55 protein-coding genes and 2 pseudogenes (2 of these 57 only partly in view) are annotated in these 57,671 nt (G+C 53.3%); 15 read left to right on the top strand and 42 right to left on the bottom strand.

What is annotated here, in order from left to right:
• A protein-coding gene (gene aspS, locus SK54_RS10915) for an aspartate--tRNA ligase (protein ID WP_017384352.1) crosses the window boundary here: on the bottom strand, window positions 1-1,591 show its 5' portion. The gene continues 182 nt to the left of window position 1, outside the view; the window shows 1,591 of its 1,773 coding nt (coding positions 1-1,591); its start codon is at window positions 1,589-1,591; its stop codon lies off the left edge, out of view.
• A gap of 263 nt (window positions 1,592-1,854) precedes the next feature.
• Here aspS and SK54_RS10910 point away from each other — a divergent pair, with 263 nt between their 5' ends.
• A complete protein-coding gene (locus SK54_RS10910; protein WP_017384353.1) occupies window positions 1,855-2,421 on the top strand; it encodes a hydrolase in 567 nt (188 codons plus the stop codon).
• A pseudogene (locus tag SK54_RS10905) lies at window positions 2,418-2,912 on the top strand (DUF72 domain-containing protein); the annotation flags it as partial. The gene SK54_RS10910 and the pseudogene SK54_RS10905, both read left to right, overlap by 4 nt.
• Window positions 2,913-3,284: 372 nt before the next feature.
• Here SK54_RS10905 and SK54_RS21920 read toward each other — a convergent pair.
• From SK54_RS21920 to SK54_RS10895, 3 genes are read right to left on the bottom strand one after another with little or no spacing between them, the layout of a single operon-like run.
• The gene (locus SK54_RS21920; protein ID WP_075550075.1) at window positions 3,285-3,479 is read right to left on the bottom strand and encodes a hypothetical protein; all 195 of its coding nucleotides are present in this window, start codon (window positions 3,477-3,479) and stop codon (window positions 3,285-3,287) included.
• 2 nt (window positions 3,480-3,481) lie between these two features.
• A complete protein-coding gene (locus tag SK54_RS10900) occupies window positions 3,482-3,742 on the bottom strand; it encodes a hypothetical protein (RefSeq protein WP_048247180.1) in 261 nt (86 codons plus the stop codon).
• A complete protein-coding gene (locus tag SK54_RS10895; protein ID WP_048247178.1) occupies window positions 3,742-4,296 on the bottom strand; it encodes a hypothetical protein in 555 nt (184 codons plus the stop codon). Before SK54_RS10895 ends, SK54_RS10900 begins: the two co-directional genes overlap by 1 nt.
• Before the next feature lie 908 nt (window positions 4,297-5,204).
• Between SK54_RS10895 and SK54_RS10890 the strand changes: the two genes are divergently transcribed.
• Window positions 5,205-5,534 carry a hypothetical protein gene (locus SK54_RS10890; protein ID WP_048247176.1) on the top strand — a complete coding sequence of 110 codons (330 nt, stop codon included), beginning with the start codon at window positions 5,205-5,207 and terminating at the stop codon, window positions 5,532-5,534.
• Between the two features lie 2 nt (window positions 5,535-5,536).
• Window positions 5,537-6,541: a Shedu immune nuclease family protein gene (locus tag SK54_RS10885; protein ID WP_048247174.1), complete on the top strand. Its 1,005-nt coding sequence runs from the start codon at window positions 5,537-5,539 to the stop codon at window positions 6,539-6,541.
• 110 nt (window positions 6,542-6,651) lie between these two features.
• Here SK54_RS10885 and SK54_RS22650 read toward each other — a convergent pair whose 3' ends face one another.
• The 3 genes from SK54_RS22650 to SK54_RS10875 form a co-directional block, all read right to left on the bottom strand.
• Entirely contained in the window at window positions 6,652-6,795 is a 144-nt protein-coding gene (locus tag SK54_RS22650) for a hypothetical protein (RefSeq protein ID WP_016831683.1), read from the bottom strand.
• 122 nt (window positions 6,796-6,917) lie between these two features.
• Window positions 6,918-7,502 carry a hypothetical protein gene (locus tag SK54_RS10880; protein ID WP_048247172.1) on the bottom strand — a complete coding sequence of 195 codons (585 nt, stop codon included), beginning with the start codon at window positions 7,500-7,502 and terminating at the stop codon, window positions 6,918-6,920.
• A 911-nt stretch (window positions 7,503-8,413) separates the two neighbouring features.
• Window positions 8,414-8,968: a recombinase family protein gene (locus SK54_RS10875; protein WP_017144991.1), complete on the bottom strand. Its 555-nt coding sequence runs from the start codon at window positions 8,966-8,968 to the stop codon at window positions 8,414-8,416.
• A 171-nt stretch (window positions 8,969-9,139) separates the two neighbouring features.
• Between SK54_RS10875 and SK54_RS10870 the strand changes: the two genes are divergently transcribed.
• Window positions 9,140-9,532: a hypothetical protein gene (locus tag SK54_RS10870; RefSeq protein WP_224395087.1), complete on the top strand. Its 393-nt coding sequence runs from the start codon at window positions 9,140-9,142 to the stop codon at window positions 9,530-9,532.
• A 228-nt stretch (window positions 9,533-9,760) separates the two neighbouring features.
• Here SK54_RS10870 and SK54_RS10865 read toward each other — a convergent pair whose 3' ends face one another.
• The 3 genes from SK54_RS10865 to SK54_RS10855 all read right to left on the bottom strand — a co-directional run bounded on the left by SK54_RS10865 (window position 9,761) and on the right by SK54_RS10855 (window position 13,292).
• Window positions 9,761-10,732 (bottom strand): AbiTii domain-containing protein, encoded by a 972-nt coding sequence (locus tag SK54_RS10865; protein WP_242507296.1) that lies wholly within the window; start codon window positions 10,730-10,732, stop codon window positions 9,761-9,763.
• Complete coding sequence (locus tag SK54_RS10860; protein WP_048247168.1) at window positions 10,698-11,600, bottom strand: AbiTii domain-containing protein; 903 nt, start codon at window positions 11,598-11,600, stop codon at window positions 10,698-10,700. The genes SK54_RS10865 and SK54_RS10860 overlap by 35 nt, the downstream gene beginning before the upstream one ends.
• Before the next feature lie 66 nt (window positions 11,601-11,666).
• The gene (locus tag SK54_RS10855; RefSeq protein WP_048247167.1) at window positions 11,667-13,292 is read right to left on the bottom strand and encodes a recombinase family protein; all 1,626 of its coding nucleotides are present in this window, start codon (window positions 13,290-13,292) and stop codon (window positions 11,667-11,669) included.
• 52 nt (window positions 13,293-13,344) lie between these two features.
• Between SK54_RS10855 and SK54_RS10850 the strand changes: the two are divergent.
• From SK54_RS10850 to cmoB, 4 genes and pseudogenes are all read left to right on the top strand, one after another.
• Window positions 13,345-13,692: pseudogene (locus SK54_RS10850) on the top strand (DUF72 domain-containing protein); the annotation flags it as partial.
• A 51-nt stretch (window positions 13,693-13,743) separates the two neighbouring features.
• A complete protein-coding gene (locus SK54_RS10845; RefSeq protein ID WP_003859737.1) occupies window positions 13,744-14,139 on the top strand; it encodes an MAPEG family protein in 396 nt (131 codons plus the stop codon).
• A 40-nt stretch (window positions 14,140-14,179) separates the two neighbouring features.
• Window positions 14,180-14,923, top strand: a complete 744-nt coding sequence (gene cmoA / locus SK54_RS10840) for a carboxy-S-adenosyl-L-methionine synthase CmoA (protein WP_003859735.1) — start codon at window positions 14,180-14,182, stop codon at window positions 14,921-14,923.
• Complete coding sequence (cmoB, locus tag SK54_RS10835) at window positions 14,920-15,891, top strand: tRNA 5-methoxyuridine(34)/uridine 5-oxyacetic acid(34) synthase CmoB (protein WP_015570275.1); 972 nt, start codon at window positions 14,920-14,922, stop codon at window positions 15,889-15,891. The genes cmoA and cmoB overlap by 4 nt, the downstream gene beginning before the upstream one ends.
• 174 nt (window positions 15,892-16,065) lie before the next feature.
• Here cmoB and cutC read toward each other — a convergent pair whose 3' ends face one another.
• Both cutC and SK54_RS10825 read right to left on the bottom strand, forming a co-directional pair.
• A complete protein-coding gene (cutC, locus tag SK54_RS10830) occupies window positions 16,066-16,809 on the bottom strand; it encodes a copper homeostasis protein CutC (protein WP_023294933.1) in 744 nt (247 codons plus the stop codon).
• A 78-nt stretch (window positions 16,810-16,887) separates the two neighbouring features.
• A complete protein-coding gene (locus tag SK54_RS10825) occupies window positions 16,888-17,448 on the bottom strand; it encodes a VOC family protein (protein WP_048247166.1) in 561 nt (186 codons plus the stop codon).
• A gap of 238 nt (window positions 17,449-17,686) precedes the next feature.
• Here SK54_RS10825 and argS point away from each other — a divergent pair, with 238 nt between their 5' ends.
• The gene (gene argS / locus SK54_RS10820) at window positions 17,687-19,420 is read left to right on the top strand and encodes an arginine--tRNA ligase (RefSeq protein WP_023294934.1); all 1,734 of its coding nucleotides are present in this window, start codon (window positions 17,687-17,689) and stop codon (window positions 19,418-19,420) included.
• 34 nt (window positions 19,421-19,454) lie between these two features.
• On the opposite strand, the gene SK54_RS10815 is transcribed toward argS, so the two are convergent.
• From SK54_RS10815 to SK54_RS10740, 16 genes are all read right to left on the bottom strand, one after another.
• Window positions 19,455-20,594, bottom strand: a complete 1,140-nt coding sequence (locus tag SK54_RS10815) for a beta-galactosidase BglB (RefSeq protein WP_026080697.1) — start codon at window positions 20,592-20,594, stop codon at window positions 19,455-19,457.
• Between the two features lie 4 nt (window positions 20,595-20,598).
• The gene (locus tag SK54_RS10810) at window positions 20,599-22,182 is read right to left on the bottom strand and encodes an MFS transporter (RefSeq protein ID WP_023303900.1); all 1,584 of its coding nucleotides are present in this window, start codon (window positions 22,180-22,182) and stop codon (window positions 20,599-20,601) included.
• 260 nt (window positions 22,183-22,442) lie between these two features.
• Window positions 22,443-22,835 (bottom strand): flagellar protein FlhE, encoded by a 393-nt coding sequence (locus tag SK54_RS10805; protein WP_048247162.1) that lies wholly within the window; start codon window positions 22,833-22,835, stop codon window positions 22,443-22,445.
• A complete protein-coding gene (gene flhA / locus SK54_RS10800; protein ID WP_003859723.1) occupies window positions 22,835-24,913 on the bottom strand; it encodes a flagellar biosynthesis protein FlhA in 2,079 nt (692 codons plus the stop codon). Before flhA ends, SK54_RS10805 begins: the two co-directional genes overlap by 1 nt.
• Complete coding sequence (gene flhB / locus SK54_RS10795; RefSeq protein WP_017693236.1) at window positions 24,906-26,054, bottom strand: flagellar biosynthesis protein FlhB; 1,149 nt, start codon at window positions 26,052-26,054, stop codon at window positions 24,906-24,908. Before flhB ends, flhA begins: the two co-directional genes overlap by 8 nt.
• A 150-nt stretch (window positions 26,055-26,204) precedes the next feature.
• Window positions 26,205-26,849, bottom strand: a complete 645-nt coding sequence (gene cheZ / locus SK54_RS10790) for a protein phosphatase CheZ (RefSeq protein WP_003859718.1) — start codon at window positions 26,847-26,849, stop codon at window positions 26,205-26,207.
• Window positions 26,850-26,859: 10 nt separating this feature from the next.
• Window positions 26,860-27,249 carry a chemotaxis response regulator CheY gene (cheY, locus tag SK54_RS10785; RefSeq protein ID WP_000763862.1) on the bottom strand — a complete coding sequence of 130 codons (390 nt, stop codon included), beginning with the start codon at window positions 27,247-27,249 and terminating at the stop codon, window positions 26,860-26,862.
• Window positions 27,250-27,266: 17 nt separating this feature from the next.
• Window positions 27,267-28,316, bottom strand: coding sequence for a protein-glutamate methylesterase/protein-glutamine glutaminase (locus tag SK54_RS10780; protein WP_014884341.1), 1,050 nt, complete (start codon window positions 28,314-28,316; stop codon window positions 27,267-27,269).
• Entirely contained in the window at window positions 28,313-29,179 is an 867-nt protein-coding gene (gene cheR, locus SK54_RS10775; RefSeq protein ID WP_017384409.1) for a protein-glutamate O-methyltransferase CheR, read from the bottom strand. The genes SK54_RS10780 and cheR overlap by 4 nt, the downstream gene beginning before the upstream one ends.
• A 19-nt stretch (window positions 29,180-29,198) precedes the next feature.
• Entirely contained in the window at window positions 29,199-30,800 is a 1,602-nt protein-coding gene (gene tap, locus SK54_RS10770; protein WP_048247160.1) for a methyl-accepting chemotaxis protein IV, read from the bottom strand.
• Between the two features lie 44 nt (window positions 30,801-30,844).
• Complete coding sequence (gene tar / locus SK54_RS10765; protein WP_048247158.1) at window positions 30,845-32,512, bottom strand: methyl-accepting chemotaxis protein II; 1,668 nt, start codon at window positions 32,510-32,512, stop codon at window positions 30,845-30,847.
• Window positions 32,513-32,598: 86 nt separating this feature from the next.
• Window positions 32,599-33,561 (bottom strand): Csu type fimbrial protein, encoded by a 963-nt coding sequence (locus SK54_RS10760; RefSeq protein ID WP_048247156.1) that lies wholly within the window; start codon window positions 33,559-33,561, stop codon window positions 32,599-32,601.
• Window positions 33,558-35,942: a fimbria/pilus outer membrane usher protein gene (locus tag SK54_RS10755; protein WP_048247154.1), complete on the bottom strand. Its 2,385-nt coding sequence runs from the start codon at window positions 35,940-35,942 to the stop codon at window positions 33,558-33,560. Before SK54_RS10755 ends, SK54_RS10760 begins: the two co-directional genes overlap by 4 nt.
• On the bottom strand, window positions 35,918-36,679 hold the full coding sequence (locus SK54_RS10750; protein WP_015570266.1) for a fimbrial biogenesis chaperone: 762 nt from the start codon (window positions 36,677-36,679) through the stop codon (window positions 35,918-35,920). Before SK54_RS10750 ends, SK54_RS10755 begins: the two co-directional genes overlap by 25 nt.
• Window positions 36,680-36,695: 16 nt before the next feature.
• Window positions 36,696-37,244: a Csu type fimbrial protein gene (locus SK54_RS10745; RefSeq protein WP_017384414.1), complete on the bottom strand. Its 549-nt coding sequence runs from the start codon at window positions 37,242-37,244 to the stop codon at window positions 36,696-36,698.
• A gap of 7 nt (window positions 37,245-37,251) precedes the next feature.
• Window positions 37,252-37,824, bottom strand: a complete 573-nt coding sequence (locus SK54_RS10740) for a Csu type fimbrial protein (RefSeq protein WP_015570264.1) — start codon at window positions 37,822-37,824, stop codon at window positions 37,252-37,254.
• A gap of 427 nt (window positions 37,825-38,251) precedes the next feature.
• Between SK54_RS10740 and SK54_RS10735 the strand changes: the two genes are divergently transcribed.
• Window positions 38,252-39,511, top strand: a complete 1,260-nt coding sequence (locus SK54_RS10735; RefSeq protein WP_045341288.1) for a dicarboxylate/amino acid:cation symporter — start codon at window positions 38,252-38,254, stop codon at window positions 39,509-39,511.
• 96 nt (window positions 39,512-39,607) lie between these two features.
• Here the strand turns inward: SK54_RS10735 and cheW are convergent, their stop codons facing one another.
• The 6 genes from cheW to flhD form a co-directional block, all read right to left on the bottom strand.
• Entirely contained in the window at window positions 39,608-40,111 is a 504-nt protein-coding gene (gene cheW / locus SK54_RS10730; protein ID WP_003859699.1) for a chemotaxis protein CheW, read from the bottom strand.
• Window positions 40,112-40,130: 19 nt separating this feature from the next.
• Window positions 40,131-42,140 (bottom strand): chemotaxis protein CheA, encoded by a 2,010-nt coding sequence (gene cheA, locus SK54_RS10725; protein WP_017384416.1) that lies wholly within the window; start codon window positions 42,138-42,140, stop codon window positions 40,131-40,133.
• Between the two features lie 4 nt (window positions 42,141-42,144).
• On the bottom strand, window positions 42,145-43,074 hold the full coding sequence (gene motB, locus SK54_RS10720; protein WP_003859697.1) for a flagellar motor protein MotB: 930 nt from the start codon (window positions 43,072-43,074) through the stop codon (window positions 42,145-42,147).
• Window positions 43,071-43,958, bottom strand: coding sequence for a flagellar motor stator protein MotA (gene motA, locus SK54_RS10715; protein ID WP_003859696.1), 888 nt, complete (start codon window positions 43,956-43,958; stop codon window positions 43,071-43,073). The genes motB and motA overlap by 4 nt, the downstream gene beginning before the upstream one ends.
• 123 nt (window positions 43,959-44,081) lie before the next feature.
• A complete protein-coding gene (gene flhC, locus SK54_RS10710; RefSeq protein WP_003859695.1) occupies window positions 44,082-44,660 on the bottom strand; it encodes a flagellar transcriptional regulator FlhC in 579 nt (192 codons plus the stop codon).
• 2 nt (window positions 44,661-44,662) lie between these two features.
• Window positions 44,663-45,013, bottom strand: coding sequence for a flagellar transcriptional regulator FlhD (gene flhD, locus SK54_RS10705; RefSeq protein WP_003859693.1), 351 nt, complete (start codon window positions 45,011-45,013; stop codon window positions 44,663-44,665).
• A 796-nt stretch (window positions 45,014-45,809) separates the two neighbouring features.
• Here flhD and uspC point away from each other — a divergent pair.
• Entirely contained in the window at window positions 45,810-46,238 is a 429-nt protein-coding gene (gene uspC, locus SK54_RS10700) for a universal stress protein UspC (RefSeq protein WP_017384418.1), read from the top strand.
• A gap of 15 nt (window positions 46,239-46,253) precedes the next feature.
• On the opposite strand, the gene otsA is transcribed toward uspC, so the two are convergent.
• The 6 genes from otsA to SK54_RS10670 all read right to left on the bottom strand — a co-directional run bounded on the left by otsA (window position 46,254) and on the right by SK54_RS10670 (window position 53,055).
• Window positions 46,254-47,678, bottom strand: a complete 1,425-nt coding sequence (gene otsA, locus SK54_RS10695; RefSeq protein WP_017384419.1) for an alpha,alpha-trehalose-phosphate synthase — start codon at window positions 47,676-47,678, stop codon at window positions 46,254-46,256.
• The gene (gene otsB, locus SK54_RS10690) at window positions 47,653-48,456 is read right to left on the bottom strand and encodes a trehalose-phosphatase (RefSeq protein WP_048247152.1); all 804 of its coding nucleotides are present in this window, start codon (window positions 48,454-48,456) and stop codon (window positions 47,653-47,655) included. Before otsB ends, otsA begins: the two co-directional genes overlap by 26 nt.
• A gap of 153 nt (window positions 48,457-48,609) precedes the next feature.
• Complete coding sequence (gene araH, locus SK54_RS10685; protein WP_003859689.1) at window positions 48,610-49,590, bottom strand: arabinose ABC transporter permease AraH; 981 nt, start codon at window positions 49,588-49,590, stop codon at window positions 48,610-48,612.
• Between the two features lie 14 nt (window positions 49,591-49,604).
• Window positions 49,605-51,119 carry an L-arabinose ABC transporter ATP-binding protein AraG gene (araG, locus tag SK54_RS10680; RefSeq protein WP_003859688.1) on the bottom strand — a complete coding sequence of 505 codons (1,515 nt, stop codon included), beginning with the start codon at window positions 51,117-51,119 and terminating at the stop codon, window positions 49,605-49,607.
• 71 nt (window positions 51,120-51,190) lie between these two features.
• Window positions 51,191-52,180: an arabinose ABC transporter substrate-binding protein AraF gene (gene araF, locus SK54_RS10675; protein WP_017384422.1), complete on the bottom strand. Its 990-nt coding sequence runs from the start codon at window positions 52,178-52,180 to the stop codon at window positions 51,191-51,193.
• A gap of 317 nt (window positions 52,181-52,497) precedes the next feature.
• Window positions 52,498-53,055: a DJ-1 family glyoxalase III gene (locus SK54_RS10670; RefSeq protein ID WP_047365571.1), complete on the bottom strand. Its 558-nt coding sequence runs from the start codon at window positions 53,053-53,055 to the stop codon at window positions 52,498-52,500.
• Between the two features lie 502 nt (window positions 53,056-53,557).
• On the opposite strand from SK54_RS10670, the gene SK54_RS10665 reads away from it, so the two are divergent.
• Both SK54_RS10665 and SK54_RS10660 read left to right on the top strand, forming a co-directional pair.
• Window positions 53,558-54,061 (top strand): non-heme ferritin-like protein, encoded by a 504-nt coding sequence (locus SK54_RS10665; protein WP_047365527.1) that lies wholly within the window; start codon window positions 53,558-53,560, stop codon window positions 54,059-54,061.
• 575 nt (window positions 54,062-54,636) lie between these two features.
• Window positions 54,637-55,980 (top strand): anaerobic C4-dicarboxylate transporter, encoded by a 1,344-nt coding sequence (locus SK54_RS10660; protein ID WP_017693227.1) that lies wholly within the window; start codon window positions 54,637-54,639, stop codon window positions 55,978-55,980.
• Between the two features lie 80 nt (window positions 55,981-56,060).
• On the opposite strand, the gene SK54_RS10655 is transcribed toward SK54_RS10660, so the two are convergent.
• Both SK54_RS10655 and azuC read right to left on the bottom strand, forming a co-directional pair.
• Window positions 56,061-56,312, bottom strand: a complete 252-nt coding sequence (locus SK54_RS10655) for a DUF2766 family protein (protein ID WP_003859683.1) — start codon at window positions 56,310-56,312, stop codon at window positions 56,061-56,063.
• A 106-nt stretch (window positions 56,313-56,418) separates the two neighbouring features.
• Window positions 56,419-56,502, bottom strand: coding sequence for a stress response protein AzuC (gene azuC / locus SK54_RS22510; RefSeq protein ID WP_003859682.1), 84 nt, complete (start codon window positions 56,500-56,502; stop codon window positions 56,419-56,421).
• A gap of 214 nt (window positions 56,503-56,716) precedes the next feature.
• Between azuC and SK54_RS10650 the strand changes: the two genes are divergently transcribed.
• Window positions 56,717-57,671, top strand: the 5' portion of a protein-coding gene (locus tag SK54_RS10650; RefSeq protein ID WP_017384426.1) for an MFS transporter. 464 nt of this gene lie beyond the right edge of the window; the window shows 955 of its 1,419 coding nt (coding positions 1-955); the start codon lies at window positions 56,717-56,719; the stop codon falls past the right edge of the window.

The raw sequence follows: 57,671 nt of genomic DNA, 5'->3' as shown, positions 1-57,671 counted from the left end.
GACCCGCATGCGGAGGGGTACCGTACTTCAGGGCGTCCAGCAGGAAGCCAAACTTCTCGCGCTGCTCCTGCTCGTTAATGCCCAGAATGCCGAACACGGTCTGCTGCATTTCACCGCTGTGAATACGCACGGAACCGCCGCCCACTTCGTAGCCGTTGATGACCATATCGTAGGCGTTTGCCACCGCGTCTTCCGGCGCCGCTTTCAGCTCTGCCGCCGTCATCTCTTTTGGCGAGGTGAACGGGTGGTGCATCGCGGTCAGGCCGCCTTCACCGTCGTCTTCAAACATCGGGAAGTCGATTACCCACAGCGGCGCCCATTTGCTTTCGTCGGTCAGGTTCAGGTCTTTGCCAAGCTTCAGACGCAGCGCGCCCATCGCATCCGCAACCACTTTCTTGTTGTCTGCGCCGAAGAAGATCATGTCGCCATCCTGCGCGCCGGTGCGCTCAAGGATCGCTTCCACGATGTCCGCATTCAGGAATTTCGCCACCGGGCTGGTGATGCCTTCCAGACCTTTTGCACGCTCGGTTACTTTAATATAGGCCAGACCTTTCGCGCCGTAGATCTTGATGAAGTTGCCGTAGTCGTCAATCTGCTTACGGCTCAGGGCAGCACCGCCCGGAACGCGCAGGGCAGCCACGCGGCCTTTCGGATCGTTAGCCGGGCCAGCAAAGACCGCGAACTCAACGGCTTTCACCAGGTCTGCCACGTCCACCAGCTCCATCGGGTTACGCAGGTCTGGTTTGTCAGAACCGTAGCGACGCTCGGCTTCCGCGAAGGTCATGACAGGGAAATCGCCCAGCTCAACGCCTTTCACGTCGTTCCACAGGCTACGCACCAGGGCTTCCATCACCTCACGCACCTGCTCAGCGGTCATGAAGGAGGTTTCCACATCGATCTGGGTAAATTCTGGCTGACGGTCAGCGCGCAGGTCTTCGTCGCGGAAGCATTTCACGATCTGATAGTAGCGATCGAAGCCGGACATCATCAGCAGCTGTTTGAAAAGCTGTGGTGACTGCGGCAGCGCGTAGAATTTGCCTTTATGGACGCGGGATGGCACCAGGTAGTCGCGCGCGCCTTCCGGCGTGGCTTTGGTCAGCATCGGGGTTTCGATATCAAGGAAACCGTGGTCATCCATAAAACGGCGCACCAGGCTGGTGATTTTCGCACGGGTTTTCAGGCGCTGAGCCATTTCCGGACGACGCAGATCCAGGTAGCGGTATTTCAGACGCGCTTCTTCGGTGTTGACGTGGTTGGAGTCCAGCGGCAGCGCTTCCGCGCGGTTGATGATCGTCAGATCGGACGCCAGCACTTCGATTGCGCCGGTCGCCATGTCGGCGTTGACGTTTTTCTCGTCACGCGCACGCACGGTGCCCGTCACCTGAATGCAGAACTCATTGCGCAGCTCAGAAGCCAGCTTCAACGCATCAGCGCGATCCGGATCGAAGAACACCTGAACGATACCTTCGCGGTCACGCATATCAATAAAGATAAGGCTACCAAGATCGCGACGACGATTGACCCAACCACACAGGGTGACCTGCTGCCCGACGTGGGACTGACGCAGCTGCCCGCAATATTCTGTACGCATGAGATATCCCTTAATTAGCCGCAGGCTGATTGTCGCCTGTCTCGCAGGCTACGATGTCGCAGCTTTCTGTATGTCACAACTGGATGAAAAAAGGCGGCTATTATACTGGAAATTCTGCCGCACGATAAGAGCGAAGCACGGCCTGACGCGCGTTTGCTGAACTCTTATTGCCTATTCTCACAAAAATTAACAAAATTATCCGACCGATAACAGGCCATCACGTCGTAAGGTGTAGAAAAGCAATTCATTTGACGGGAGTGACGATGTTTACACTAGATGCCACCAAAACCGCCCTTGTGGTCATTGATTTACAGGAAGGCATTCTGCCTTTTGCCGGTGGACCGCACACCGCTGACGATGTGGTCAGCCGCGCTGCGCGCCTGGCAGAAAAATGCCGCGCCAGCGGCTCGCCTGTTGTTATGGTGCGCGTCGGCTGGTCCGCTGATTTCGCCGAAGCGCTAAAACAGCCGGTTGATGCCCAGGCCCCGGCGCAGGCGCTGCCGGACAACTGGTGGACATATCCTGTCTCGCTCGGTAAACGCGACAGCGATATAGAAGTTACCAAACGCCAGTGGGGCGCATTCTACGGCACCGACCTGGAGCTCCAGCTGCGCCGTCGCGGGATCGACACGATTATTCTGTGCGGGATCTCCACCAACATTGGTGTGGAATCCACCGCCCGTAACGCCTGGGAGCTGGGCTTTAACCTGGTGATCGCGGAAGATGCGTGCAGCGCAGCCTCTGCGGATCAGCATCAGGGCAGCATGACCCATATCTTCCCGCGTATCGGTCGCGTGCGCAGCACGGATGAGATCCTCAGCGCGCTATGATGTACGTGGGCCTGCCCCAGTGGTCGCACCCGAAATGGGTGCGCCTGGGTATTACCAGCCTTGAAGAGTATGCCCGACACTTTAACTGCGTGGAGGGCAATACCACGCTGTACGCCCTGCCCCGCGCGGAGATCGTCGAACGCTGGCGCGAGCAAACCACCGACAACTTCCGCTTTTGCTTTAAATTCCCGGCGACCATCTCCCACAACGCCGCGCTGCGCAACTGCGATGATTTAACCCACGAGTTTTTCACCCGGATGTCGCCTCTGGCCAACCGTATTGGCCAGTACTGGCTCCAGCTTCCCGCCACGTTTGGCCCGCGCGACCTGCCCGCCCTCTGGCAGTTTCTCGACGCCCTGCCACATGGCTTTACCTACGGCGTAGAAGTGAGGCATCCGGAATTCTTTGCCAAGGGCGACGCGGAGAAAGCGCTCAATCGCGGCCTGCATGAACGATCGGTCAACCGCGTGATCCTGAAGAGACCTTTCTATTGATACACTCTAAAGATGGGATTTGTAGCGGAGGATTAAGCGGCTTCAAGGATGTGACTAAGGGCAATCATTCGGATTCGTTCTTGTGTGTAACCTGCTAAACGGTACTTCTGAACTAATGAGTAACCAACCTCATCAAGACGGTTAAGAGCCTTTTCAGACAGCTTCACAATGATGTTATTCCGGTTGTCTCCACCTTCTGAGTGGAATGGCGCTCTTGCTGCCTTAGCGGTTACACGTACAATCTGTGGCTTTGGTTTAGGCGGCTGTCTACGTGTCTTTGAACAGTCCACACAGCGACCGGATGAAATGTACCTAACCGTTGAGCCACAATGAATACATGGCTTATCAGGTGTGTTAACCGTGGTTGTATTAGACATTAGTTAGTAACCCCTCTAGATAGTCTGTGACTCGGGCTTGCTGGGAACGTGTTGAACCATCGTTTGAAGAACGTCTGATTAATTTGCTCATTAACTGAGGATGAATCTTACCAACCAGATTGTGACCAACAATTAGACGCTTTTCAGAATCGTAATAGTTAATCGGTGCGTTAATCGAATCTTCCATTATCATCTCCCGCTTACCATCTGTTTAATAGCCTCTTTCAAGGCTGCATCTCTTTGCTGTTCAATTGTTGGCTTAGGCTTCACCTTATACGTAGTGACCGCTTTAGCTGGCTTCACAGTTGGTTTAGGCTTATTACCTGAAGCAAGTAGCTTATAGGTTGATTCACTAATCTCTGCTTGACCGTTGAAATATTTGAATTCCATTGAGTCAGTAAGATGATTATAACTACCACGCTTTGACAGCCCTTTCATTGGAATACTCATTATTCGGTTACCTCAGTTACAATAACGTTCAGGTAATCAGTAAAGTCTTTTACAGCATCCAGAGCTTTACGGGCCTCAATAACAATCTGATTACGCTGATGGACAGCCTCAGAGGCTTTCACTTTCAAACGCTCAATCATCTTATCAATGGTTGATTCAGCTTCAGCATTCGCCTTGTCAGTTGCGTCTTTCAGAGCATTCTTTTTTGTTGAGATGAAATAGATTAAGCCCATTCCTACACGGTGAACCATATAACCCTGTTCAGCCATGCTTTGAATCACTTGTTGCTGGTTAGTTGGATAAACCTTCTTCACAATGAATCCATGACGTTCAGACGGATTAGCCAGATATTCAGCGGTCTTTTGTTGAATAAGCACAGAACGAGATTCTACAGCATCCTGATATTCAGATTCTGTTTTAGACATCTTTTCAGAAGCCTGTTGTACTTTCGGGAAATACAGCTTTTCAATATGCTGTTTCTGTTCGAACGGTAACAGGTGGCTGATACTTGCAACGGGTGATTCAATTTTTACAGCTTGATTTAACGTAGTCATTAGTAATTACTCTAGTCTGGTTTGCTTAGATTTCAGAAAGCACAAAACCGCATCCAGCCAACTTAATGTTACGGGACACGGTTCAATGTTTTCAAATTAGGTTGTTCATCTTCTCAAGAGGAATTCCCGTCACTCATTCGGGATGGATGCCTGAGAAGATAAACAAAAAGGAAACTGATGAGTCAGATAATAAATCGGTGATTGATGGATGGTGAAATATCTTTAACTCATATAATCATTGTTACATGAAATTACTTATTGTCAACGGTTGTTTATTAATTCTTTCGCAGGTTGCTTTGATGAGTAATAAGCGGGTAGATTTTGTCATCATTTTTTTAATATGATACTGCTTGTTGGGGGTTAGACTTAGTAAATCACCAATCTTTCTTAATTCAACATTGATAGTGTGACAGGTTTTTCTTGTAACTTTGTAGTATGTCTTCATTCATAACCGAATCCCTTTCTAAGACAAATAAAAAAAAGGCCACTCATTAGAGTAGCCCTTTACATTGCTTTCTCAAATACCTCTTGAACGACCTGTACCAGTTGATTTTGAGATTTAGCAAACCAGATAAAACAATTATCTCACGGGAATAGCATTCTGTAAAACCCAAACAGATATGTAAATCACAACCCTCATTACTTTTTTGTTTCGTCTAAAACTCGTTTGAACTACGCTCAAAAAGTTGAAAGCCCCCCATTACACAAAATCATAAAATTATGATTTACAAGGACTTATCCACATAAAGACATTCAGTTAACAACAAGTCTGCGTTATGTTACGTGTGATGCCGTTAGAAATAAATTGACACATCCTGTCAAAAACTGCTATCACAATCACGTACAAAAAGTACGTTCAAATGATACACAAACCGAAACAATGTAGCACCCATATAAGGAATGTTATTATGAGTTTACAGGTTTTGAGAGATTCAGTTCAAAGACGCAAACCAATCTCATTTCATTACAACAAGCCAGGAAAAACACCGGGCGAGAGAATTGGAAACGTTCATGCAATCTTCATTATGAGAAAAAAAGATGGCACCGAATCCACTAAATTGCACATTGTCCAGACATCCGGCGTAACAGACAGTGAGGCTGATTTCCCTGAGTTCAGAATGTTTGATATAGAGTCTCTATCAAATATCACAATTCTCGAAGGTGAACCCCAATTCCCAATTAATGATAAATATAACCCTGAGTACGACGGCTATAAGAATGTAATTGCTAAGGTTTAAAAATGAGCCTGAATCACTCTTTCCTCATAGGCTCAGATGAATCAAGTGAGCTTATGCTAAACATTTCTGGTCTTGATGCTAACGCTAAAGAAGTGGATTCCTTATGTGCCAATTTCTTTGCACACTGTGCTAAGACTGGCACACCCAAATTCACATGTAAGCTGACAATACAAAATCTTCAAAATCTCTATAGCCATCTATCCAGCTATAGCATGGTATGTGATAACACTTCATCAAAGACTGGAAGATTCATTGAGGTCAGAGATAATTATAATGAGATAATCAGCATTCTTGAACACGCTGACAACAATTCATTAGTTATGGCCTTGCAGCACCTTGTAAGCAGTAAGTTAACCAACAATGACATCAATACAATATTAGGGAGAAAGGAATCTCTCGAGACCTACGAAAAAATGCTCACTGAGCCTGATAGTTATAAGGAGGCAGACTGGCAACGTTTTTTTGAAACCAATGAATGGATTTTTGGTTATGGCTTAAAGTATAAATTCCTAAAAATTCTTCAAAGGGAAGCTCACATATCAAGAACTGATTTAAACGGCGGAAATGATGTAATTGCTGATTTTCTTATATCTGACTCAAGATTCACCAAGATTGTGGAGTTAAAAACACCAACAACAAAACTTTTCACTAAGCGACAAGGGCGCTCTGATACATGGTTCTTATCCAGTGAATTAACCGACGCTGTTAGTCAGATATTGGCGCAAAAGGCAAATTGGGAGATTGAATCTCAGTCTAGAAATTACACTACAGACGGTGAACTTATACATGAAGACACATTTGATACAGAATGCATTTTAATTATAGGTTCATTATCTTCAATTGAGGGTAATGAGCGAGAAAAACTAATTAAAAGAAAAACCCTCGAGCTTTATAGGAGAAATTTAAAAAATATAGATATCTTGTTTTATGATGAGTTGCTTGAGAGGTCGCGCTACATTGTCAGAAGTGCTGAAGTAATAGAAGATAAGCTTCTCTCAGCATTGTAGATGTACTTAAAAGAAGGAAGGGTAGCATTATAACAAATAAAATATTTATCGTGGTGTTTCGAGTAATGTCATGAGTATGATACCTTCTCAGCATACCGGAACACCCTCTTTCAAATAACATTAATGTGTTTCACATAGGACATTAGAATCATACTTTCCAGAGTCTTTCTGATGGTTGCTCCAGCATTTACCGCTTTCAGTTTCACCAGTTGATTATCTGTCTTTTTAATCCGCACTGCTTTTGTCTTGTTCATTTAAATGACTCCTTTGATAATCAGAGTGATGACTTGTGGGATTCTTACTTCAAAGTGTTCAGCCAGAGCTTTTAATTGCTGGTAAGCTGGTTCACCGATATGTGTTAATGTGTGGTTCATTGTTATGCTGCCTTTTGAATGTGTAAATCAAGGATGTCTTCTAATTCCCTGTCAGAATCGAATCTATCGTTTTCATAGTCACTGTTAAACATTACCTGAATTTCGCCTTTATCATGGCAATGTTCAATCATTGTGATTGCTAACTGCAATGCCTGAGTAATGTCATTACACCAGCTTTTACTAAAGCCTGTTTCATCCTCTACAGCGGCTGCTGTAATAACGCTTAATCGCTTCAATAAATTAAAGCAGAAAGATGGGGATAGTTTATCTGGACAACTATTAACGCAGCCTGTGAATACATCCTCAACTTTTGAAGGAAGGTTACTTACTGAGTCTTTATCAATAAAATATTGCTGAAGTGTATTCTCCATAGCCTTACGGGGTGTTCCTTTTCTGCGGTAAGGTTTATTGCTTGCGGGTAATGGGTTATTGAAGCTGGTGTAACCTAATTCGATGAGGGTGTTTTTAAGAGATTCGCGGTATTCGGGGGTATCTATTAAATCGTGGTCATCTGAGAAGAAGCCTTTACCTGTGATTGGCTTTCCAGCCGGAGTCTTGACTCCATTGAATACTTTAGCTTTGTACATTACATAGTGGATACCTCAATTCGTTATCTAATAAACCATAATAACCTAAATTTAACATTTTGTCAACATTATTAACAATTTGTGACAGGCGCTTTTAGATTTCAGTCAATGAAAAAACCCTTATAAATCAATAAGGTTTAAGTCCGGTATATATAACTGGAAGGATACTATTCAGGCGCTTGGAAAAGGTTACTTTTCAGAGGCTGTGTATGCAGGGCTGGTATAGGGTGTTTGCGGTAGGTTCTCCCGCCCAAAGGGGGAACCGTTGAACCGCGTTAAAAGGGGGTTGTACAGATTGATTGAAAAGGAATTTTAAGAGGGCTAACGCCCTGAATCACCATGATTTATTTACATCAACCGATTGTAATTGATTGTTTTTTATGCTACCCTAAAAACCTCTTAACAGATTCTTTTTGTTCTTTGTTTTTCATCTTCTTGTCTCTGAGTATCTTTTAAGAGTTCTTTAAAGAAGCCCTTCTAACCTCACCTTGCTTCGCTCATCGGTGATTCTGGTTACACCTTGTAGCCTTGACAGTAAATCATATCGGGATCCGTGAAAGAGGCTTTGAAGCTGGTGGATGAATTTTCACAAATATTATTTTTCTAAAAAATTTCCAGACCTATTTTTATTTCAGCTTCACCAGAAACTTTCGGCATATCTAGAGCAACTTTGAAGATTTTGGATAGTCAGAAATCTGTCTGCTTAGTAGCGCCCTTTTCAAAGGTTCCGTACTAACGGCAAAAAATGAACATATCTGAGCCTGTACAGCTTTCTAAGCGGTTATTTAATGATGGCAACCCTAACCCATAGGTTGATATAAAGACTGCTTAGAATTCGTTACAGGAATCCTGATAAACGCCAGACATAAAAAAGCCCCAACGAAGGGGCATTGTGAATCACCATACAATTGTTACTTGTTCAGTCGATAGAAAGTCGCCTTACTAATCTGTAACTCACCCTGCACCTGCTTTGGTGACATTCCCTGTGAAAGAAGTTCCTGAACCTGTTCAGAGGTTGCTTTAATTGGTCTTCCACAGTGAACACCCTCAGACTGAGCACGTTTAATCCCTGCTGTTCTGCGCTCTGCTATCAAGTCTTTCTCTAAAGAAGCCAATCCAGCCATCATAGTGAGCATAGCCTTACCCACTGGTGTAGACAGGTCGAATCCTTCACGGAGACTGATAACCTTCACTCCTTTGGCCTGAAGAAGTTCAACCGTTGAGAGAACATCAATAGTGTTACGGCCTAAGCGGTCAATCCCAATAACTACCAGCGTATCCCCTTCACGAACATAGTTAAGCAGGTCACCGAACCCTTTACGCTCTGTTGCCTTAATGCCACCTGATACAGCCTCATCAGAGAACCACTTGTTTACCTGATAGCCAGCCTCATTGATTTGTTTCTTCTGGTTCTCAATAGTCTGGTCAGAAGTTGATACACGGACATAAGCGATTACAGATGACATTATGGTGATTCCCTGAAAGTTGTCTCAAAACCTAGTCTCAAAATAATACCTGTACCAAAAAACAAAATCAACCTTTTGAGACAACCTAATCACACCTTTCGAGACCCTTTTCAGGAGTATCAAAACCACTTCCTTTTGAGACTGCATCGACTGAGGGCTGATTGTAACCAAATGACCAATCAATTATCTTTGAAGCCACTGATAGCCCCTAACATAGACGGTAAGAGCATGTTACACACAGCGGCATTGATTGCCCCAATCATCGGTTATTGTTCGTTCAGTTGTGGGATGACCTCATACTTATGGTGTAAAGGTAAAGAGTTGAGCAAGTTGGGGTGGGTACTTGCTATCTTTAACGTTGCAGCCTTTTTATACCTGAATCACATATTGCTTATTGACCTGATTCAACGTGTGGCTGATACGTCTGATGGCTATATAAGCATCTTTGATGATGACTTTGTGTCGGATGTTTCCCGCAACACCATTCAGATTATGATTACCTACATAGCGGCCTCAACTGCTGGTGGTTACTTTGGAGCAAAGAAGAAATTTAAACAGGATTAAATTCACTGAATAATGCCTGTTCTGAATAAAGAACAGTTAATAGGCTACAGCTATTGAAATTACTGATAATGATAGGGATTTCTGCGCCATCTGGAAATACTGTTTTTTACTGTTAATTTAGCCATCTAATCGGCTACTTTTCAGCATTCACAAGTTGTTCAAAGGGTCACTATGGAAATTTCAGAAATCAAAAAGGAATCCCGTCTAACCATAGCGACCTTAAAAGAGTTAAACAGGGATCCCGAAGTAGCAGCAGATTGCGTTTGTAAGAACGGCAGGAGCCGCCGCACCAGCGACCTTTAACGCACCTGTAAAAGCCTTACCAGTCATCTTACCAATCCACGCCCCAAAACCTTTTTCAACCTCTTCTTTTGAAGCTGGTTTAGGTGATTGCTCAACAAGCCGTTTTAATTCAGCAACATCATTATCATCAAGCCCGTGACTCTTTAGTTCACGCTCAAGGGATGCAATGTCACCTACTGAGATAGAGTTTTGCTGATTAATGTCACCAGTGTTGCCCGCTCCGATTGCTCCAGCGTTATTCACTGAACCATGAAAGATATTCGTATTGTTAACCGTCATTGGTGCAACCTCTTTTTCTTCTCTAGTAAATATTAGCCCTTCTCCGAGTATTCCCTTTTTCTCTAACTCAAGCGACCAATCAAGAATTTTATTCCTCACAGTGGTAATTATATGCTGAATTTTACCAGCACTGAAAAACCAACGAATTTCATATCTTGAACGCTGACCAGATAAAAGCATCTCAGCAAGTGGAGCAGGTACAGTGAGACTGACAGTCCCTGCATCTTTGACCTTCGAATGAGCCATTGATGAGACTGATTCAGTAAGCGCAAACGTCGTGAACTGCTTTGTTATTTTAGGGTCAGATGTCCCCAAATCTACGGGAATCCATCCATTAACAGGATTGAATGCTTTCAATATGCCTTGTCCAGACCTATAGTCAGGCGCAGAGGCAATATTAGGGTATCCATTAAGCTCTAATTCTATCCATTCAACAAGGTCTTGAAGGTCTAACTTAATCGCAATCATCTTTGCTTTCATTAGAACAGCAACGATATCTGAATTTGGGTCACTCGCAAGAGCCTGAAGCTCAATAACTGGAGAATGTATCAAATTAAACTCCTTAACAATCGATGCAATATAGTTATCTTTGTAAATTGAAGTAGCTATACAAATCATTCATTAAAATGCTAGGGACGTTCGCTCCCTCTATAACAAGACCACCCTTTAAAGCTTTTGCTGTCATAACTCCAATCCAATCACCAAAGTATTCTCTCACCTCATTTTTGTTTTTAGGAAGTGGCGACTCACTAATAACCCTTGCTAAATCACTAATATTATCATCAGCTAAACCATATTCTTTGAGCGCCAGATTAAGAGACTCAAAGTCGTTAATAGTGGTTTTATTATTTTGATAAATGCTACCGTGATTACCTGCCCCTATCGCCCCTAAATTATGAACTGAACCATAAAAATTATTAGTGTTGTAAAAAGTTGCAGGTGCAATTTCTTTTTCTTTTTCACTAAAGACTACACCTTCACCCAATATTCCCTTTCTTTCTAACTCCAAAGCCCATGTTAATATCCTATTCCTTACAGTAGTTACTATACATTCCAACTTTGAAGCATTGATAAACCAGCAAACTTCCGAAGGAGCACTATTTGAAGGGAAAAGCATTTTTATTTTTTCGGCTGACATTCCAAGTCGCAGGTTATCATCTGCTTCACGAAGATTTCTCAATGCTGAAATTGAGTCACTTAAACCATACTCTTGAATCATTGTTATAATTTCTGGTTTAATATCACGATACTGGACATTTATCCATCCGTGATAGGGATTCCATCCTCTAACTACACCTTGCCCTATACGATAATCAGGGAGAACAACACTATCAGGATAGCCATCAAGCTCACAATCAAACCATTCTGCCAATTCGGGCAAATTCAACTTCACTGCAATCATTTTGGCCTTTATTAAAACCCCAACAATGTCATTACTGACATCAGCAGCCAAACCCTGCAACTCATGAACTGGCGAAGTTTTCATTAATTAACCTTGTTGACAGTTTTAAAGTTAGTTTACTAAACATTCACAATGATGTAAGCAAAGTTTTCACAGCGACTGATTAGGTTGCTCTTCCATCTCTTTCACCCACTCTGGAGCCTCTTCTAAGGCTATGTGACGAGGCTTAGTGGTGAACTCTGCAAAGTCGAATTCATCACCGTCAATCAGCGGCAAAACTTCCAGCCATTGAGCACCGTCTACCACTCTATCTAATGGAAAGTTAAGCAACTTCAAGCCGTTGTGTAAGAAGACATCACACTTCTTTCCAGCCGTGTTTAGTCTAATCTCTTTAACGATACGCTTAATGATGATTTGAGCCTCTATCCGGTCTTTCTTCACAGTCAAATCAAGGTGGCTGATTGTCTCAAGCTGGCTTGATTGCTCTCGCTGGTGAACCTCTGAGACAGCCTTTTCAGCGTCCTTAATCTGACTGTTCAGAGCTTTCAAATCTTTAGCCATTGATTCGGTATCATCTGCCAGCATCGCCAGTTTGATTAGCCTCTCACGCTGTTTCTGAAGTTGTTCTAACTCAGCTTGAAGACCACCAATAGTAGAGCCGTTATCACGATTGAGTGAAAGACGGTTAGTGTTGTAAAGCAGCCCCTGAACCAATGCGCGGTCAGTCTGTAATCTGCTGAACCCAACGCTGTTACAGCGCCCTTCACTTTTCATCGAGCATTTGTATATACCAGACCTCTTAGCAGAGACACCCGCAACAACGACAACAAAGCCACACTCAGAGCACCTGAGAACGCCCTTGAAGAGATTTGTTAGCAAAGGTAGGTCAGAGGAAGGTTTACGCCCTGAACCCTGTTTAAGCTGCTGTACAGCGTAGAATTGCTCATCGGTGATTATTGAGGGGTAATAGTTTGGTATCTCTGAAACCCCCTTTACAGCCATTGATTTAGAAGGAACTTTGAAACCAATCACTGAACGGTTTGAAAGTAACTCAGTGACCGACGATTGAGACCAGCCACCTGTAACGGATTTGAACTGGTTCAGGGTTGAAAAACCTTCATCATTCATTTGTTTGGCTATCTTGACGTGAGACAAGCCCTCTAACCGTAGCTGAAAGACACGTTGAACAGCTTTCACATTCTCAGGGATGAATTCAAAGTGTGAACGGTCTTCAGATACTTTTAACCATGCTGCACAGCGCTTAGACATGATTTCACCGTTAGCAGCACGTTCCCTCTTAGCAGCCCATACAGAGCGCAAACGGGTAGATTTCATCGCTGACTCTTCATGTGCTCTTTCCATGACCAACATCGCTTTAATCATGGATAGTGAATCTTTCAGACTTTCTTTCGTGTACCACTCGTTATCGACAAGTGTCACCACTTCAACGCCAGACCTGAGAATCTTTCTAAGCTGCTCCCCTGCTGTGTCGATGTCCTGACGGCTTACCCTGTCCAGAGATTCAACAAGTAAGACTGAACCCGCCTCAATGTAGCCAGACTCCACAGCGGCTAGAAATTCAGCAAAAGCCCCTGACTTAGCATTAGCACCAGAGAAGCCGCTGATACCCAAATCCTGAAAGCGTAATGATTCGTCTAAATAGTAATCAGGATTCCTTTTTAACCAATCGTTAATGTACTTGCTTTGACGCTTAGTAGAATCACCAACTGATTGAATCTTCGTAGAAAATCGTATGTATGAGATTGCTTTTGGCATGGGGTTTATGATGGGTTATGAAGAGATTGAAAAAGTGTATCATAAGAAAGGTGTAATCCTCGACAGCCGCCCTGTGCACAGCGCAATCCCGCACAGCGAAGCGGTTGTTGATGCCCAGCGCAAAAAACCGAAAGTGCCCGTCCACGCGATCGTAACGGCGCAGAACCCGATGGTCCGGTTTATCGGCAGCGATAACATGCAGCAAAATGAGGAGATGTTCGCCGTCTGGCTGCAAACGCTGGCGAAATGGGAGCACACCACCACGCCGTACCTTTTTTTACATACGCCGGATATCGCGCAGGCGCCTGAACTGGTCGATGCTCTCTGGCAGGCCTTGCAGCAGGCGGTTCCGTCGGTTGGCCCCGCGCCGTCCATCCCACAACAATCTTCTCTTTTCTGAAATCACCCCCTATCATAGAGACGTGCCATCTGCCAAAAACAGGGAGTTAGTATGGTCAGCGCGCTGTATGCGGTGTTAGGTGCATTACTGCTGATTAAGTTTTCATTTGATGTTGTGCGCCTGAGAATGCAGTACCGCGTCTCGTACGGTGACGGGGGCTTTTCTGAGCTACAAAGCGCAATCCGCATCCACGGCAACGCGGTCGAGTACATTCCCGTCGCGTTAATTTTACTGCTGTTAATGGAGATGGATGGCGCAGAAACCTGGATGGTGCACGTCTGTGGGCTGCTGCTGATTGCAGGGCGTTTGATGCATTATTATGGTTTTCACCACCGCCTGATCCGCTGGCGTCGTTCCGGCATGAGCGCGACCTGGTGCTCGCTTTTGCTGATGGTGCTAGCTAACCTTTGGTATATGCCGTGGGAGTTGGTTTTCTCCTTCCATTAGCGCACAATATGCCCCTTTATTTTTCCCGGATTTTTACGTTATGTCAGATCGCGACACGCTTTTTTCCGCGCCTATCGCCAGCCTGGGCGACTGGACCTTTGATGAACGGGTAGCCGAAGTCTTCCCGGATATGATCCAGCGCTCTGTTCCCGGTTATTCCAATATTATCTCCATGATCGGCATGCTGGCGGAGCGTTTTGTTCAACCCGGCACGCAGGTCTATGACCTGGGCTGTTCGCTGGGAGCGGCAACGCTGTCCATTCGTCGTAACGTTCATCACGAAGGCTGCAAGATTGTGGCTGTCGATAACTCACCGGCCATGGTCGAACGCTGCCGTCGCCACATTGACGCATATAAAGCCCCTACGCCTGTGGAGGTGGTAGAAGGCGATATCCGCGATATCGACATCCAGAACGCCTCAATGGTGGTTCTGAACTTTACCCTTCAGTTCCTGGTGCCGGACGATCGTCAGCGGTTGCTGGATAAAATTTATCAGGGCCTGAACCCGGGCGGCGCGCTGGTGTTGTCTGAGAAATTCAGCTTTGAAGACGCCAGCGTGGGCGAACTGCTGTTCAACATGCACCATGATTTCAAGCGTGCAAATGGCTACAGCGAGCTGGAGATCAGCCAGAAGCGCAGCATGCTTGAAAACGTCATGCTGACGGATTCCGTAGAAACCCACAAAGCGCGCCTGCGCAAAGCCGGATTTGAACACAGCGAACTGTGGTTCCAGTGCTTTAACTTTGGTTCTCTGGTGGCGCTTAAAGCCGGAGACGCAGCATGATCGAGTTCGGTAATTTCTATCAGCTGATTGCCAAAAACCACCTTTCCCACTGGCTGGAAACCCTGCCTGCGCAAATTGCCACCTGGCAGCGCGATCAGCAGCATGGTCTGTTGAAGCAGTGGTCCAACGCCGTGGAGTTTCTGCCTGAACTGACGCCTCATCGTCTGGATTTGCTGCACAGCGTGACGGCGGAGAGCGAAGAGCCGCTCCCGGCCGGGCAGATCAACCGCATCGAAACGCTGATGCGTAACCTGATGCCGTGGCGCAAAGGGCCGTTCTCGCTGTACGGTGTAAATATCAACACCGAGTGGCGCTCTGACTGGAAGTGGGATCGCGTTCTGCCGCATTTATCCGACCTGACCGGGCGCACCATTCTGGACGTGGGCTGCGGTAGCGGCTATCACATGTGGCGCATGATCGGCGCAGGCGCGCATCTGGCCGTCGGTATCGATCCGATGCAGCTGTTCCTGTGCCAGTTTGAAGCGGTGCGTAAGCTGCTGGGTAACGACCAGCGTGCGCACCTGCTGCCGCTGGGTATCGAGCAACTCCCTGCCCTGAAAGCGTTTGATACCGTTTTCTCGATGGGCGTGCTGTACCACCGTCGTTCCCCGCTGGAGCATCTCTGGCAGTTGAAAGATCAGCTGGTCAGCGGCGGCGAACTGGTGCTGGAAACGCTGGTCATCGAAGGCGATGAACATGCCGTTCTGGTGCCGGGCGATCGCTATGCGCAGATGCGCAACGTTTACTTCATCCCTTCCGCGCTGGCGCTGAAGAACTGGCTGGAGAAATGTGGATTTGTCGATGTACGCATCGCCGATGTGTGCGTGACGTCGGTTGAGGAACAGCGCCGCACCGACTGGATGATCACCGAATCGCTGGAGCAATTCCTCGACCCGGACGATCACAGTAAAACCATCGAAGGCTATCCGGCCCCGATGCGTGCGGTATTGATTGCGACCAAGCCGTAGCCTTTAGCCGGGTGGCGGCTGCGCCTTACCCGGCCTACGCGTGATTTCGTAGGCCCGGTAAGCGCAGCGCCACCGGGCAAAAAAGAAAAAAAGGCCCCTGTGTAATTTGCAGGGGCCTGGTACAAGCAAGCATCATATTGGGCGACATGATGCGCGGTAAAAATCGGTACGTTGCTACACGTGATGACGTTCAATCAACGATTTCATTACCGCAACCGACTCTCCATCCACACCGTAGCGTGAGTACTCATCCGCTTCAGCATCCGTCGACATTGACAACCCTGTATTGCGATAACGCATGGGTGAAGGTATCCATTTACCCGCCGAGCTGTGCAGCTCTTCCACCCCTGCGTTTAAAAACAGTTCCAGATTGCTGGCGCGTACTCCTGCGCCCGCCATGATTATTGGAACACCGGAATATGCTTTTAGTTCCGTAATTAATTTCAGTCCTTTTTCAGCCGAGGACTGCTGGCCCGACGTCAGAACGCGCGCCACGCCCAGTTCTGCCAGCGTATCAAAGGCTTGTATCGGATCCTGACACATATCGAACGCACGATGAAAAGTGACCGCCATCCCCCGGGCGGCGCGCATGACCTGACGCATACGCGGAAGATCGATGTTGCCGTCTTCGTCCAGCATACCGATCACCAGCCCCGGAAAACCGGAATCACGGACGAGGGCGATATCCTCAAGCATGGCACTGAACTCACCCGCCGTATAACAAAAATCACCGCCGCGCGGGCGAATAATCGGGTGCACCGGAATAGTGATGGCCTGACGGGCTGATTTCAGCACGCCAAAGGACGGGGTTAATCCTCCTTCTTTCGGTGCCGCGCAAAGCTCGATGCGATCGGCCCCCTGCCGTTGCGCAGTGACGGCACACTCCACGCTGTAACAACAAATTTCCAGCAGCGCCATGTCATCCTCCTTAAATTTCACTCAACGTACCATCGTGGCACGTTGCCCGATTGGTGTCTGGATCGACGCTCACAATGCTTACGCTTCGCTGGCGACGATCTGCTCGATAGTCCAGGGATGGAATTTCACCGTCACGTTGCCGTCCGTTACGGCAAGCGTAGGGTTCGGTAAGCGTTCGCGCTCCCCTTTTGGCGAGCTGGTTTTGACGAAAATACCCGGCTGGCTTAACCCCTCGTCGAAAAGCAGCGCCAGCGCACGGGCGTTCAGCGTCTCGGGCTCCCCAGGCAGAACAATTTCGATATGCTCCCAGCCTTCGTGCGGATAACGCTTCTCTCCTGGCCAGGGCAGTTCCACAACGGTGAATTGCCAGTGCGCCACCGTTACCGGCGCGTGAAGTTTGAACAGGCAGATCGGGCGACCGTTAATGATATTCTCCGACAGCAGTTCTCCGCACTGCTCAAAGCCACGCCGCCAGCGTTCGGCGGTGGCATTCTGGTGGCAGCGCAAAGAGATGTGATCGGCCTCAAGCGGCGCGATATCCAGCCCGAGACGGGTGGCAAGTTCTGTGAACGCCTGAGTGAAGCGCGGTAAATCTGCGGAAATATCATGCAGTTCGTCAATGGTATGCCAGTTCGCCATAGGTCAGTCTCGTTTCGTGTCGCAAAGCCGCTAATTTACTCTGTTGCCCTCTGTCGACCAACCGCAGAATCACGGTTTTTTCGACTGCATGATTATGCATACCGTCTTCGCCTGGATTCTGAGCGATCTTCGCCCCCCGCAGGGCTGACGCCCGAAGGCATTTGCAGTATACTCCCGCCCTAAATTCTTAAACTGGCGTGGGTGTTTTTTACCCGCATCAAAAACGTAAGGTATCCAGGTGAATATTCAGGCTCTTCTCTCAGAAAAAGTCAGTCAGGCACTGATTGCCGCAGGTGCGCCTGCGGATTGCGAACCACAGGTTCGTCAGTCAGCGAAAGTACAGTTTGGCGACTATCAGGCTAATGGCGTGATGGCAGTGGCTAAAAAACTGGGCATGCCGCCGCGACAGCTCGCTGAGCAGGTACTGACGCATCTGGATCTCACCGGCATCGCCAGCAAAACCGAAATCGCCGGTCCAGGCTTTATCAACATTTTCCTTGAGCCTGCGTTCCTGGCAAGCCACGTTGACGCGGCGCTGAAGTCTGACCGTCTGGGCGTGGCTCAGCCAGAAGCGCAGACCGTGGTGGTTGACTACTCCGCGCCAAACGTGGCGAAAGAGATGCACGTCGGTCACCTGCGCTCCACCATCATCGGTGACGCGGCGGTGCGTACCCTCGAGTTCCTTGGTCACAAGGTGATCCGCGCTAACCACGTAGGCGACTGGGGCACGCAGTTCGGCATGCTGATCGCGTATCTGGAAAAGCAGCAGCAGGAAAACGCAGGCGAAATGGCGCTGGCGGACCTGGAAGGTTTCTACCGTGAAGCCAAAAAGCACTATGACGAAGATGAAGCCTTCGCCGAGCGCGCGCGCAGCTACGTGGTGAAACTTCAAGGCGGCGACCCGTACTTCCTCGAGATGTGGCGCAAGCTGGTGGACATTACCATGTCCCAGAATCAGCTCACCTATAACCGTCTGAACGTGACCCTGACCCGTGACGACGTGATGGGTGAAAGCCTGTATAACCCGATGCTGCCAGGCATTGTGGCGGACCTGAAAGCTAAAAATCTGGCGGTGGAAAGCGAAGGCGCAACGGTGGTGTTCCTTGATGAGTATAAAAACAAGGAAGGCGAACCGATGGGTGTGATCGTCCAGAAAAAGGATGGCGGCTATCTCTACACCACCACCGACATCGCCTGTGCGAAATACCGTTACGAAACCCTGCATGCGGATCGCGTGCTGTATTACATCGACTCCCGTCAGCACCAGCACCTGATGCAGGCGTGGACTATCGTGCGTAAAGCGGGTTATGTGCCGGATTCCGTGCCGCTGGAACATCACATGTTCGGCATGATGCTGGGTAAAGACGGTAAGCCGTTCAAAACCCGTGCGGGCGGCACCGTGAAGCTTTCCGATCTGCTGGATGAAGCGCTGGAACGCGCGCGTCGCCTGGTGGCCGAGAAGAACCCGGATATGCCTGCTGACGAGCTGGAGAAACTGGCTAACGCGGTTGGGATCGGCGCGGTGAAATACGCGGATCTCTCCAAGAACCGTACCACCGACTATATCTTCGACTGGGACAACATGCTGGCGTTTGAAGGCAACACGGCGCCATATATGCAGTACGCTTATACCCGCGTACTCTCCGTCTTCCGTAAAGCCAATATCGACGAAAGCGTGCTGGCGAATGCTACGGTGACCCTTACCGAAGACCGTGAAGCACAGCTGGCTGCCCGCCTGCTTCAGTTCGAAGAGACGCTCTCCGTGGTCGCGCGTGACGGTACGCCGCACGTTATGTGTGCATACCTGTACGATCTGGCCGGTCTGTTCTCTGGCTTCTACGAACACTGCCCTATCCTCTCTGCTGAGAGCGAAGCGGTGCGTCACAGCCGCCTGAAGCTGGCGCAGCTGACGGCGAAGACCCTGAAGCTCGGTCTGGATACCCTGGGTATCGAAACCGTAGAACGTATGTAAAAAAGAAACCCGGCGAGCGCCGGGTTTTTTATTATCAGAAATATTTCCGCAAATATTCCGTCAGACACAGAATCGCCATTGCCTGGCCATACGGCATCGAGGTCAGCGGTATCTGGCGGTAAAACGCCAGATCGCTCCCCATCCCCGTCCCGAAGGACGTTTGCAGCAGCTCCCCTTCCGGCGAGATGTTTTGCACGATGCCGCGAATCGCTTTCTCCGCCACCTCTGCGTACTCTGCGCCGACATAACGCTTGCGCACGGCTTTCAGAATGCCGTAAGCAAACCCTGCCGTGGCCGACGCCTCCAGATAAGAATCAGGATCGTCCAGCAGCGTATGCCACAATCCGCTCTCGTCCTGACATTTTGCCAGTGCGGCGATCTGCGCGTTCAGTACCTGCACCAGATAGCGACGAACGGCGTTGTTTTCCGGCAGATCCACCAGCTCGAGGAAATCCGGGATCACGATGGTCAGCCAGCTGTTGCCGCGCGCCCAGCGAGCCCGGGCAAAGTTGTGATTGCCGTCGTAATTCCAGCCGTGGAACCACAGTCCGGTCTCCCGATCCATCAGGTTCTGTACGTGGAGCAGGAACTGATAGATCGCCTCCTCGACGTACTCCGGCTTGTTCAGCAGCTTGCCGATTTTCGCCAGCGGCAGCACCGTCATCATCAGCGTGTCATCCCACATCTGCTGATGGTTCTCTTCCGCCAGGGTGATGTGCTGCATGCCGCCATGTTCGGTGCGCGGCATCTCATTCATCGCCCATTCCGCCCAGCTTTCCAGCCACGGCAGCCAGGCAGGGTTTTTGGTCTCTTCGTAGCGATACGCCAGCGTCAGGAACGGCGACATGGTATTCACGTTTTTGGTGGTTGCGCCTTCAGCGAAACGGTCAGCAAACCAGCTGTCGATAATCTCGCGCATGCCTTCGTCACCGGTCTGGCAGTAATACTGCCAGATACCGTATAAACCGACGCCGTGGGTCCATTCCCATCCGGCCCAGCCTTTGGTGTCGATCACGCGCCCGTCGTCCAGCCGCAGCAAAAACTCACCCGTTTTGTCGTGGATATTGACCAGGTTATGCGTCACCTTTTGAATCAGCGATTTCAGCTCATCCCTGGCGATAAAGCGCTCAGGCTGACGCAGTAACGGGCTATGTTTGACAGGCCAAACTTTCATCATCTTAACCTCTGTTGTATGTCGAATTCAGTACCGCGCGATCCTTCAGCGAAGGGGCCACCGGCTTATTGCGATTCAGATAACCGATGTTGTTGTTGCCCCACAGGGATTCATACGGCATTCCCGCCAGCATCTCCACGGTAGCGCGGGCCTGCGGGGTCACCGCCTCTGGCATCGCATGGCCGGACTCGCGCATTTTCGCGGTCTCTTCACGCAGGGTGCTGTGAGTCTGCAAATTGAGTTTGAAGCGCAGGGAGACAAGGAAGCCGCAGAACAGCACCAGAATAGTGCCAACGCTCAGGATCATCAGAATGGTGTGGCTCACTTCCGCAGGTTGCACTTTTTGCCCGCTGACAAAGCCCGACATCTGCATCACGATCCCCACCAGCATCACCGCACCGGCCTGAGACGCTTTACGGGTCAGCGTCATGATGCCCGCGAAGATCCCTTCGCGACGCTGACCGGTGATCACTTCGTCCACGTCAGCAATGTAGGTGTAGGTATTCCACGGTACGTAGTTGATACCCCCGCGGCCAAGACCGGCAACCGCAGAGATCAGCAGCAGCAGAGCGTAAACGTCGCTCAGGCCCGCGTAATAAAGCACCGCGTAAGAGAGCGAGGCCAGACCAAACAGCACGACCACCATGCGGTAAGACGGCGCAGGTCCGAAGCGAATGCACAGCGGGATCATGCCGATCACGGCGAGGAACTGGAAGATGGCCATCGTGCCCAGCAGGTTGGACGCCATTGACGCCTCCTGCATCAGCACAAATACCACGTAATAGGTGAACACCGCATTAAAGACGTCCTGGGCGATGTAGCCGCCAAGGTACATCCCCAGATGCTGGCGGAAAATCTTGATGCGCAGCGTCGAACTTAATTCGACAAAAAGACGGTTCAGGCTCTGGCCCAGGGTCAGCTTTTTCTTCTCTTCCTCGGCACGCAGAGCCGCTTCAGACCACTCTTCGCGCGGACGCTCCCAGGTGAAGAACCAGACGAAAGTAAGCATCAGCGCGCAGAGTACGGAGAAGACCAGGCTTGCATAGAAGAAGGAGATCGCGTTGTCTTTGCCGAAATGCGTGAGCAGGATCCCCGGCAGGAAGGAGGCCAGAATGGCGGACATCTGCGCCATAGAGATTCGCGCCCCGGAGAATTTGGTTTTCTGTTTGAAATCGTCCGTCATCTCCGGCACCAGCGTTTCGTATGGCACCAGGATCATGGTGTAGACGATATCAAAGATCAGATAGGTCAGCAGGTAGTACCAGAAACTCATGTCCCCTACCCACATCAGCGAGTAGCTGAAAACGCAGGGAATACCGAGCAGGATGAAGAACTTACGACGGCCAAAGCGCTTGCCCAGCCAGGTGGTGCCAAAGTTATCGGTTAAAAAGCCCATTAACGGGCTGACAACCGCATCCAGCACCCTCGCGGCAGCGAAGATAAAGGTTGCTTCAATCGGTGTGAGTCCACAGAAGGTGGTATAAAAATACAAAAGCCAGGCGGCCGTCAGGGCGGTAGTCCCCGCCCCGAGGAAGTCCCCTGACCCGTAAGCAAAATAATTTGCGAGTCCAATTTTACGTGTTTTCATTGCCGTCAACCCTAATCAGTTTTGGGAGACTCCCTGTAAGCAACCTCGTCCGGGAGTTTTTACACGGCTACAGTAAAAGTATCGACCTGTTGATACCTTTCTGTTTCTGCCATCACAAAGTGGTGAATGGCAAAAACGCAAAGAGTGTCAATACGCGTGTCACTGATTTATAAAACAGCGTTTCTTTTGTATCAAAAGGGAAGGTCATTTTTGCGAGCCAGCCTTCAGAAATGCCTGGAGACTGGCGAAAAGGCGGGCAGTTAGCGGTAGTTGACGAGCACCTCGTTGCGCTGAACCTTCAGCGCCGGGATGAGACGTCCACCGCCTGGCACTTCCCAGATAAAGCGTAAAGGCTCCTGAGCAGACACCCCGTTGAAGGCCTGGGTAGTGCCACGTTGACCCTCGATTTCCGCGCAGCGGGTCAGCGAGCACAGCCGCACCCGCAACCCGGCCGGTGTGAGTCCCGTCAGGGTGTAATTCCAGGCCACCAGCGTCATCTGCCCGGACACGGGCTCAGAGGCGGACAGCGGACGGGAGGAGATCGACTCACCCCGATGGTTGAGCGTCAAGCCGATACTGCTGGCCTGCCATGCCCCCTCGCCTGCGGCCTGCGCCGCCAGCGGGAAAAGTAAGATCCACAGCCACTTACGCATTATTTCCCTCCTATGGTCGCCGTCATGCGAATATTGCGGTTATCGGACAGCTCCATATTCGACAGCACTACCAGCTGGTTCAGGCTCCGGCGCAGGAAGCGCGACAGCAATGGACGCAGCGCGTGATTCACCAGCAGCACCGGCGGCGCGCCCAGCATCTCCTGACGCGCCAGCGCCTCCTGGGTTTGCGCCAGTAATCTGTCCGCCAGACCCGGCTCCAGCCCGCCACCGCCCTGCAACGCCTGAAGCAGCAGACGTTCCAGCGGCGTGTCCAGGCCAATGACCTGCACTTCGCCGGTTCCCGGGAACCATTGCTGGGTAATGGCGCGTCCGAGCGCCACGCGCACCACCGCCGTCAGTTCGTGCGGATCGCTTTGCAGCGGCGCATGTTCGGCCAGCGTCTCAAGGATGGTACGCATATCGCGAATGGGCACCTTCTCATCGAGCAGATTTTGCAGCACTTTGTGCAGGGTGGTTAAGGTCAGTACGCCCGGCACCAAATCTTCGGTCAGCTTCGGCATCTCCTGCGTTACGCGGTCGAGCAGCTGCTGCGCCTCCTGACGTCCAAACAGTTCCGCGGAGAACTGGCCAATCAGGTGGTTGAGGTGCGTCGCCACCACGGTACTGGCCTCAACGACCGTGTAACCCTGAATCTGGGCCTGCTCTTTCAGGGCGCTCTCAATCCAGATTGCCGCCAGACCAAAGGCCGGGTCGGTCGTCTGCTCACCCGGCAACGTGCCTGCGGCGGTGCCCGGGTTAATCGCCAGCCAGCGGCCGGGGTACGCATCACCGCTGCCGATTTCCACCCCTTTCATCAGGATGCGGTAGCGCGCGGGCGGGAGATCCATATTGTCCCGGATGTGGACCACAGGCGGCAGGAAGCCCATATCCTGGGCGAATTTTTTACGAATGCTGCGGATACGGCCAAGCAGCTCACCATCCTGCTGGAAATCCACCATCGGGATCAGGCGGTACCCCACTTCCATCCCCAGCGAATCTTCGAGCTGTACGTCGTTCCAGGTGGCTTCCACCGCCTGGGTGTTCTCAGGCATTTTGACCGGCGCAGGCTCTGCCTTAGGCTGCGTTTCCCGGCCACGCATCCACCAGGCAAGCCCCAGCAGCGCAGCGGTGAACAGCAGGAATACCAGGTTTGGCATGCCCGGCACCATACCGAGCAGGCCCAGCACCGCCGCGGAGAGCAGCATAACGCGCGGGTTGCTGAAGAGCTGCCCCACCATCTGCTCGCCCACGTCCTGATCGGTACTGACGCGAGTCACAATCACGCCCGCCGCGGTGGAGATCACCAGCGCCGGGATCTGCGCCACCAGACCATCACCAATGGTCAGCAGCGTATAGCTTTCCGCTGCGTGGCCCATGTCCATGCCGTGTTGCAGCACGCCGACAAGCAGGCCGCCGACGACGTTAATCACCATGATCAGAATGCCCGCGATGGCGTCACCGCGCACAAACTTACTCGCACCGTCCATGGAGCCGTAGAAATCTGCCTCCTGGGTCACTTCAGCACGGCGTTTTTTCGCTTCATCTTCCGCGATCAGCCCGGCATTCAGGTCCGCGTCGATGGCCATCTGCTTGCCCGGCATCCCGTCGAGCACGAAGCGCGCGCCCACTTCTGCGATACGCCCCGCCCCTTTAGTGATAACCATGAAGTTAATAATCACCAGAATGACGAACACCACGATACCGATGGCGAAGTTGCCGCCCACCAGGAAGTGACCGAAGGCTTCGACCACCTTGCCCGCCGCCGCCGCGCCGGTGTGCCCTTCCATCAGGATGATACGCGTGGAGGCAACGTTCAGCGCCAGGCGCAGCAGCGTGGTGAACAGCAGGATCGTTGGAAACGCGGCGAACTCCAGCGTGCGCTGGGTGAACATCGCCACCAGCAACACCATGATGGACAACGCAATGTTGAAGGTGAAAAGCAGGTCGAGGATAAATGCCGGTAACGGCAGCACCATCATCGACAGAATTAGCAGGATCAGAATCGGTCCGGCAAGGATCTGCCATTGCGTCGATTTCAGGTTGCCGGGCAGGCGCAACATTGCCACCAGATTAGCCATCAGTGTCCTTCTCGTTCAAAAAATCCAGTGCTTCAGGCACCGGCAGGTTCTCAGGTTTTACAGGTCGTTGACCGCCCGCTAAACGCCAGCGTTTCAGTTGCCACACCCAGGCCAGCACCTCTGCGACAGCGGCGTAGAGCTGGCCCGGGATTTGTTGTCCAATTTCCGCGTGGCGATACAGCGCGCGAGCCAGCGGCGGTGCTTCCAGGATCGGCACACGGTTTTCCGTGGCGATTTCACGAATGCGCAGCGCAATCAGCCCGGCCCCTTTCGCCACCACTTTCGGCGCGCTCATTTTGTTTTCGTCGTACTGAAGCGCCACGGAGTAGTGAGTCGGGTTGGTGACGATGACGTCGGCTTTCGGCACATCTTCCATCATGCGCCGACGCGCGGCGGCGCGCTGCATCTGGCGGATACGGCCCTTAACGTGCGGGTCGCCTTCCATCTGCTTATATTCATCGCGGATGTCCTGACGCGACATTCGCAGCTTTTTGATATGGGAATAGATCTGGAAGATAACGTCGAACGCCACCATCGGAATAATGCTGAGTACCACCAGCAGCGAGCATAACCCGACCAGGTTCAGGGCATTCTTCATCGCCGTCATCGGGGACTCGCTGATCAGGCGCATCATCTCCGGCCAGTGGTGCCACAAAAAAAACCCGGCGGTACTGCCCATAAGAAGCGATTTCAGGATCGCTTTAAGAAGCTCAGCCCCGGTTTGCGCGGAAAACATTTTCGCAATGCCGGGGAACGGATTGAGCTTAGAGAATTTCGGTTGCAGCGATTTTCCGCTGAACACCAGGCCACCGAGCATGACCGGCGAAACCAGGGCCACGATGACCACGCCCGCGATCAGCGGCAGCAAGGCGAGCATCGCGCTTTTCACAAGGTTGATGATCTGAATGAGGATCAGATTGGGGTCATTGACCATGCTGTGATCAAAACGTAAGCCAGCCGAGAGCATTCCCGCCAGTCTGCGGGCGAGCATCTCCCCGCCCCACCAGATTATGCAGACGCCCACCACCAGGATCAGCAGGGATGTCAGCTCTCGGGATCGGGGGATCTGCCCATCCTCACGGGCTTTTTCAAGTCGGTGGGGTGTGGGGGCTTCTGTTTTGTCGTCGTTCTCTTCTGCCACTGTGCCTGCTCGCAGCCCATTAATTCACGGGTATCATGCCAGCGCAGAGAAAATCCAATGGCGGGAAAAGCCCGTTTATTCGGGCTCTTTTCGCTGTTTTTATTCTGAGCTGCCTCAGGCCGCGTTAACGACCTGAGGCAGAACGCGCAATCAGAAACCAAGACTGTCCAGCAGATCGTCCACCTGATCCTGGCTTGCCACCACGCCCGCTTTGCTGGTGTCAAGCTGTGGACCATTGAGCAGGCTTTCGTTCTCGCGTTTCGGACGGGCAGCCGGTTCCGGTATGTTCTCCAGCAGCACCATCAGCAGCTGACGTTCAATCTCCTGAATCACATCCATCATGCGCTTGATCACCTGGCCGGTGAGGTCCTGGAAATCCTGTGCCATCATGATGTCCAGCAGTTGGGCATTGGTGAAGCTGGTGTGCCCCGGCACGTCACCCAGGTACTGACGGGTATCCGTTACCAGTTCGCGGGCATCCGCCAGCTCAATAGGGTTCTCAAACCACTCATCCCAGCGTTTGCTCAGCGCTTTCGCCCCCTTCTCCATCGCATCCTGGTGCGGCTGCGAGGCTTCAACGCTGTTCAGCGCACGCTCGGCCGCCTGCGCGGTCATCTGTACGACGTAGTCCAGACGGTCGCGCGCGTCAGGGATGGCTTCCGCCGCTTCGGCGATAGCCTGGTCCAGCCCCAGCTCACGCAGGCTGTCGCGCAGCATGCGGGTCAGGCTACCAATGCGGGCAATAATGTCGCTCGGCGAATGTTCTTCAACGGGTTTCATAGCAGGTTGCAACATATCCATCACCTCACATGCCGAGTTTCTCGAAGATCTTCCCGAGCTTCTCTTCCAGAGTCGCCGCGGTGAATGGCTTCACCACGTAGCCGCTTGCGCCCGCCTGTGCAGCGGCAATAATGTTCTCTTTCTTCGCTTCTGCGGTCACCATCAGCACCGGCAAAGAGGCCATGCCCGCATCCGCGCGGATGGTTTTCAGCAGTTCGAGACCGTCCATGTTCGGCATGTTCCAGTCGGAAATCACAAAACCAAACCCGCCAGCCTGGAGTTTGTTCAGCGCATCCACCCCGTCTTCTGCTTCTTCAACATTGTTGAAGCCCAGCTCTTTCAGCAGGTTGCGCACAATGCGACGCATGGTGGAAAAGTCATCCACAACCAAAAACTTAAGTTCTTTATCCGCCATAAAATAATACTCCTGAGTCAAATACGTATTGCCTGTCCGGCACTGATTTTCGCCAGCATCTGCTGGCTTACCTGGCTAAGATCGACCACTTCGCTTACGCCACCCATATTGATGGCCTCGCGCGGCATGCCGAACACCACACAACTTGCTTCATTCTGCGCAATCGTCCAGGCACCAGCCTGGTGCATCGCAAGCATTCCGGCGGCGCCGTCGTTGCCCATCCCCGTCAGGATCACCCCAACGGCGTTGCGCCCCGCATGTTTCGCCACCGAATGAAACAGCACATCCACCGACGGACGGTGCCGGTTAACCGGCGGCCCGTCATGAATTTTGATTTGATAGTTCGCCCCGCTGCGCGCCAGCTCCATGTGCTTGTCACCCGGGGCGATATAGGCGTGACCCGGCAGCACGCGCTCGCCATCTTCCGCCTCTTTCACGCTGATCTGACACAGCTTATTCAGGCGCTCCGCGAACGAACGGGTAAACCCTGGCGGCATATGTTGCGTAATCAGGATACCCGGGCTTGAGAGCGGCAATGGCTGGAGTACATGGCGAATTGCCTCTGTTCCTCCGGTTGACGCCCCAATGACCAGCAACTTTTCCGAGCTGAGTAACGGCCCTGCCTTCAGGGTTGCCGGAGCTGCCATCGGCTTGTGGGCCGCGAGTTTTGCGCGCGACGCGGTACGGATCTTCTCGGCGATCATCTCGCTGTACGCCAGCATCCCCTCGCGAATGCCGAGCTGCGGCTTGGTGACAAAATCCACCGCCCCCAGCTCCAGCGCGCGCAGGGTGATTTCTGAACCTTTACCGGTCAGAGATGACACCATCACCACCGGCATCGGGCGCAGGCGCATTAATTTTTCCAGGAAATCGATGCCATCCATGCGCGGCATTTCAACATCCAGCGTCAGCACGTCGGGGTTATATTTTTTGATTAAATCCCGCGCGACCAGCGGATCGGGCGCTGTCGCCACCATCTCCATATCGCTGTGGCTATTGATGATTTCGGTCATGATCTGACGCATCAGCGCCGAATCATCGACAGACAATACCCTGATTTTACTCATGCTTTTTCCTTACTCAGCGCATATACCGTTTGCCCACGCAGGCTAAACTCACGCACGAGGTTGCTGAAGTTTTCCGAGTGCCCGGCAAACAGTAAACCGTCAGGCTTGAGCAACGGAACAAAGCGACGCAGGATGTCCTGCTGCGTCGTTTTATCAAAATAGATCATCACGTTACGGCAAAAAATGGCGTCGAATGGCCCCGGCACGTTGTACTGCTTATCCAGTAAATTAACGGGAGCAAATTCCACGCAGTTCGCCAGCTCCTGGCGTACGCGCACCAGTCCTTCATGCGGGCCGGTACCGCGCATGAAGTAACGCTGTAGCTGCTGAGGAGACAGCGTTTTAAGCTCATCCTGGCGATAAACGCCGTTACGGGCTTTTTCCAGCACTTCGGTATCGATGTCGCTGGCGTACACTTTCCAGCGGCCCGGCGCCATGCCCAGGGTGTCCGCCAGGGTGATGGCCAGCGAGTACGGCTCTTCCCCGGTAGAGGCCGCCGCGCTCCAGACGCGATACTCCCCGCTACGGCGACGGGCGTGTTCCGCCAGCACCGGGAAGTGATGCGCCTCGCGGAAAAACGCGGTCAGGTTGGTGGTTAATGAGTTGATAAATGCCTGCCATTCGGCGCTGTTCTGGTTCGCTTCGAGCATGCTCAGATAGCGGCCAAAATCATCCAGCCCCAGCGTACGCAAGCGCCGCACCAGCCGGTTGTAGACCATGTCTCGCTTATGGTCCGCAAGCACGATCCCCGCACGCTGGTAGATTAACTGACATATCCGACGAAAATGCGCGTCGGACAGCGCGAGGCGCTGTGTCATCTGCAACAATAATGACGTTTGCCCTGAGGGCATGGGTGATGTCATAGCGCCTTCTTAATCACATTCAGGATACAACGGGCACGGCCTGTGACCGTCCGACTTCTGTTACTGCTTCAACGTGCTCTTTCACATTAAATACGGCGACCAACCCGGTAAGGTGATCCGCCTGGTTTGCCAGCTGATCGGTAGCCGCCGCCGCCTCTTCCACCAGTGAGGCGTTCTGCTGCGTAACCTGATCCATCTGTGTAACGGCCTGCGCCACCTGCTCAATACCACGGCGTTGTTCATCAGACGCCGAGGCAATCTCGCCCATAATGTCGTTAACCCGCGTCACGGAGGTGACAATCTCGTGCATGGTCTGCGCGGCGGTATCCACCAGCGCGGAGCCCTGCTGAACGCGGGAGACCGACTCTTCTATCAGCCCTTTGATCTCTTTCGCCGCATTGGCGCTGCGGCTGGCGAGGTTTCGGACTTCACCGGCAACCACCGCGAACCCGCGCCCCTGCTCCCCGGCACGCGCCGCTTCAACGGCCGCGTTCAGCGCCAGAATATTGGTCTGGAACGCGATACCGTCGATGACGCTGATAATGTCGCCAATTTTCTGCGAGCTGGCGGCAATCTCCTGCATCGTGCTGGCGACGTGAGAAGCCTGATCGCCCCCACGTTTCGCCGTCATCGCCGCCTGTTTTGACAAGTCGGACGCCTGACGCGCGTTATCGGCGTTCTGGCTTACGGTCGCGGTCAGCTGCTCCATGCTGGCCGCCGTCTGCGCCAGCGATGCCGCCTGCTGTTCGGTGCGGGATGAGAGGTCGTTATTGCCTGCCGCAATCTCGGAGATCCCGGCATGCATGGCGTAACTGCCCTGGCGAACGTTGCTTACCGTTTCCCGCAGCGACCCCTGCATCGCCTTCAGGCTGGCGAAAATCGCTGATATTTCATTCCTGCCATACACGGCCACCGGACGCGCCAGATCGCCCTTCGCCATACTGTCGAAGTGGCTGCTGACGATGGCCAGCGGCTGGACGATCATTTTGCGCGACCACCACAGCGAGCCGCCGGTCAGCAGGGCGGCCAGGATCACCATGGTCAGGAAAATCGCCCCTGACATGCGGTAGCTGGTACGGCTGTCCGCACCGGCACGCGCCACAAACTGGTTAATATCCTGCTGCCAGGCGTTAAAGCTGCCGTCGAACGCCGCCTGAGACGCCTGCACCGGCGCGGTCAGGAAGTCAGAAAGCTGGTTGTTCTCCAGCCACGTCGCCTGATGGTCGAGATCGCCGTACCACACATCAAAGGTCTTTTTCATGGCGACTTTCAGCGCTTTCTCTTTCTCACTGACCGCCTCCTGCGCCGTAAAGGCCTTAAACTGCGCGTCGGCCTGCTTCAGGCTGCTGCGGGCCACGACCATCAGCGCCTTAATATCCTCCGGCGGATAGCTCAGCGCGGTTAACGTCCCTGCTTTGTTCAGCGCAGTGCTTGCCTGCAACAGCACGGCACGCGTTTGTGCCAGTGCGGAGCGCTGCTGATTACTCGTCTCAACTTCCTGCAAATTCTGATAGCCATCGCGAAACGCCCAGAAAGACAACCCGTTACTGCCAACCTGCAAAACCCCACACAGGATCAGAATCAAAAACAGTGTGGTCGAGATACGAATACGATTTAACATCCACGCTCCCATCAAGCGGCAAGCAGCCGCGGTTTAATTGTCAGTCAAAATGTTTCCCAGTTTTCATCTTGTCCGGTCACCGCTGCGCGCGTACGTGTTGTCACGGGCGCCGGGGTTGCTTCGCTGTACGCCGACCGCGAGCTGACCGTATTTGTCGTTTTTGAAGTAAGACGGAACGCCGAGACGGCCATTTTCAGGCGGCTCGCCTGGTCCTCCAGCGCAGCGGCCGCGGCAGCGGACTCCTGCACCAGGGCGGCGTTTTGCTGCGTCACACGATCCATTTCCGATACCGCCAGGGCGACCTGGTCAATACCACGACTCTGCTCATCCGATGCAGAGGCGATTTCACCCATGATGTCCGTCACGCGCGTCACGGCATTCACGATGTCATTCATGGTTTCACCCGCACTTTCCACCAGCACCGAGCCGGTATCCACGCGTGAAACAGAGTCTTCAATCAGGGCTTTGATCTCTTTCGCCGCATTGGCGCTGCGGCTGGCGAGGTTACGCACTTCGCCGGCGACCACGGCAAACCCGCGCCCCTGCTCGCCCGCACGCGCCGCTTCAACGGCCGCGTTCAGCGCCAGGATATTGGTCTGGAAGGCGATACCGTCGATTACGCTGATGATGTCGGCGATTTTCTTCGAGCTGTCGGCAATGTCATGCATGGTTTTCACCACGCCGTCGACCACCCGACCGCCGCGCTGGGCGGTGTCGGACGCGCTTTCTGCAAGCTGCGACGCCTGGCGGGCATTGTCGGCATTCTGCTTCACGGTCGCGGTGAGCTGCTCCATGCTGGCCGCCGTCTCTTCCAGTGCGGATGCCTGCTGTTCGGTACGGGACGAGAGATCGTTGTTGCCCATCGCGATTTCACTCGTGCCGGTATAGATGGCATCCGCCCCCTCGCGCACGTTGGCGACGGTATCAATCAGCGAACGCTGCATATGGTCGACGCTGGTTGCCAGCTCGGTGATCTCATTGCGCCCAGAAACGGTCAGCGTTTTCGTGAGATCGTCCCGGCCAATATCACGGATATGGGCAATGACGCGGCCAAGCGGGTTAAGCAGGATATGACGAATGCCGTACCACACGGCCACCAGCACGATGACCAGCGCGAGGGCGAGAACCGCCATCTGCCATTTCGCGAAACGGTAGTCGTTCTGGCTTTGCGTAAAGGCGGAGTGATAAAGTTCGCCGCTGGCTTTGGCGTACTCGCCGAGCGCCGCGCCGAGGGCGTTCTGCATTCCCTGGGTCGGCTGCGCGAAATAGGCGTCCATATTGCCCTGCTCCAGGAACTGTACCAGCTCCGTGAGGCCGGCGAAGTAGGCCTGATATTTTTCATCTATGTTCACGCTCGCCTGCGCCATTGCTGGCTGAGGGGCGATTTTTTTGAAGGCGTCGTAATGTTTCGCCGCGTCTGCCAGCGTGGCGCGCGCATTCTTCAGCAGTTCCGTTTTTGCGCTGCTCTGTTGGTTATTCGGGTCCATCATCATGCGGGCAGACGAGCGGCTCAGGTTGATACGCGTCTGCAACATCAGATCCCAGGTCGTGGTCAGTTCGCTTTGCTGCATTCGCAAATCGTTCGAGGCCGCGAAGCTGTCCTGGTTCTGTTTTAACGACGAGAAAAAGAGGCCGCCAGAAATAAGCTGAAGAAGTGCGAAAATGACCAGCACCATCATAAGCATTGTGACAACGCGGATACGGTTCAACATACAACACCTTCTCATAGATTTATTAACGGTGTTATCGGCACAGGCCACAGGAACTTTACATTTGCGAAAGGGAAAAGCGCGGAGGGTCAGAACGCGACGTCGACAATCAGCGTGTCGGTGTAGGTTCCGGCAGGCGGCGTGGCCTGGCTGGTCAGAACTTTGGCGGTGTAGTTGTAGGTACGTAAAAGCCCGTCCGTACTGACCTGCGATGAGCTGGCGCTGGCCCAGCGCTCGCTGCCGCTGCTACCCCAGCGGTTGCTGGTCGCCTCTTTGTAGATGTCGTAACTCATGAAGTTGCTGCCGCTGACCATACGACGCACGTTGTTCAGGGCATTTGCCCCATTATTAATGCCTATGGTGTAGGTGCTGCCTTTGGTGCAGGTGACGGCAACCGACTGTGAAACGGTGGGAAAATTTTGCACCAGCGGCGCGCTGTTAAAATTCACGTCCGGCGTGGTCATGGTGCTGCAATCGTTGGTGACGGTCATGTTGAGGAGGATCGAGGTGGTTGCCGTGCCGGTTTGCGGGGTCAGGCACGCTCCGACCGCGCTAACGGCGCACACGTTGTAGTTAATGCTGAACGTTAACAACACCTGATACGGCCCGGCGGTGACGTTCTGCCCCATTACGGTCCGGAAATAAAGGGGAATGTTGTAGCGCCTTGAACCCAGCAGCCCGAGCAGCGTGTTTCCGCTCCAGGTATAGGCTTTGCTGATTTGTATTTCACTGTTTCCGCCGCAGCCGGACGCCCCGCACAGCCGCGCAGGGATGACATCGGTAATAGCCGCGTTGTCCGTACGCTTCATGGTCGCCCGGCTATTCGCGAAGACGGATGCCGAGGTGTAATTCAGCGTCACCGAGTCGTTGGTTAACAGGTTGAGAACGGTATCGCAGGTCACCACCAGCGTGCCCGTCGTTTCCACTTCCCCGGTGCCGCTGAGTGCGAACGAGGTGACGCTGCCAAACGAGGCATTCACCGTACTGACGGTACAGGCCGCCCAGCTGCCGCCGGAGCACAGCAGCAGGAGCGCGATTAACAGGCGTCTCACGGCGCCTCCCGACAGGTCAGCGGACCGTAGGTTTGCAGCTTATGTTCAGGGTTTGCGCCAACGGTCAGCGTTGCCGTACAGCGTTTACCCTCCGGGGTGATGACCTCGAGCGGATTCACGTCGTTGAGGTTTTCCAGCCAGGCGAGGCCGTCGTAGCCGACAACCGCGCTGCTGCGGGACGCGCGTCTGACCTGGCTTCCTACCGGGATCGCATTGCCCTGCGCATCGTGCAGGATCACGCTGGCAACCCGCTCCTGCTCCATCGGAAAATCCACCAGATAACCGTTATGCCGACGAATCGCCACCCGACGCTCGGTCTCTTTCAGCCGGGTATCCGCGGGTAAGTTCAGGGTATCAATGCGGTAACTTGCCGGGTAATAGGCGGAAACGCCGCTCACCAGCAGATAGCCTTTGTTATTGGTTTTTCCGACCGGCTGGTTTTCGTAGCTGACGGGAACATCCGGATGACCGTCGGTGCTGATCACCACAAACGCATCGTTGATTTTGTTCGCCGCAAACAGCTCACCGTCCATCAGCACGACAGAGCCCATCGCCTCGCCCCACCAGGTCATCATGCCCTTCTCACCGTAGCCGCCGCCCTGTAGCTCCACGTTGTTATTCCGCCAGCCGAGCGTGGCCTGCTGATAGTTACTCGACCGCGACTGGTTGGCCCAGGCCATGTTCCAGCTAAATCCGCCGTCTGAAGGCATCGAGTGGTTGTAGTTAATGCGTTGAGTGCTGCCTGCGTCAGGGGTGTTTTCAAAGGTGACGGCGGCGCTGTCACGTTCGCCGAGGGGAACCTGCAACGACAGCGCAACCGTCCAGTCGCCCCGCTGCTGGTCACGGCTGGCAGCCAGATAAATACTGCTTGAGCCCCACATATTACGGCTCCAGGAGAGGTTGAGCAGCTCAGTTTTCTGGCTGTCAAAACTCTCAACGCCGATCCACGCCGCGCCGATATTGCCGTATCCGCCGAGGTTAAAGGTTAAGGAATACTGGTCGGTATTGCGGCTCAGGCTGGCAACGGGGTTATCATTTTCATCATAAACGGTGGGCTGATCGTACAGGGCGAGATTGCCAAAACCACGATCACGTCGGGTATGCTGGGTCGCTACGCTAAACTCGCTGGTGTTGTATTGATAGCCCCAGTTTATCTGGCCGCCGCTATCGCCGCGCATGCGGCTTTGGGTCCACGAGGTATTTACCACGCCAAAACGCCCGAGCTTCAGTACCGTGCCCGCGCCGCCAAGCGCCAGCGACTCCGCCCCTTCAGCATGCCCCTCCAGCGTCAGCCAGTCGGTCACCCCGTAGCGGTACGATCCGCTGCCCGCCGCCGGGCCATAGTCAAAATTCTCAATACCGTAATTACGCCGCAGGCTGCCCAGCGTCACGGCGCCGTCGCTTAACCCCTGCTTAAGCAGATCGCTGCTGACATAAAACGGCAGCGTGGTACTCACCTGACGACCCAGCGCATCAGTGGTAACCAGTACCGCATCCCCGGCACCGTTGATATACGGCAGATTGGTGAGGGTAAACGGCCCCGGCTGAAGGCGGGTGGAGCCGGAACGGTAGCCATTAATAAAGAGATCGACCGAGGTCGGGACAGCCGCCTCGCCGGAAAACGCCGGCAGCGGCCAGGTCACCAGATCCGGACGCAGGGAGAAGTCGCGCCCGTAGCTGATCCCGCCCATGCGCACGCTGGTGCTCCAGCTCAGCGCATCGCTGATGACGTCCCCGGCGGACCAGGTGGTGGCATCCTCTTCGTTGGTGATCAGTAAGGTAGAGTCATAACGCACGTACCCTTCCTGCTGCCCGCTGTTACCGGTGAAATTCTGCCGGGCGTAACCCGTCGATGAAAATGAATAATCCTCATTGAAATAGCGGAACTCGTGCCATACCGATGCCTGGCCGCCCGTGTGTTCGGAATGGTTGGTATAAACGTCGTAATTGAGCAGCGCGCCGCGGCCATAGTGCGGTTTGCTTTGCATGCTCTGTTCGCTGAACGGCGTGATCCGCGCCGCGACCCAGTCCCGGGGGACCGTCAGCAACAGGCGCTGGGCCGTACTGTCGTACTCTGCGCGTATCGACGTAAGCGTCGAGAGATTCACCTCTCCGGCTGGCACATGCGCGGGCGGCAGCCCGGCGCGGAGCAAATCCGCGCCCGAAATAAACCAGGCGCCCTCACGCTGCGTCACCGGCACCACCAGACCCGTGTCATAGTGGTTCAGCACCAGGGCGAGCTGGAATACTGCTTCGCCGTTTATCGTCCGTGCATCCGGCGGCGGCGGTAAACTGTCGTCGCCGGTTTCGGCAAAGGCGCTGGTACTGACGCAAAGCAGGATCATCATCGCCGGTTTCAGTTGACGGGCGTCGATTGCCATTGCGTATCCCTGGCATTAATTTGCGCGCTCATCCGGTTCGGCTGATAAATCCCTGCCGGAAGCGGCCAGCTTCGGGTGCTGCCTGGCAGCACATAGCCCAGCAGCCCCTCCGCAACCGTGCGTTTTTGCCCGCCCTGCTCAACCGCAACCTGGCTGAGCCGGACGTGCACATCCCCCTGATTACGGACCTGAAGCGCGGGTTTCCCCCCTTCCTGAACGACCCGCCAGCTCAGCTGTTGAGTATTCGCCAGCGCGTGGTGCGCCCCTTCGTTGAGGGTGGGGATCCCCTGCCCATAAACAAATAAGGGAATGGAATAGCGCATTTGCAGTTTGAGGCCCATGGACGGTTCCGCTTTGGCATCCGGCTGGGGAATTTCATCCACAATAATGCGGTAGGCCTGCTCAACCCCCGACGGGATCGTCCCCTGCTTGATCAAGCGAATAAGCTGTTTACTGCCTTTGGCGATGGTCACGATCGGCGGGCTGGCGACCACATCCTGCTGGGCGGTGTAACGCTCATATCCTCCCTCCTGCTTCCAGCGCACAATACGCACCTGCATTGTCGTGGCGCTGTTGCCCTGATTCTGGATCCACAATTCAGTTGCTCTGGCCTCTGCCGAAAGCCACGGATCGATCGGCCACAAAAGAATGGTTGCCGCTGCCTGCGCCTGGCCCGCTGCCAGAGCCGTTGCCCCCAACAGACCCACCAGGCCTGATCGCCTGAAAAATGGCTTCATCGATGTTCTCCCTTTCCTACCATGACAAGGTCACGGTGAGTTGATCTGAATATGTTCCCGGCAGGCTAAACCCCGTCAGGAGCGCGACGCCAAAAAGAGGCAGCGCGATGTTATTGCTGTTGGTATAGGTAATCGGTATGGCCTGGTTAACCCCAATTTCGCTGTTCGCCGCCAGAGAGCTGCTGCTGTAAAGCCGGTAACCAACAACTTCGGTCCCACCTGAACGCGTCATCCGTCGCACCGAGCTGTAATTCTGGCCGCCGTCAATGCTCATGCTCAGCGCCACGCCCGGCGTGCAGGCGATGGACAACGCACCGTCGGCGACAAAGCTGGTGCTGACCGGCGTGTTGTCCACGCCGTTACGGGTTCCAAAATCCAGCGTCCCAAAGCGCCCGCCCGTGCCGGTACTCACCGAGCACCCTGGTACTACCGTCGCGCTCACCCTGAAGGACTGGGAGGTCACCGCCCCGGCGTCGCAGATCATCATCAGCCCGACGAGCAGGGCCAAAAAAGGGTGCACGACGCCCTCTGCGCTTTCGCGCAGACATAAACACAATGCCTTCATGGCTGAATCAGTAGGTGACGCTGACGTTAATCGTGTCGGTATAGGTTCCCGGTACAACCGTTACGCTATTGCCGCCGCCCGTTATGCGCCCGTAGAGGGTATAGCTGTTCACCCCGCCCGCTGTGGAAGCTACGGGCAACGCGGCGTTGTTAGCGATAACGTTGTTGTACCCGCTGTCGCTATAGAGGCTGTATGCCACGCCCTGTGCCGCATTGGCGGTGTTCACCAGATAGCGGGCGGGTGTGCCGGGGGTGCCGACAACGGTTCCGGGTGCGGTCGCGTTGGTGTTGCCGGTGATCGCCACCGTGTAACTGGCAGTGGTACATTGAATGGTAAAGGTGTTTCCGCCGCTGGCCCCGGTTAACTGGGTTGTCAGGGTGGAGAATGTCGCAGGATGGGTCCCGAAATCGAGTGTCCCGAAGTTAATGCCGTTTTGCGTTGGCGAGCCGTTGATCAAACAACCGTTCGTCAACGTCAGCGTCGCCCCGATAGTACCGCTACTGGTGACTGCCAGCGCCTGACCGACAGTCGCCGCCGTCAGCAGTGTACCCGCGCAGATAAAAAGAAGTGTTCTTTTCATTTACCACCCTCCAGAAGAAATAATGGTCCGCTTACCCTATTTTATTCATACTGTTCAGTATGTTAGCCCCGCTTAAACATTCCCCGGCGCGGTTACTGAGAATTTAGTTTATGGTTCACGCTTCAACCACTTTCAGCGAAGGTGAGACACCCGCCCTCCAATTAACAGATTATTAACAAACATTACAAAGAGTTAGCAAAATAAAACGGGCATTATTCTTGCTTAATTTGAGGATATATCGCCTGTAATGTGATCCGCATCACAATATATCGTCATTGTAAAAACAACGAATTTCATAAAAATTAAAAACAAGTTGTAACTCACGCAGCTTTACTTCAATTTATGCCCCGAATATTTTCCTGCGCTTAAATAAAAATTTTGTATGCATTGACGCAGGAAACTCTTTTAGCGCATAGAGGATCTTTTTGTGGCAAGTGCAAACAAACTCACGCTCTTCATCGTGATTTTCATGCTGGCGGGCATTCTTTCAGGTGCGGCAATCCATGAGTATGCTTCGCCCGACGCGATACAGGCCTGGTCGGAGAACATCACCCTGCTGACCGATATTTTCCTGCGGCTGATTAAGATGGTGATTGCCCCGCTGGTGTTCAGCACCCTGACGGTGGGCATTATGAAGCTGGGTGAAACGTCGACGATTGGACGCGTCGGGGGTAAAGCGATGGTGTGGTTTATCAGCTCATCCGTGCTTTCCATTCTGGTGGGGCTGTTTATTGTTACCCTTGAACAACCCGGCAGCGGTCTGAACCTGAGCATTCCGACAGAGACGGTTGATACCGGCCTGGCCGTTAGCGGGATGTCGCTGAAAGCCTTCCTGTCACACACCATTCCAACCAGCATTGCCGGCGCGATGGCGAACAATGAGATCCTGCAAATTGTGGTCTTCTCGATGTTCTTCGGCATCGGCGGCGCGTCATTAGGTCAAAAATTCAACGCCCCGCTGGTGGCGGCGCTGGATGTGGTCTCCCACATTATGCTGAAAGTGACGGGCTACGTGATGTACGTTGCGCCGCTGGCCATTTTTGCCGCGATTTCGTCCGTGATTGCCACTCAGGGTCTGGGCATTTTGCTGAACTATGCCTCGTTCATTGGCGGTTACTATGTGGCGATCCTTCTGACCTGTCTGGTATTGCTGGCGGTAGGTTACATGGTACTGAAAAATGAGATTTTCCGTCTGGTGGCGATGCTGAAAGATCCGGTGCTGGTCGCGTTTACCACCAGCAGCTCAGAAGCGGCATACCCGAAAACGCTGGAGCAGTTAGCGCGCTTCGGCTGTTCACGTAATATCGCCTCTTTCGTCCTGCCGATCGGCTACTCGTTTAACCTGGTCGGCTCCATGGTGTACTGCTCGTTCGCCTCGATGTTTATCGCCCAGGCATACAACATTCACCTGAGTTTCACCGAGGTGACGGTGCTAATGTTAACGTTGATGCTGGCCTCGAAAGGGATTGCGGGCGTACCGCGCTCGTCGCTGGTGGTGCTGGCGGCAACTATTCCGAGCTTTAACATTCCGGTGGCCGGGATCCTGCTGCTGATGGGGATTGACCATTTCCTGGATATGGGACGATCGGCCATTAACGTGCTGGGGAACGGGATTGCGACGGCGATGCTGTCGCAGAATGAAGGGGCGCGGGAAGCGGAATCAGCGCTGGTGGAGCAGGAGGCGTAAGGATACAAAAGAGCCGGGTGGCGCTGACGCTTACCCGGCCTACGTGTTCGAGCCATTTGTAGGCCGGGTAAGGCGAAGCCGCCACCCGGCTTTGTTTTATGCTACGTGATTCGCCGCGATATCCAGCAGCGCCATCTCTTCGCTGTTCAGCAGCTTCTCAATATTCACCAGAATCAGCATACGCTCGCCGAGCGCACCCAGCCCCGTCAGGTATTCCGTCGACAGCGTGACCGCAAACTCCGGCGCAGGACGGATTTGATCGGCGGTCAGCGACAGCACATCAGACACGCCATCCACCACGATCCCCACCACGCGCTGCCCCAGATTCAGGACGATCACCACCGTGTTATCGTTGTACTCCACATCGCCCTGGCTGAACTTCACGCGCAGGTCCACGATAGGCACAATCACACCGCGCAGGTTGGTCACACCCTTGATAAACGCTGGCGTGTTCGCAATGCGCGTTACCTGGTCGTAACCGCGAATTTCCTGCACTTTCAGGATGTCGATACCGTACTCTTCATCACCTAAAGTGAAAACCAGGAATTCCTGTCCAGATGGCTCGCCCGCCAGTTTCGTTACGTTACTCATACCGGTCATGTTATTACCTTTTACTTAATCAGGCGGCTGTGTTCGCCACACGTTGTTCACGATTTAATCCCTGAAGTGCCGATACATCGACGATCAGCGCGACGCTACCATCACCCAGGATGGTGGCAGCAGAGATCCCCGGCACTTTTCGGTAGTTACTTTCCAGGTTCTTAACCACCACCTGATGCTGACCAATCAGCTGATCGACCAGCAGCGCGTAGCGGCGTCCGGCGCTTTGCAGGATCACAACGATACCCTGCGTGGCCTCGGTTTTTGCCCCGTCCACTTCAAACACTTTCCACAGTTCCACCAGCGGCAGGTACTCGCCGCGCACTTCGAGCACGCGCTCGCCGCCCGCCAGCGGATGCAGATCTTCTTCACGCGGCTGGAGGGACTCCATCACCGCGTTCAGCGGCAGAATAAAGACTTCGTCCGCCACTTTAACGGACATGCCGTCAAGAATGGCCAGTGTCAGCGGCAACAGGATACGAATCGTGGTGCCCGCGCCCTGCTTAGACTGGATCTCAACGTGACCGCCCATCTCCTGAATGTTACGTTTCACCACGTCCATGCCCACGCCGCGGCCGGAAACGTCGGTGACCTGCTCTGCGGTTGAGAAGCCCGGGGCAAAAATCAGCATGCCCACTTCTTCGTCGGTCATGTTTTCGTTAACCGCCATTCCCTGCGAAATCGCCTTCGCCAGAATGCGCTCGCGGTTCAGGCCGGCGCCATCATCGGTCACTTCGATGCAGATGTTGCCGCCCTGATGTTCCGCTGACAGGATCAGGTTGCCCACGGGCGATTTTCCAGCTGCTACGCGGTTTTCCGGCAGCTCGATGCCGTGGTCGAGGCTGTTACGCACCAGGTGCGTTAACGGATCGATAATGCGTTCAATCAGGCTCTTGTCCAGCTCGGTGGAGCTGCCCATCAGCGTGAGTTCGATCTGTTTGTTGAGCTTGCCGGCCAGGTCGCGCACCAGGCGCGGGAAGCGGCTGAAGACATATTCCATCGGCATCATGCGGATGGACATCACCGATTCCTGCAAATCGCGGGCGTTACGTTGTAACTGGCCCATGCTGGTGATGAGATCGCCATGGGTCACCGGGTCCAGCTCGTTGGAGCGCTGGGCCAGCATCGACTGGGTGATGACCAGTTCACCCACCAGGTTGATCAGCTGATCCACTTTCTCCACCGCCACGCGAATGCTCGTGGACTCGCTGGAACGCGCCGCCGGTTTTTCACCGCGGGCCGGAGCGGCCGTCTCTTTTGGCACGGCTTTCAGGGCCGGGGCAGCGGCAACTACCGCAGGGGTATTCTCTGCCGGAGCAGGCGCTTCAACGGCCGCCGCCTCGGTTTCAAACGCAATCTGATCCGCTTCAATCACGAAGCAGAGCACCGCCACGATGTCATCCTGGCCAATCCCGCCGTCGAGCGTCGCGGCCAGGCTGTCTTTGCCCTTCACCACGTTGCTGAGCGTCGCCAGGTTCCCCAGCTCCTCTTCCAGCAGGTTGACCTCGTTCTCTTTCAGACGTGACAGTACCACGCGCAGTTTTCCTGCGGGCGCGTCAGGCGCCGTATCGGGTTCGGCCACGGCGTCAACAACGCTCAGTTTTGCCGCAGGGACAGCGGGCGCAGACGCCTCACCTTTGGCTTCCAGCGCTAACTGACGCAGCGCGTTGCAGATGTATTCAAAGCTGGCGGCATCAGGCTCTGCCGAACTTTTATAGGCGTCGAGCTGTTCCTGCATAATATCTTTCGTTTCCAAAAACAGGTTGATAATGTCGGTATTGAGCTGCATCTCACCGCGTCGTGCTTCATCCAGCAGGTTTTCCATTAAATGGGTGGTTTCCTGCAAAATGGTAAATCCAAACGTTCCGGCTCCGCCTTTAATGGAATGCGCCGCACGGAAGATGGCATTGAGCTGTTCTGAGTCCGGTGCCTCGGGCACCAGATCCAGCAAATGTTGCTCCATATCGGCCAACAATTCGTCGGCTTCATCAAAAAATGTCTGGTAAAAATCGGTAATATCCATGCTCACGCTATCACCTCGGATTGGCTGGTGGCGATGTTGGAACGGCAGCCGAAGGGACGGCCCCAGGCTGTTTTAAATCGTCCAGTGACTCATTCTGACTTTCGGCGTTTTCATGCAGGATGGCCTGCTCCGCCTGCTGGTTCAGCACTAAAAGACTGATACGACGGTTGATGGCGTCATCCGGTCCGCGGTCGGTAAGGCGCATGGTTGCAGCCATGCCGACCACGCGCAGGACCTTGCCATCATCAAGCCCACCCGCCACCAGCTCGCGACGCGAGGCGTTGGCGCGATCGGCAGAAAGCTCCCAGTTGCTGTATCCTTTCTCTCCCGTGGCGTACGGGAAATCATCCGTGTGTCCGGACAGGCTAATGCGGTTTGGAATACCGTTCAGCACCGGTGCAATCGCACGCAGAATATCGCGCATGTAGGGCTCCACGTCGGCGCTGCCGGTTTTAAACATCGGCCGGTTCTGGCTGTCGATGATCTGAATACGCAGCCCTTCCTGTACCAGGTCAATTTTCAGGTGCGGACGCAGCGCGCGCAGCTTAGGGTCTGCTTCAATCAGCTGATCCAGGTCACCGCGCAGTTTTTTCAGACGCGCCTGCTCCATCCGTTTTTTCAGTTCGTCGATGTTCGGCTGTTTTTTCACTTCGCCCTGCTGCTGGGTGTAATCGTCACCGCCGCCGGGGATCGGGCTGTCGCTGTTAGAAATGCGCGGCCCGCCGGTAACCGCCGTCGCCAGCGGCGTTCTGAAATATTCCGCAATCTGAATAAGCTCCTTCGGGCTGGAGATGGAGATCAGCCACATCACCAGAAAGAAGGCCATCATGGCGGTCATAAAGTCGGCGTACGCGATCTTCCAGGAGCCGTGAGAACCGTGCCCGTGCCCCTTATGCTTGCGCTTTTTTACGATGACGATCGGATGGGACTGGTTTTTCATGCGTCCTCAGTTGTCGTCTGTTGGTTAGGGTTTTTCACCGCGCGCACGTGCTCTTCCAGTTCGATAAACGACGGACGTTCGCTGGAGTAAAGCGTCTTACGACCAAATTCGACGGCAATCGGTGGCGCATAGCCGTTGAGGTTTGAGAGCAGCGTAATTTTCACGCACTGCATCATTTTGGTGGTTTCGGCGCTCTTCTGGCGCAGCACGCTCGCCAGCGGGGAGATAAAGCCGTAGGCCAGTAAAATACCGAGGAACGTCCCCACCATCGCGTGGGCAATCAGCGCCCCCAGTTCAGCCGCCGGGCGATCCGCCGAGGCCAGGGCATGAACGACGCCCATGACCGCCGCCACGATGCCGAACGCCGGAAGCGAGTCGCCCACCAGCGCCAGGCTGTTGGCCGGTACTTCGGATTCGCTCTCGTGGGTTTCGATCTCTTCGTCCATCAGGGCTTCAATTTCGAAGGTGTTCATGTTGCCGCTGATGATCAGTCGCAGGTAATCGACGATAAAATCGAGCATCATCGCGTCGGCCAGAATACGCGGGTAGCTGGCGAAAATTTCGCTCTCTTTCGGGTTTTCGATGTCCCGCTCCAGCGAGAACATCCCCTGCTGACGTGACTTCGCCATCAGGCGATAGAGCAGCGCCAGCAGATCCATATACATGCTTTTGGTGTATTTCGAGCGACGAAACAGCAGCGGAATCGCCTTCAGCGTGCCCTTGATCGATTTGCCGTTGTTACCAACGATAAAAGCCCCTACCCCTGCACCGCCGATGATGACAAGTTCAGCCGGTTGATAGAGTGCTCCAAGGTGCCCGCCGGTCATCATGTAACCGCCGAAAACTGTACCGAGAACTACCAGGTAACCTAATAAGATAAGCACGACATCATCCTTCCGCTAGTGACTATGGCAGGACGTTCATTTCGAGCGCATGACCTGAACGCAGGGTAAAAAAAAGCAGCGGTAATCGCTTACCGCTGCTGGAATCTTGCCCACAGGTTCGGGTTAAACAGCGTGTTCGATCTGTTCATCCAGCAGTTGTGGAATAATATCGGCAGCATCCCGGGAAAGTTTACGTCTTTTTACGGCTCGGGATGGAGGCTGGCACAAACTACAGGCGAAGCTGCCCGCAGGCTGGTGCGCGTGGGTAATGAAATTGCCGTCACAGCAGTTGCAGCGGGACAATTCAAGCATTCCGCTTTCAACAAAACGCACCAGCGTCCAGGCGCGGGTCAGCGCCAGCAGGGGTCCCTCTTCCTGCTGCGGGCATTGCTCAAGGTAAAGTTTGTAGGCTTTGATCACGGCATCAACGCCGCTGCATAAGCCCGTTTTAAGCAGGTACTGCCAGGCGTTACAGAACATGGAAGCATGAATGTTCTGCTCCCAGGTCATGAACCAGTCAGTCGAAAACGGCAGCATGCCTTTTGGCGGCGGGCTACCACGCAATTCTTTGTACAGCTTGATCAGACGACCACGGCTCAGCTGCGTCTCGCTTTCCAGCATTTGTAAACGCGCACCGAGCGTGATGAGTTCCATCGCCAGCTGGATATCACGGGCTTCCTGAACAATGCTTTTTTCGCTCATTGTTAAGCCCTTTTCTTCCGGGCTACGTCATCAGGCTGGCTGATTTCGTTGAGCAGGCGGGTGGAGAGAAGAATACCAGTGTGGATCTGTTGCAGATCGTCCACGCGGGATTCCTGAGTCAGACGCGTAATGGTCTGCGGGTTATCAAAACGGAACTGGCAGACAAGTTGATTGGTTTCAGCCAGCTTGACCATTTGCGGGAGGGTTAATCCACCCAGCATGGTTGCCATCTCTTCGTTAACACCCAGACGAAACATCGCTGACGGTTTGTCCTGACTAATCAAACGCTGCGCGAGCAATAAATACGACAAATTGATGTCATAAATATGTTTTAGCAACTCGGATGTATGCATTTTTCCCATCCCGAATAACCAACTATTATTTTTATGCGGAAAGACCGCACCCCGTGATGTCGCCGGGAAATCACCCGGTATAAAAAGAAAAGGCCAAATGCATAGTTGAATTTAGGTTTGTACGTCGTAAAGCGCGTGACCGGTTAACATGGCCAAAATGTCGGTTACACATTTTATCTTTTCTTACAAATAACTAAGATTTTTCCTAATTCGACGCAAACTCTACTCGTCAGTTTTGACACATACAATGCAGCCCCCCCTGGAATTTAAAAAAAATGTGATCTCCGTCACATAATTTACGCGAATGTAACCCATAAATCCATCAGCGTGACTTGTAATTTGACTATTTATTGAGCAACTAAAGCTTGTTTATATTCTTATGGAACGAATACTCATGCAGAAGGATGAGGGGATCGGGTATGAAAATTGCTACGTCGAAGAAGCACTGCCCTTTCGCGTCACAACGGGCGCGAACGCCAGAGAAGAGGCGGAGTTAATTAAGTAAAAACAGCAGCTTAAGTTTTCCTTTCGAGAAAAAAGTTTCCATGGGTAACCATCACGCTTGCGTTGACGATCGGTTAACGCGATTTAACAGCACGGAAGGCTAAATGTGTGATTTACGTTAAGTTGTTAATTACTTTCATTTAGCGTCCCCATTTCGTTATTCTTCTTATAAGAATAATTAATGAATAATTATGATAAGCTTCACACTATTGTCGCATGTGCCTCTTGCAGAAGCGGCAGATTCGCGGTAAAGCTTGAGAAACGTGTCATTCTGACATAAAAGGAGTGTGTGATGAGTTACTCCCATCTTCTTGTTTCTGTTGCGGTTTCCCCCGAAAGTCATCAACTCGTCGCCCGTGCCGTTTCCATTGCCCGCCCGAATAATGCCCGCATAAGTCTGATTACCCTGGCTGCTGAACCCGAAATGTATAATCAACTGGCAGCGCCAATGCTGGAAGATATTCGTGAGGTTCTTCAGGAGGAAACGCAGCAATTTCTGCGCGAGCTGGTTGAGCGGGCAAAATATCCTGTCCACCAGACGGTGATTGCCACCGGCGAGTTAAGTGGACATATTCTCGACATTTGTCAGAAACAGAATGTTGACCTGGTCATTTGTGGAAATCATAACCAGAGCTTTTTTTCCCGGGCGGCATGCTCGGCAAAATCCATCGTTTCGTCAAGCCAGGTGGATGTCCTGCTGGTGCCTCTCGGGGGCAATTAATGCCCCCGGAGAAAATCAGGCGAGTTTAGGGAAGGTCGCGATCTTTTTTTGCAGATCACCTTCCTGAGTTTGCGGCTGGATCGCGCGCAAATCGTCAATAAAACGCGCCTGCCAGCGGTTGATATCATTCTTAACGATGGTCTCCATCATTTCTGAATGACGTGAAATACGTTCCGCAAGCGGCATGGTTAACGCGCGGTTCAGGGCATTTGCCACATCATCGCGATCGTAAGGGTTCACAATCAGCGCCGAGGTTAACTCGTTTGCCGCACCGGCAAATTGGGACAGCACCAGCACGCCCGGGTCAGCAGGATCTTGTGCTGCTACATACTCTTTTGCCACCAGATTCATCCCGTCGCGCAGCGGGGTGACCAGCCCGACGTCCGCATAGCGGAACACTTTCATCAGGATTTTGCGCTCAAAGTGCTGATTCAGATAGAAAAGTGGAGTCCAGCCAAGCTGACCATAGCGCCCGTTGATGCGCCCTGCTTCGGTCTCCAGCTGGTGACGAATATCCTGGTAAGCCTGAACCTCACCGCGCGAGGTCGGCGCTATCTGGGTATAGCGGATCTTGCCGTGATGCTGCGGGAATTTATCCAGCAGGGTTTCATAAGCGAGGAATCGCTCCGGCAACCCTTTGGAATAATCCAGTCGTTCAACCGAAAAGATATTCTTAACGTGCTTGAGTTCGTCCTTGAGCTGGGCAAGCTTCGGCGGCAGCGGACCAGAGGCCTGCTCGGCGATTTCGTCTGGCTCAATACCAATCGGGTAGACTTCGGTATGGAAATTTCGTCCCCACGCGGTGTGAGATTTGCCGCCGTGAGTGACCAGCCGGGTTTTACCCGACACGCTGTCGAGGAACGCCAGCCTGTCATTTTCCGTCTGGAAACCGAGCAGGTCGTAATCAGACAATGCTTCAAGAATTTCATCATGCTGCGGCAGCGCCGTAAAGATCTCTGGGGTCGGGAACGGAATATGCAGGAAGAAGCCGATCCGGTTCTTCACACCCCGTTTACGCAGCTCCCTGGCGAAGGGCAGCAGATGGTAATCGTGGATCCATAAAATATCGTCATCTTCGATCAGCGGCAGCAGTTTATCTGCCAGCAGCGCGTTTACGCGCATGTAGCCTTCATAGGATTCACGCTGGAATTTCACCAGATCCAGACGATAGTGAAACGCTGGCCACAGCACGGCGTTTGAGAACTCGGAATAATATTCATCGTAGTCCTTCTCACTAAGGGCGAAGGAGGCCCACGTGATATTGCCCCGTGACACCTTTTTTAGCGGTTTCTCATCATTACTGATTTCCCCGCTCCAGCCAAACCAGAGACCACCTGCGGCTTTGAGGGCACCTAATACCCCGACCGCCAGGCCACCGGCACTGGCTTTTTTATCATCCGGCGGTGCGATGCGATTAGAGACGACGACTAAGCGACCCATAATGATTTCTCCCGTTGTTTTGCGCTATTTGTTGTTGTTGCTGGTTAGCGACGTCAGATATCCACTGCCAGACGCTGGCGACATTTTCCAGCCGCCATCCGGCAATGGTTTCACCAGATCCAACCTTAACAGACATGCCCTGGGCCTGGTTTACCACCCTGAACCCGGCCTCGTCGGTCAGGTCATCCCCAAAAAAGACTGGCGTACGCCCTTTGAACGGCGCTTCCGCCATAAACGCTGCAATGGCAGCGCCTTTATTAATTCCTGCCGGTTTAATCTCGACCACACATTTACCCGGCTGTAACGCCAGCTCCGGATGGGCTTCCGCCACGCTTCTTGCCACCGCAAAGGTCGCCGCCTCATGATGGGGCGCCTGACGGTAGTGCAGCGCAAAGGCCATGCCTTTGGCTTCCAGTTCCGTGCCGGGAAGCATTTCCAGAGCCGAAGAGAGTTGCGTATGCAGCGCCTGAATCAGCGTGTCGGGGAGTGAAACTATATGCAGTTGATCATGGATATCGCGGCGCTCCGCTCCGTGCACACCGGCCAGCGGAAAGTGATAAGGACTGGCGAGCACGTCCAGCTCGGCCATTGAGCGCCCTGAAATCAATGCCAGTGCCCCCTCGTTCTGTCGGGAGAGCTGCTGCAAATTCTCTAACACCGTGTCCGGTACAACGACGTCATCCGGATGCGGTTCAATCCCGGCGAGCGTCCCGTCGAGGTCAAAAAAGAAAGCAAATTTTCCGGGCAGTACAGGCGGTGCGGTTAACAAGTCAGCCACCCTAATCCTCCTTACAGTGAACAAAACAGCCATGTAAGTATAGACAGTGTGACGGTGCTCGCCATTTGGCAACCGGCCCGTCAGCAAAACTGGCGGGCCGGTCAGGGGGTCAACTATGGTTAATAGTTGAGCATATTGATGGCTAAAAATAAATCAGACAGTACGCTTCGCTTTTTGCTTGTAACGGTCGAAGATCACCGCTGCCAGCAGGATCAGGCCGCGTACGACGTACTGAGAGAACGGAGAAATATTAAGCAGGTTCATGGCGTTCTCCACGGTCCCCAGAATCAGGATCCCCGCCACCACATATGAGATTTTTCCGATGCCGCCCTTGAGGGAAACGCCCCCTAAAACGCAGGCTGAGATGACGATTAGCTCATAACCAATGGAGGTCATTGGCTGGCCGCTGGTCATACGCGACGCCAGAATAATCCCCGCCGCCGCCGATACCAGCCCGGAAAGCACGAAGATAATGATCTTGGTCCGTACGACCGGAACACCCGCCAGACGCGCCGCCTCTTCATTGCCGCCAATCGCCAGCGTGTTACGGCCAAACGTGGTGCGGTTAAGCAGGAAACCGAACAGGATCAAACAGCCTACCGTCAGCCAGATTGGCGCAGGCAGACCCAGCCAGTTGGCATAGCCCAGCGTGAAGAAACGCTCGTCTTCAATCCCCACGGCTTTCCCGTCGGAGATGATATAGGCCAGACCGCGCACGATTTGCATGGTCGCCAGCGTCGTAATCAGGGCGTTAATCTTCAGGCGCGCAATGACAAACCCGTTCACCAGGCCGCTCAGCACGCCGAGCAGCAGCCCGGCCAGCACGCCGATCCACAGGCTTTCGGTCATGTTGATCACCACGGCAGTGGTGACCCCTGCACAGGCAATCACCGAGGCAACCGACAGGTCAAAATCGCCGGAGGCCAGGCAGAATAGCATTCCGCAGGCCACCATGCCGGACATGGAGATAGCCAGCCCCAGCCCCTTCATATTGATGAACGTGGCGAAATTCGGCACAAAAATCGCGCAGGCGACGAACAGGGCAGCAAAGACCACCAGCATGCCGTACTGGTCCCAGATGCGGCCAAAACTGAAAGCCGACTTCGGCGCTCCGGATGTAGTAACAGAGGACATCATTGACTCCTTACTCAGGCGACAGCCTGGCTAACTTTAGGCATGGCGAGACTCAACGCCTGTTGTTCATTCGCCTGTTCATGCAGCAATTCACCGGCAATTTCACCTTCACGCATCACAACAATGCGGTCGGCGACGCCCAGCACCTCAGGCAGATCGCTGGAGGCGAACAGGACCGCCACACCGCGTTTTGCCAGTTCATAGATGACGTTATAGATTTCGTGTTTCGCCCCCACGTCGATACCGCGCGTTGGCTCATCCAGCAAAATGACCTTCATATCTTCCGACAGCCAGCGCCCCAGAATGGCTTTTTGCTGATTGCCGCCGGACAGGTTCATGATCAGCTGTTCAGCCCCGGGGGTTTTGATGTTCAGCGAACGGATATGGTGATCCGCGTTGCTCGCCTCCCAGCCGTCGTTAATCAGACATCCCGCGCGGATGAACTTGCGCCGGGCAGAGATGTTGATGTTGTCGCGCACCGAGTGCACCGGAATAATGCCCTCGGCCTTTCGATCCTCCGGGCAGAGCATAATCCCCGCGTTAATCGCCTGCGCAGGCTTCTGAATATCGACCTTTTTCCCGTCGACGAAAACCTGGCCCTGAGTTATTCGGGTGCCGCCAAACAGCCCTTTCATCAGCTCGCTGCGCCCTGCCCCCACAAGGCCAAACAGCCCGACGATTTCGCCGCTGCGCACCGAGAGTGAAATGGGCGTGCGCACGCCCGGGGCTTTGACGTTATCCAGACGCAGACGCTCAGGGCCATACTCGCGCGGTTTCCAGTGGTAAATATCCCCCAGATCGCGTCCGACCATCGCCTGCACCAGTTGGTCATGGTTGACCTGCTGCATATCGGTGAAGGTGCGCACGTAGCGGCCATCTTTAAACACGGTGATGGCATCGCTTAAGGCAAAAATCTCTTCCATTCGGTGAGAAACGTACAGAATGATGCGGCCCTCTTTGCGCAGCTCGCGGATCACGCGAAAGAGATTTTCTATTTCACGCGCCGAGAGCGAGCTGGTTGGCTCGTCAAAAGCGATAATTTTGGCGTTACGTGCCAGCGCTTTGGCAATTTCCACCATCTGCCACTGGCCGATGGAGAGATACTTAAGGGGCGTTTGCGGATCGACATCCAGCCCAAGGTGCTTGAGCTGCAAGCCCGCTTCATAGTTGAGCAGCGAGCGGTTGACCACGCCGCTTTTATGCGGAAGCTGGCCCAGATAGATGTTCTCCGCCACGGTCATTTCAGGAATGAGATGCAGCTCCTGATAGATGATGGCGACGCCCGCATTTAACGCTGCCGTGGTGTCGGCAAAGGCCACCTCTTCGCCGCGAATAGCCAGCGTGCCGGTGGTGGGTGTGTAGTTGCCGCTGAGAATTTTTAGCAGCGTGGATTTTCCCGCGCCATTCTCCCCCATCAGGGCGTGAACCTGGCCGGCATAGCAGTCGAAGCTGATATCGGTCAGCGCGTTTACACCGGGGAACGTTTTACCGATGCCGCGGAAAGAGAGATACGGATCAGACTGTTGCATAACGACTCCGTGATTCCTGTAGTGTGTACGTCTGGCCCCTCACGGTGAGTGAGGGGCGCAATCACAGCGTATTACTTACCGCCCAGTCCTTTTTTCGCCAGCTCCTCTTTGAAGTTATCGCGGGTGATCAGCACCACATCGGTCACTTCGGTGAATTTCGGCGGCTCAACCCCTTTGGTCACCCAGTTGTAGAGCATTTCGCTGGATTTATAGCCGTGGACATCCGGGCTTGGCAGCAGAGAGCCGTAGAAACCGGTCGCCTGCGCTTTAGACAGTTCGCTCACGGCGTCAACGCCGTTGATGCCGATCCCGATCACGTCCGGTGCTTTAAAGCCCTGGCCTTCCGTTGCACGCACGCCGCCCAGTACGGTGTTGTCGTTCATCCCCACCACCAGCCAGTGCTTCACTTCCGGATGCTGGACGAGCATGGAGTTCGCCGCATCAAAGGCGCCCGGAATATCGTTGGATTTGGTCGGGACTTTGTAGATCTGTTTTTCCGGGAAGCCAGCCGCTTTCAGGGCGTCCATGGACCCGGTAGTACGACGACGGGCGGTGTCCAGCTCGTCAGCGGTAATGGCCATCACGGCGGTCTCTTTGACATCCCAGCCGCGTTTTTGCATCTCTTTGTAGAGCTCCTGGCCCTGACGCTCACCGATTTTAGTGGCCGCCATCATTACCAGCGGAACGGTATCCATCGGTTTACCTTTGGCGTTCACGAACTGATCGTCCACCGCAATCACTTTCATGTCGTAACCGCGCGCTTTCGCGGCAATCGCTGACCCCAGTTTTGGATCCGGCGTACAGATAACGAAACCTTTCGCGCCGCTGGCCGCCAGGCTATCAATGGCGTTCAGCGTTTTCTCACCGTCAGGTACGGCGATTTTAATTACCTCAAATCCCAAATCTTTTCCGGCTTTATCAGCAAATTTCCATTCGGTCTGGAACCACGGCTCTTCCGGCTGTTTAACCAGAAAACCGAGCTTTAAATTTTCAGCGATAGCGGATTGTGACATAACGGCAGCCAGGCCGATGGCCGCCAGCGCTTTAGTAAATTTGTGCATGGTAAACTCCAGCTTTAGCATTCTTATCTGTAGGGAATAATGGCGAACAACTTATTTAATCGGACTTAAAACAAGGCATTAGCGCTTACCTCGTCATAAGCGTTATTGCTGGAGATAGTTTTAGCGGGAAATTAATCATCCATAAGAGAGCGACATCACACCGCAGAATTACAGTAATTGCGTACATAAATTCAGCGAAAAATGACATAAAAAAGGACGTAATTGTCCTACAAATGGAAAGGAGTTAAGCAGGATTATCCATAAGGTCAGCTAAGAAATCCCTGTAACCCGGACGCCTTAGCGCCCGGCAGAAAAAATTACCAGCGGTAATAGATGTGTTCAGCATGATCGCGCACGGGGGCGTCGTCACCCAACAGACGAGCAGAGAGCGCCAGCGCAAAGTCAAAAGCGTGCCCCAGCCCCTTGCCGCTGATGAGGTTATTATCTACCACGACCGGCGCATCCACATATACTCCATCATCAACGCTCTGCCAGAGGTCGCCGGAACAGACGTAGCGGCGCCCCTTCAGTAGCCCGTTACCGCCCAGCACCCGCGCGGCCGCAGAGCAGATTGGGCAGATGAGTTTGCCCTGCTCGTCATGCGCGGAAACAAAGCGGAGCACCTGCTTGCTAGCCGCAAGATTGACGCTCCCCTGCGGCCCTCCGGGCAACACGACTGCGTCATACAGCGTATTAATGCGCTCCGTTAACGTACTGTCAGCCACCATGGGGATATTGTGGTAACTCACTACCGCACGGGACTCCGCACAGGCCAGCGTCTCCACCTCAATCTGTAAACGCCGCAGAATATCAATCGTGATAATCGCTTCTGCTTCTTCAAAACCGGGTGCCAGCAGCACCGCAACGTTAGCCATCATAAACCTCAACGAATGAAACGATGTAAAACAGTGTTTCATTTTCACTCTTTATCAGATCACAATCTTGCGACGCGATCACAGAACCGTATATTGAGTGAAAATTGATTTAGCTCAAATTTGATACGACAGGATATATTTGCAGATATTATTTCTGATTTAACACTTTTACAGAATTTCCCGCCAAAGAACGTTTCCTGAAACGATAAAAATGAGCAATATTAATTTCACACCCATTAAAATCAACAAGTTATATTAAATCCAATCTCTTACCCCTCTTTCTGTTCTGGGCTATATTTAAATTTGTAATGTATGGTAAACACAGCCCAATTAAGAGTTTTCTTAAGTCAAAGAGAAGCGTATGCTTATTTTAATCGAACACAGGAAGTGAATTTTCGAGTTTTTACCTTGCAGAAATCTATTTCTGCCATTCAATCGTCAATACCTGCCGGGTCAGGTTAAGTAGCGGACATCAAGTCCCACAGTCAATAAGGATATGAGAATGACTAACCAAACGATGATGCAAAAACTGAATGCCCAGATGAACCTGGAGTTTTATGCTTCAAATCTGCATCTGCATTTGAGCGCGTGGTGTTCCAGAAAAAGCCTCAACGGCACTGCCACCTTCTTTCGTACTCAGGCGCAAAGTAACGTCACGCACATGATGCGCGTCTTTAACTTTTTGAAAGCTGTCGGGGCAAACCCTACCGTCAAAGAGCTTGAAACGATTGAAGATAATTACACTTCTCTGGAAGATCTGTTCCAGAAAACGCTCGAAGAGTATGAGCAACGCTGTGCGAAGCTGAGCAAACTGGCTGATGAAGCCAAGGCGCAACAGGACATCATTACCCTCAAGTTTTTACGCGATATGGACAGAGAGCAGCAGCAGGATGGCATGCTGCTGAAGACGCTCGCAGATGAAATCCGCAATGCGAAACGCGCGGGGATTTGTCTGGAGCAGACGGACCGCCATCTTCTCGACATTGCTACCGTGCAACACCACTAAGTCCTTCACCCGCTCCCGTCAGGGCTGAGAGTTCCCCACAAAATAATGCCTGCACAGACGGCCCCCTCTCCCTTGAGGGAGAGGGCTGGGGTGAGGGGGAACATACGGCTCTGGTGGTCATTCCGTTCACTTTATGTTCCTTGCTACTCTGTCACGGCATGACCGGTGAACGTGCCAGGGTGGCTCAGTCGCCACCACCCTGGCGACCCGGGCTTCCGGCGGAAAATCGCCGCTTCGCGGTGCCTTCGGCTTATTCCTTCCGGCTTATCGGGGACGGGCGGAGGTAACATCCCTGTAAAGCCCGCCCTCTCGGCGCATCCCTGCGCCTCGCCCCGGCCTACAGGAAACGCCTCAGCGATTTACAGCCGGACCGAGGCATCGCTGAAAGCCCTCAGTTATTCTGAGGCAACGTTATAGCTTGTGCTTTCAAATTACTGGGGATCCCTCAGCCCGACAGGGAGTGGGTACCAACTCCCTGCTTTTGCTGACATTTAACAAATCAGATCTTGCTCCCAATGAATAACCATACATCGTGTAATGATTTGTTTAATTACATTCATTAACGAGGGAGCATCATGATCACCATTGAGTTTATTGTCATTATCCTCTGCCTGCTGATAGGCACCCGCTTCGGCGGGATGGGCCTGGGGCTGATAAGCGGCATCGGCCTGTTTGTTTTGAGTTTTGTCTTTGGTCTGCAACCCGGTAAACCGCCGGTTGACGTAATGCTCACGATCCTCGCCGTCATCGGCTGTGCGGCCACGCTACAGACCGCCGGTGGCCTGAATGTAATGATGCAGTTTGCAGAGCGCCTGCTGCGTAAACATCCCCAGCACATCACCCTTCTCGCACCGTTTACCACCTGGATGTTGACCTTCCTGTGCGGGACCGGGCACGTCGTCTACACCATGTTTCCCATTATCGCGGATATCGCCCTGAAAAAAGGCATACGCCCGGAACGCCCGATGGCGGTGGCCTCGGTGGCATCTCAGATGGCGATCACCGCCTCCCCCGTTTCCGTGGCCGTCGTTTCGCTGGTCTCGATTCTTGGTGCGCAGCACGGTATCGGCCACGCGTGGGGGATCCTTGAAATTCTTGCGGTCTCCGTACCGGCCTCACTGTCTGGCGTCGCCATTGCGGCACTGTGGAGCTTGCGTCGCGGGAAAAACCTCGCAGACGATCCTGAATTTCAGGAAAAGCTGAAAGATCCGAAACAGCGGGAGTTTATCTATGGAGGAACGGAGACGTTGATGGATCAACGTTTCCCGAAACAGGCCTACTGGTCCACGTGGATCTTCTTCGCCGGGATTGCCGTAGTGGTCCTGCTGGGTGCGCTGCCCGAGCTGCGTCCGGCGTTTGAGATCAAAGGCAAAATGACGGCCCTGTCGATGAACCTTGTCATTCAAATGATGATGCTGATCGCCGGGGCCATCATGCTGATGACCTGCAAGGTGAATGCGTCGGCCATTTCAAACGGGGCGGTGTTTAAGGCGGGGATGGTCGCGATTTTCTCGGTGTTTGGCGTGGCGTGGATGAGCGATACCTTTTTTCAGGCGCATCTCGACGAGCTGAAAATGGCGCTGGAGGGGGTGGTGAAAAGTCATCCCTGGACGTATGCCATCGTGCTGTTCCTGGTATCAAAACTGGTCAACAGCCAGGCTGCGGCCTTGACCGCGGTCGCCCCGATGGGGTTGATGCTGGGCATCGATCCGAAAATGCTGGTGGCCTTCTTCCCGGCATCCTACGGCTACTTTGTGCTGCCCACCTATCCGAGCGATCTGGCCTGTATCGGGTTCGATCGCTCCGGCACCACCCGCATCGGTAAATTCATCATCAACCACAGCTTTATTCTGCCGGGGCTGATTGGCGTCAGCTGTGCCTGCGTGGTGAGCTATCTGCTGGTGCAGACGTTCTTCTGATCCTTCTGCGGGCGACAGGCTCTGTCGCCCTTCGACGTAAAAGCAGAAAAGAGTTTCTAATTTTAAAACATCGGTTTATTTTAGTGTGACTCACCCTGCGGTGTGAAGCGGAGTTCAATCAGCGCAATCGCTTTCTGGATCGCGCGGAGCGTAACCGGGTCCGCCGCAGCAGGATGGTTGGTGAAATCGATGTTTTTCAACTGGGTCGACATCTTTTCGCGTACCTCAACCGGCGCGATAACGTCAATCACATCAAGGATTTGTTTGATAACCAGCTGGCAGGCGACGACGTCAGATACCAGTTCCTGATCGGCGCTCAGGTTTTGTGACATGGGGTTCTCCTTATTCAAAGGGCGCCATAGTAGCAAAACAGACGCCCTTCCATCTCCCTCTCGTCGTCCGCAGACATAAAAAAACCTGCCGAAGCAGGTTTTTTTATCAGAACATCGCACCCGGTGGGACGTCTTTAAACGTTGTGCAGTAGTTTGCCCACATGCTTTTCAGGATTTTGCGCAGTTTCATTATGTTGCTCCAGTAACGTGTTATGCAGGTGTTATTGTCAATACGCTTATAATATGACCACCATCACAAAAATCAACCATTTTGTGACCTGCATCACGGTTATTAAACCCTCAGTGCTGCTGGTTTGTTAAAAAAAGCCATGATAAATCCGCACGTTACAGGCTTATAAATTCCAGTAAATGTTTATAAAATTTTTTGAGCGGGCAGGAAGAGAATGAGTGAAAACGTATCCGGCAAAGAGAGCCGTGGATTATCGCCTGCGGCGCTGCTGGTGGCCGGTGCTTTCTTTATGGAATTTCTGGATGGGACGGTGATCGCCACCGCGTTGCCGGATATGGCAAAAAGCTTCGGCGACCAGGCGGTGGATCTGAATATCGGCATCAGCGCCTATCTGATCACCCTGGCCGTACTGATCCCCGCCAGCGGCTGGATCGCCGACCGCTTCGGCGCGCGAAAAGTGTTTGCCCTCGCGCTGGCGATCTTCACGCTGGCCTCGGTATTTTGCGGCCTGTCCACCACGCTCGATCAGTTCGTTGCGATGCGCGTCCTCCAGGGCATGGGTGGCGCGCTGATGGTGCCCGTAGGTCGCCTGGCCGTGCTACGCACCACGCCAAAACATCAGCTCATCACGGCAATCGCCACCCTGACGTGGCCTGCGCTGGTCGCGCCGATCATCGGCCCGCCGCTGGGTGGGTTCATTACCAGCTATGCCGACTGGCGCTGGATCTTCTTTATTAACGTGCCGCTGGGGATAATCGCCATTTTGCTGGCGCTGCGCATCATTCCAGACCTGCATGAAGATACGCGCCGACCGTTTGATTTACCGGGTTTTGTTGTCACCACCCTTGCCATGGTGAGCCTGGTTTATGCGATGGAGTTGATGGGCGCAGAGCCTCTGCGAACAGGATTAACCGCCACGCTGTTTATCGTCGGTGTCGTCGCCTTAAGCCTGGCGCTGCGTCACTTTAAGCGGGCAACCTGGCCGATGATCAGGCTCGATGCGATGCAGGTGCCGACGTTTCGCGTCACCCTGTACGGCGGATCGCTGTTTCGCGCCTCCATCAGCGCGGTTCCGTTCCTGTTACCGCTGATGTTCCAGGTCGGCTTTGGCATGGACGCGTTCCATTCTGGCCTGCTGGTGCTGGCGGTTTTCGTTGGCAATCTCACCA

Source organism: Enterobacter sp. MGH120, assembly GCF_001037725.1.
Lineage (GTDB): Bacteria > Pseudomonadota > Gammaproteobacteria > Enterobacterales > Enterobacteriaceae > Enterobacter > Enterobacter hormaechei_C.
This window is presented reverse-complemented; position numbering and strand designations above follow the sequence as displayed.

Coding starts and splice junctions, on each gene's coding strand:
- tar (WP_048247158.1), bottom strand. CDS start 32,512: ATGTTGAACCGTATCCGCGTTGTCACAATGCTTATGATGGTGCTGGTC.
- cheZ (WP_003859718.1), bottom strand. CDS start 26,849: ATGTTGCAACCTGCTATGAAACCCGTTGAAGAACATTCGCCGAGCGAC.
- SK54_RS10815 (WP_026080697.1), bottom strand. CDS start 20,594: ATGAAAGTTTGGCCTGTCAAACATAGCCCGTTACTGCGTCAGCCTGAG.
- uspC (WP_017384418.1), top strand. CDS start 45,810: ATGAGTTACTCCCATCTTCTTGTTTCTGTTGCGGTTTCCCCCGAAAGT.
- SK54_RS10855 (WP_048247167.1), bottom strand. CDS start 13,292: ATGCCAAAAGCAATCTCATACATACGATTTTCTACGAAGATTCAATCA.
- araF (WP_017384422.1), bottom strand. CDS start 52,180: ATGCACAAATTTACTAAAGCGCTGGCGGCCATCGGCCTGGCTGCCGTT.
- tap (WP_048247160.1), bottom strand. CDS start 30,800: ATGTTAAATCGTATTCGTATCTCGACCACACTGTTTTTGATTCTGATC.
- SK54_RS22650 (WP_016831683.1), bottom strand. CDS start 6,795: ATGAACAAGACAAAAGCAGTGCGGATTAAAAAGACAGATAATCAACTG.
- cheR (WP_017384409.1), bottom strand. CDS start 29,179: ATGACATCACCCATGCCCTCAGGGCAAACGTCATTATTGTTGCAGATG.
- SK54_RS10660 (WP_017693227.1), top strand. CDS start 54,637: ATGATCACCATTGAGTTTATTGTCATTATCCTCTGCCTGCTGATAGGC.
- SK54_RS10890 (WP_048247176.1), top strand. CDS start 5,205: ATGAGTTTACAGGTTTTGAGAGATTCAGTTCAAAGACGCAAACCAATC.
- flhD (WP_003859693.1), bottom strand. CDS start 45,013: ATGCATACATCCGAGTTGCTAAAACATATTTATGACATCAATTTGTCG.
- cheY (WP_000763862.1), bottom strand. CDS start 27,249: ATGGCGGATAAAGAACTTAAGTTTTTGGTTGTGGATGACTTTTCCACC.
- SK54_RS10885 (WP_048247174.1), top strand. CDS start 5,537: ATGAGCCTGAATCACTCTTTCCTCATAGGCTCAGATGAATCAAGTGAG.
- cheW (WP_003859699.1), bottom strand. CDS start 40,111: ATGACCGGTATGAGTAACGTAACGAAACTGGCGGGCGAGCCATCTGGA.
- SK54_RS10880 (WP_048247172.1), bottom strand. CDS start 7,502: ATGTACAAAGCTAAAGTATTCAATGGAGTCAAGACTCCGGCTGGAAAG.
- SK54_RS10910 (WP_017384353.1), top strand. CDS start 1,855: ATGTTTACACTAGATGCCACCAAAACCGCCCTTGTGGTCATTGATTTA.
- SK54_RS10750 (WP_015570266.1), bottom strand. CDS start 36,679: ATGAAGCCATTTTTCAGGCGATCAGGCCTGGTGGGTCTGTTGGGGGCA.
- SK54_RS10845 (WP_003859737.1), top strand. CDS start 13,744: ATGGTCAGCGCGCTGTATGCGGTGTTAGGTGCATTACTGCTGATTAAG.
- SK54_RS10900 (WP_048247180.1), bottom strand. CDS start 3,742: ATGAGTATTCCAATGAAAGGGCTGTCAAAGCGTGGTAGTTATAATCAT.
- SK54_RS10780 (WP_014884341.1), bottom strand. CDS start 28,316: ATGAGTAAAATCAGGGTATTGTCTGTCGATGATTCGGCGCTGATGCGT.
- motB (WP_003859697.1), bottom strand. CDS start 43,074: ATGAAAAACCAGTCCCATCCGATCGTCATCGTAAAAAAGCGCAAGCAT.
- SK54_RS10865 (WP_242507296.1), bottom strand. CDS start 10,732: ATGATTTGTATAGCTACTTCAATTTACAAAGATAACTATATTGCATCG.
- SK54_RS10870 (WP_224395087.1), top strand. CDS start 9,140: ATGACCAATCAATTATCTTTGAAGCCACTGATAGCCCCTAACATAGAC.
- SK54_RS10665 (WP_047365527.1), top strand. CDS start 53,558: ATGACTAACCAAACGATGATGCAAAAACTGAATGCCCAGATGAACCTG.
- SK54_RS21920 (WP_075550075.1), bottom strand. CDS start 3,479: ATGGAAGATTCGATTAACGCACCGATTAACTATTACGATTCTGAAAAG.
- SK54_RS10655 (WP_003859683.1), bottom strand. CDS start 56,312: ATGTCACAAAACCTGAGCGCCGATCAGGAACTGGTATCTGACGTCGTC.
- cmoB (WP_015570275.1), top strand. CDS start 14,920: ATGATCGAGTTCGGTAATTTCTATCAGCTGATTGCCAAAAACCACCTT.
- SK54_RS10895 (WP_048247178.1), bottom strand. CDS start 4,296: ATGACTACGTTAAATCAAGCTGTAAAAATTGAATCACCCGTTGCAAGT.
- araH (WP_003859689.1), bottom strand. CDS start 49,590: ATGTCCTCTGTTACTACATCCGGAGCGCCGAAGTCGGCTTTCAGTTTT.
- flhC (WP_003859695.1), bottom strand. CDS start 44,660: ATGAGCGAAAAAAGCATTGTTCAGGAAGCCCGTGATATCCAGCTGGCG.
- SK54_RS10670 (WP_047365571.1), bottom strand. CDS start 53,055: ATGGCTAACGTTGCGGTGCTGCTGGCACCCGGTTTTGAAGAAGCAGAA.
- SK54_RS10860 (WP_048247168.1), bottom strand. CDS start 11,600: ATGAAAACTTCGCCAGTTCATGAGTTGCAGGGTTTGGCTGCTGATGTC.
- SK54_RS10805 (WP_048247162.1), bottom strand. CDS start 22,835: ATGCGTAAGTGGCTGTGGATCTTACTTTTCCCGCTGGCGGCGCAGGCC.
- SK54_RS10825 (WP_048247166.1), bottom strand. CDS start 17,448: ATGGCGAACTGGCATACCATTGACGAACTGCATGATATTTCCGCAGAT.
- araG (WP_003859688.1), bottom strand. CDS start 51,119: ATGCAACAGTCTGATCCGTATCTCTCTTTCCGCGGCATCGGTAAAACG.
- SK54_RS10740 (WP_015570264.1), bottom strand. CDS start 37,824: ATGAAAAGAACACTTCTTTTTATCTGCGCGGGTACACTGCTGACGGCG.
- cmoA (WP_003859735.1), top strand. CDS start 14,180: ATGTCAGATCGCGACACGCTTTTTTCCGCGCCTATCGCCAGCCTGGGC.
- azuC (WP_003859682.1), bottom strand. CDS start 56,502: ATGAAACTGCGCAAAATCCTGAAAAGCATGTGGGCAAACTACTGCACA.
- otsA (WP_017384419.1), bottom strand. CDS start 47,678: ATGGGTCGCTTAGTCGTCGTCTCTAATCGCATCGCACCGCCGGATGAT.
- cutC (WP_023294933.1), bottom strand. CDS start 16,809: ATGGCGCTGCTGGAAATTTGTTGTTACAGCGTGGAGTGTGCCGTCACT.
- SK54_RS10755 (WP_048247154.1), bottom strand. CDS start 35,942: ATGGCAATCGACGCCCGTCAACTGAAACCGGCGATGATGATCCTGCTT.
- SK54_RS10810 (WP_023303900.1), bottom strand. CDS start 22,182: ATGAAAACACGTAAAATTGGACTCGCAAATTATTTTGCTTACGGGTCA.
- SK54_RS10745 (WP_017384414.1), bottom strand. CDS start 37,244: ATGAAGGCATTGTGTTTATGTCTGCGCGAAAGCGCAGAGGGCGTCGTG.
- SK54_RS10875 (WP_017144991.1), bottom strand. CDS start 8,968: ATGTCATCTGTAATCGCTTATGTCCGTGTATCAACTTCTGACCAGACT.
- flhA (WP_003859723.1), bottom strand. CDS start 24,913: ATGGCTAATCTGGTGGCAATGTTGCGCCTGCCCGGCAACCTGAAATCG.